This is a genomic window from Ensifer sp. PDNC004, from assembly GCF_016919405.1.
In the GTDB taxonomy this organism is placed as follows: Bacteria; Pseudomonadota; Alphaproteobacteria; order Rhizobiales; family Rhizobiaceae; genus Ensifer.
In genome coordinates this window covers 1,444,403-1,501,064 of record NZ_CP070353.1, presented here as the reverse complement: position 1 = coordinate 1,501,064, position 56,662 = coordinate 1,444,403, and the positions used below count along the sequence as shown (strand labels likewise).

Annotated in this window: 53 protein-coding genes (2 of these 53 cut by a window edge); 33 read left to right on the top strand and 20 right to left on the bottom strand. The window is 62.6% G+C overall.

The features are described 5' to 3' along the window. From JVX98_RS15560 to JVX98_RS15460, 21 genes are all read left to right on the top strand, one after another. Positions 1–857: the 3' portion of an NADH-quinone oxidoreductase subunit D gene (locus JVX98_RS15560; protein WP_043626155.1), read on the top strand. It extends 334 nt beyond the left edge of the window; only the last 857 of its 1,191 coding nucleotides appear in the window; the start codon falls outside the window, past its left edge; its stop codon occupies positions 855–857. After that, on the top strand, positions 857–1,114 hold the full coding sequence (locus JVX98_RS15555; RefSeq protein WP_043626153.1) for a hypothetical protein: 258 nt from the start codon (positions 857–859) through the stop codon (positions 1,112–1,114). The genes JVX98_RS15560 and JVX98_RS15555 overlap by 1 nt, the downstream gene beginning before the upstream one ends. 16 nt (positions 1,115–1,130) lie before the next feature. Continuing rightward, positions 1,131–2,261 (top strand): NADH-quinone oxidoreductase subunit E, encoded by a 1,131-nt coding sequence (locus JVX98_RS15550; protein WP_192447275.1) that lies wholly within the window; start codon positions 1,131–1,133, stop codon positions 2,259–2,261. 11 nt (positions 2,262–2,272) lie between these two features. Continuing rightward, positions 2,273–3,577 (top strand): NADH-quinone oxidoreductase subunit NuoF, encoded by a 1,305-nt coding sequence (gene nuoF / locus JVX98_RS15545; protein ID WP_043626148.1) that lies wholly within the window; start codon positions 2,273–2,275, stop codon positions 3,575–3,577. A gap of 6 nt (positions 3,578–3,583) precedes the next feature. Next, positions 3,584–4,234: an NADH:ubiquinone oxidoreductase gene (locus JVX98_RS15540; RefSeq protein ID WP_205239122.1), complete on the top strand. Its 651-nt coding sequence runs from the start codon at positions 3,584–3,586 to the stop codon at positions 4,232–4,234. A gap of 111 nt (positions 4,235–4,345) precedes the next feature. After that, positions 4,346–6,427 carry an NADH-quinone oxidoreductase subunit NuoG gene (gene nuoG, locus JVX98_RS15535; protein ID WP_205239121.1) on the top strand — a complete coding sequence of 694 codons (2,082 nt, stop codon included), beginning with the start codon at positions 4,346–4,348 and terminating at the stop codon, positions 6,425–6,427. Between the two features lie 20 nt (positions 6,428–6,447). Further along, positions 6,448–7,491: an NADH-quinone oxidoreductase subunit NuoH gene (gene nuoH, locus JVX98_RS15530; RefSeq protein WP_034803570.1), complete on the top strand. Its 1,044-nt coding sequence runs from the start codon at positions 6,448–6,450 to the stop codon at positions 7,489–7,491. Positions 7,492–7,555: 64 nt separating this feature from the next. Further along, on the top strand, positions 7,556–8,047 hold the full coding sequence (nuoI, locus tag JVX98_RS15525; RefSeq protein ID WP_025426590.1) for an NADH-quinone oxidoreductase subunit NuoI: 492 nt from the start codon (positions 7,556–7,558) through the stop codon (positions 8,045–8,047). A gap of 138 nt (positions 8,048–8,185) precedes the next feature. Further along, positions 8,186–8,800 (top strand): NADH-quinone oxidoreductase subunit J, encoded by a 615-nt coding sequence (locus JVX98_RS15520; RefSeq protein ID WP_043626138.1) that lies wholly within the window; start codon positions 8,186–8,188, stop codon positions 8,798–8,800. Positions 8,801–8,828: 28 nt separating this feature from the next. Then, complete coding sequence (gene nuoK, locus JVX98_RS15515) at positions 8,829–9,137, top strand: NADH-quinone oxidoreductase subunit NuoK (RefSeq protein ID WP_034803568.1); 309 nt, start codon at positions 8,829–8,831, stop codon at positions 9,135–9,137. A gap of 7 nt (positions 9,138–9,144) precedes the next feature. After that, positions 9,145–11,139 carry an NADH-quinone oxidoreductase subunit L gene (nuoL, locus tag JVX98_RS15510; protein ID WP_205239120.1) on the top strand — a complete coding sequence of 665 codons (1,995 nt, stop codon included), beginning with the start codon at positions 9,145–9,147 and terminating at the stop codon, positions 11,137–11,139. Further along, positions 11,139–12,650 carry an NADH-quinone oxidoreductase subunit M gene (locus tag JVX98_RS15505; protein WP_192447270.1) on the top strand — a complete coding sequence of 504 codons (1,512 nt, stop codon included), beginning with the start codon at positions 11,139–11,141 and terminating at the stop codon, positions 12,648–12,650. Before nuoL ends, JVX98_RS15505 begins: the two co-directional genes overlap by 1 nt. 19 nt (positions 12,651–12,669) lie before the next feature. Further along, positions 12,670–14,112, top strand: a complete 1,443-nt coding sequence (nuoN, locus tag JVX98_RS15500) for an NADH-quinone oxidoreductase subunit NuoN (RefSeq protein ID WP_192447269.1) — start codon at positions 12,670–12,672, stop codon at positions 14,110–14,112. Beyond that, positions 14,112–14,876, top strand: a complete 765-nt coding sequence (locus JVX98_RS15495; protein ID WP_205239458.1) for a biotin--[acetyl-CoA-carboxylase] ligase — start codon at positions 14,112–14,114, stop codon at positions 14,874–14,876. The genes nuoN and JVX98_RS15495 overlap by 1 nt, the downstream gene beginning before the upstream one ends. A 25-nt stretch (positions 14,877–14,901) precedes the next feature. Then, positions 14,902–16,569 carry a ribonuclease J gene (locus tag JVX98_RS15490; protein WP_043626129.1) on the top strand — a complete coding sequence of 556 codons (1,668 nt, stop codon included), beginning with the start codon at positions 14,902–14,904 and terminating at the stop codon, positions 16,567–16,569. A 57-nt stretch (positions 16,570–16,626) separates the two neighbouring features. Beyond that, positions 16,627–17,031: a methylmalonyl-CoA epimerase gene (gene mce / locus JVX98_RS15485; protein ID WP_192447268.1), complete on the top strand. Its 405-nt coding sequence runs from the start codon at positions 16,627–16,629 to the stop codon at positions 17,029–17,031. A gap of 130 nt (positions 17,032–17,161) precedes the next feature. Further along, positions 17,162–17,431, top strand: coding sequence for a DUF1467 family protein (locus JVX98_RS15480; RefSeq protein WP_043626126.1), 270 nt, complete (start codon positions 17,162–17,164; stop codon positions 17,429–17,431). Between the two features lie 749 nt (positions 17,432–18,180). Beyond that, the gene (proS, locus tag JVX98_RS15475) at positions 18,181–19,509 is read left to right on the top strand and encodes a proline--tRNA ligase (RefSeq protein WP_043626125.1); all 1,329 of its coding nucleotides are present in this window, start codon (positions 18,181–18,183) and stop codon (positions 19,507–19,509) included. Positions 19,510–19,528: 19 nt separating this feature from the next. Further along, positions 19,529–20,839 (top strand): lipoprotein-releasing ABC transporter permease subunit, encoded by a 1,311-nt coding sequence (locus JVX98_RS15470; RefSeq protein ID WP_205239119.1) that lies wholly within the window; start codon positions 19,529–19,531, stop codon positions 20,837–20,839. Positions 20,840–20,855: 16 nt separating this feature from the next. Next, positions 20,856–21,542 (top strand): ABC transporter ATP-binding protein, encoded by a 687-nt coding sequence (locus JVX98_RS15465; protein ID WP_043627193.1) that lies wholly within the window; start codon positions 20,856–20,858, stop codon positions 21,540–21,542. Positions 21,543–21,933: 391 nt separating this feature from the next. Then, positions 21,934–23,244, top strand: a complete 1,311-nt coding sequence (locus JVX98_RS15460) for a lipoprotein-releasing ABC transporter permease subunit (protein WP_205239118.1) — start codon at positions 21,934–21,936, stop codon at positions 23,242–23,244. Positions 23,245–23,411: 167 nt separating this feature from the next. Here the strand turns inward: JVX98_RS15460 and JVX98_RS15455 are convergent, their stop codons facing one another. Together JVX98_RS15455 and JVX98_RS15450 are read right to left on the bottom strand one after the other, a co-directional pair. Beyond that, complete coding sequence (locus JVX98_RS15455; RefSeq protein WP_205239117.1) at positions 23,412–23,879, bottom strand: DUF5680 domain-containing protein; 468 nt, start codon at positions 23,877–23,879, stop codon at positions 23,412–23,414. Positions 23,880–23,959: 80 nt separating this feature from the next. Further along, positions 23,960–24,535: a hypothetical protein gene (locus JVX98_RS15450; protein WP_205239116.1), complete on the bottom strand. Its 576-nt coding sequence runs from the start codon at positions 24,533–24,535 to the stop codon at positions 23,960–23,962. Positions 24,536–24,953: 418 nt separating this feature from the next. Here JVX98_RS15450 and dnaE point away from each other — a divergent pair, with 418 nt between their 5' ends. Further along, on the top strand, positions 24,954–28,451 hold the full coding sequence (dnaE, locus tag JVX98_RS15445; RefSeq protein WP_205239115.1) for a DNA polymerase III subunit alpha: 3,498 nt from the start codon (positions 24,954–24,956) through the stop codon (positions 28,449–28,451). Positions 28,452–28,560: 109 nt separating this feature from the next. Here dnaE and JVX98_RS15440 read toward each other — a convergent pair whose 3' ends face one another. The 4 genes from JVX98_RS15440 to JVX98_RS15425 all read right to left on the bottom strand — a co-directional run bounded on the left by JVX98_RS15440 (position 28,561) and on the right by JVX98_RS15425 (position 32,303). Next, positions 28,561–29,790: a L,D-transpeptidase family protein gene (locus tag JVX98_RS15440; protein ID WP_205239114.1), complete on the bottom strand. Its 1,230-nt coding sequence runs from the start codon at positions 29,788–29,790 to the stop codon at positions 28,561–28,563. 139 nt (positions 29,791–29,929) lie between these two features. Beyond that, positions 29,930–31,222: a DNA polymerase IV gene (locus tag JVX98_RS15435; protein WP_205239113.1), complete on the bottom strand. Its 1,293-nt coding sequence runs from the start codon at positions 31,220–31,222 to the stop codon at positions 29,930–29,932. 167 nt (positions 31,223–31,389) lie between these two features. Beyond that, positions 31,390–32,031: a hypothetical protein gene (locus JVX98_RS15430; RefSeq protein WP_205239112.1), complete on the bottom strand. Its 642-nt coding sequence runs from the start codon at positions 32,029–32,031 to the stop codon at positions 31,390–31,392. Between the two features lie 2 nt (positions 32,032–32,033). Further along, positions 32,034–32,303, bottom strand: a complete 270-nt coding sequence (locus JVX98_RS15425) for a DUF3572 domain-containing protein (protein WP_192447257.1) — start codon at positions 32,301–32,303, stop codon at positions 32,034–32,036. Between the two features lie 156 nt (positions 32,304–32,459). Here JVX98_RS15425 and JVX98_RS15420 point away from each other — a divergent pair, with 156 nt between their 5' ends. Continuing rightward, positions 32,460–32,831, top strand: coding sequence for a response regulator (locus JVX98_RS15420; protein ID WP_003537642.1), 372 nt, complete (start codon positions 32,460–32,462; stop codon positions 32,829–32,831). A gap of 17 nt (positions 32,832–32,848) precedes the next feature. Next, positions 32,849–34,216, top strand: coding sequence for a PleD family two-component system response regulator (locus JVX98_RS15415; protein WP_205239111.1), 1,368 nt, complete (start codon positions 32,849–32,851; stop codon positions 34,214–34,216). 578 nt (positions 34,217–34,794) lie between these two features. Here JVX98_RS15415 and rpmG read toward each other — a convergent pair. From rpmG to JVX98_RS15365, 10 genes are all read right to left on the bottom strand, one after another. Next, positions 34,795–34,962 carry a 50S ribosomal protein L33 gene (gene rpmG, locus JVX98_RS15410; protein ID WP_034795357.1) on the bottom strand — a complete coding sequence of 56 codons (168 nt, stop codon included), beginning with the start codon at positions 34,960–34,962 and terminating at the stop codon, positions 34,795–34,797. 93 nt (positions 34,963–35,055) lie between these two features. Next, complete coding sequence (locus JVX98_RS15405; RefSeq protein ID WP_043614093.1) at positions 35,056–36,240, bottom strand: MFS transporter; 1,185 nt, start codon at positions 36,238–36,240, stop codon at positions 35,056–35,058. 13 nt (positions 36,241–36,253) lie between these two features. Then, positions 36,254–36,958: an NUDIX domain-containing protein gene (locus tag JVX98_RS15400; protein WP_205239110.1), complete on the bottom strand. Its 705-nt coding sequence runs from the start codon at positions 36,956–36,958 to the stop codon at positions 36,254–36,256. Further along, entirely contained in the window at positions 36,955–37,410 is a 456-nt protein-coding gene (locus JVX98_RS15395) for a DUF983 domain-containing protein (protein WP_043614190.1), read from the bottom strand. The genes JVX98_RS15400 and JVX98_RS15395 overlap by 4 nt, the downstream gene beginning before the upstream one ends. A gap of 26 nt (positions 37,411–37,436) precedes the next feature. After that, positions 37,437–39,809: a ribonuclease R gene (rnr, locus tag JVX98_RS15390; RefSeq protein WP_205239109.1), complete on the bottom strand. Its 2,373-nt coding sequence runs from the start codon at positions 39,807–39,809 to the stop codon at positions 37,437–37,439. Between the two features lie 2 nt (positions 39,810–39,811). Beyond that, positions 39,812–42,478 carry a type I DNA topoisomerase gene (gene topA, locus JVX98_RS15385; protein ID WP_192447252.1) on the bottom strand — a complete coding sequence of 889 codons (2,667 nt, stop codon included), beginning with the start codon at positions 42,476–42,478 and terminating at the stop codon, positions 39,812–39,814. Between the two features lie 207 nt (positions 42,479–42,685). Then, complete coding sequence (dprA, locus tag JVX98_RS15380) at positions 42,686–43,834, bottom strand: DNA-processing protein DprA (RefSeq protein ID WP_205239108.1); 1,149 nt, start codon at positions 43,832–43,834, stop codon at positions 42,686–42,688. Beyond that, on the bottom strand, positions 43,834–44,445 hold the full coding sequence (gene plsY, locus JVX98_RS15375; RefSeq protein ID WP_192447250.1) for a glycerol-3-phosphate 1-O-acyltransferase PlsY: 612 nt from the start codon (positions 44,443–44,445) through the stop codon (positions 43,834–43,836). Before plsY ends, dprA begins: the two co-directional genes overlap by 1 nt. Before the next feature lie 30 nt (positions 44,446–44,475). Further along, positions 44,476–45,768: a dihydroorotase gene (locus JVX98_RS15370; protein ID WP_205239107.1), complete on the bottom strand. Its 1,293-nt coding sequence runs from the start codon at positions 45,766–45,768 to the stop codon at positions 44,476–44,478. Beyond that, positions 45,765–46,706: an aspartate carbamoyltransferase catalytic subunit gene (locus tag JVX98_RS15365; RefSeq protein WP_043614107.1), complete on the bottom strand. Its 942-nt coding sequence runs from the start codon at positions 46,704–46,706 to the stop codon at positions 45,765–45,767. The genes JVX98_RS15370 and JVX98_RS15365 overlap by 4 nt, the downstream gene beginning before the upstream one ends. Before the next feature lie 157 nt (positions 46,707–46,863). Here JVX98_RS15365 and JVX98_RS15360 point away from each other — a divergent pair, with 157 nt between their 5' ends. Beyond that, positions 46,864–48,516 carry an acyl-CoA dehydrogenase family protein gene (locus tag JVX98_RS15360; RefSeq protein WP_192447249.1) on the top strand — a complete coding sequence of 551 codons (1,653 nt, stop codon included), beginning with the start codon at positions 46,864–46,866 and terminating at the stop codon, positions 48,514–48,516. 24 nt (positions 48,517–48,540) lie between these two features. Here the strand turns inward: JVX98_RS15360 and JVX98_RS15355 are convergent, their stop codons facing one another. Continuing rightward, complete coding sequence (locus JVX98_RS15355; protein WP_205239106.1) at positions 48,541–49,476, bottom strand: AEC family transporter; 936 nt, start codon at positions 49,474–49,476, stop codon at positions 48,541–48,543. A gap of 231 nt (positions 49,477–49,707) precedes the next feature. Here JVX98_RS15355 and JVX98_RS15350 point away from each other — a divergent pair, with 231 nt between their 5' ends. Together JVX98_RS15350 and JVX98_RS15345 are read left to right on the top strand one after the other, a co-directional pair. Further along, the gene (locus JVX98_RS15350; protein WP_089045732.1) at positions 49,708–49,848 is read left to right on the top strand and encodes a hypothetical protein; all 141 of its coding nucleotides are present in this window, start codon (positions 49,708–49,710) and stop codon (positions 49,846–49,848) included. Next, the gene (locus JVX98_RS15345; RefSeq protein ID WP_205239105.1) at positions 49,845–50,186 is read left to right on the top strand and encodes a DUF6105 family protein; all 342 of its coding nucleotides are present in this window, start codon (positions 49,845–49,847) and stop codon (positions 50,184–50,186) included. Before JVX98_RS15350 ends, JVX98_RS15345 begins: the two co-directional genes overlap by 4 nt. Here JVX98_RS15345 and ruvX read toward each other — a convergent pair. Then, the gene (gene ruvX, locus JVX98_RS15340) at positions 50,132–50,617 is read right to left on the bottom strand and encodes a Holliday junction resolvase RuvX (RefSeq protein WP_043614114.1); all 486 of its coding nucleotides are present in this window, start codon (positions 50,615–50,617) and stop codon (positions 50,132–50,134) included. The two genes, JVX98_RS15345 and ruvX, sit on opposite strands and share 55 nt — an antisense overlap. A gap of 81 nt (positions 50,618–50,698) precedes the next feature. Between ruvX and JVX98_RS15335 the strand changes: the two genes are divergently transcribed. From JVX98_RS15335 to JVX98_RS15315, 5 genes are all read left to right on the top strand, one after another. Further along, positions 50,699–51,403, top strand: coding sequence for a metal-dependent hydrolase (locus JVX98_RS15335; RefSeq protein ID WP_043614116.1), 705 nt, complete (start codon positions 50,699–50,701; stop codon positions 51,401–51,403). A 109-nt stretch (positions 51,404–51,512) separates the two neighbouring features. Then, entirely contained in the window at positions 51,513–51,800 is a 288-nt protein-coding gene (gene gatC, locus JVX98_RS15330; RefSeq protein WP_043614118.1) for an Asp-tRNA(Asn)/Glu-tRNA(Gln) amidotransferase subunit GatC, read from the top strand. 50 nt (positions 51,801–51,850) lie between these two features. Next, positions 51,851–53,332 (top strand): Asp-tRNA(Asn)/Glu-tRNA(Gln) amidotransferase subunit GatA, encoded by a 1,482-nt coding sequence (gene gatA, locus JVX98_RS15325; protein WP_205239104.1) that lies wholly within the window; start codon positions 51,851–51,853, stop codon positions 53,330–53,332. A 99-nt stretch (positions 53,333–53,431) separates the two neighbouring features. Continuing rightward, positions 53,432–53,923 carry a GNAT family N-acetyltransferase gene (locus JVX98_RS15320; RefSeq protein WP_205239103.1) on the top strand — a complete coding sequence of 164 codons (492 nt, stop codon included), beginning with the start codon at positions 53,432–53,434 and terminating at the stop codon, positions 53,921–53,923. Between the two features lie 132 nt (positions 53,924–54,055). Next, positions 54,056–55,507, top strand: a complete 1,452-nt coding sequence (locus JVX98_RS15315) for a diguanylate cyclase (RefSeq protein ID WP_205239102.1) — start codon at positions 54,056–54,058, stop codon at positions 55,505–55,507. A gap of 77 nt (positions 55,508–55,584) precedes the next feature. On the opposite strand, the gene JVX98_RS15310 is transcribed toward JVX98_RS15315, so the two are convergent. Beyond that, entirely contained in the window at positions 55,585–55,839 is a 255-nt protein-coding gene (locus tag JVX98_RS15310) for a YjhX family toxin (RefSeq protein ID WP_034795416.1), read from the bottom strand. Positions 55,840–56,046: 207 nt separating this feature from the next. Further along, a complete protein-coding gene (locus tag JVX98_RS15305) occupies positions 56,047–56,325 on the bottom strand; it encodes a DUF1294 domain-containing protein (RefSeq protein WP_192447243.1) in 279 nt (92 codons plus the stop codon). A gap of 160 nt (positions 56,326–56,485) precedes the next feature. Here JVX98_RS15305 and gatB point away from each other — a divergent pair, with 160 nt between their 5' ends. Next, on the top strand, positions 56,486–56,662 hold the beginning of the coding sequence (gene gatB / locus JVX98_RS15300; protein ID WP_192447242.1) for an Asp-tRNA(Asn)/Glu-tRNA(Gln) amidotransferase subunit GatB. 1,326 nt of this gene lie beyond the right edge of the window; 177 of the gene's 1,503 nt are visible here — the first part of the coding sequence; the start codon lies at positions 56,486–56,488; the stop codon falls past the right edge of the window.

Genomic DNA, 56,662 nt, shown 5'->3' with positions numbered 1-56,662 from the left:
ATCTTCTGAACGTCACCACGCAGGCCATGGACGTCGGTGCGCTGACGCCGCCGCTCTGGGGCTTCGAAGAGCGCGAAAAGCTGATGGTGTTTTATGAGCGTGCGTGCGGCGCGCGCATGCACTCGGCCTATTTCCGTCCGGGCGGCGTCCACCAGGACCTGCCGCACGAACTCGTCGAAGACATCGGCAAGTGGATCGATCCGTTCCTGAAGACCGTCGACGATATCGACGAACTCTTGACCGGAAACCGCATCTTCAAGCAGCGCAATGTCGACATCGGCGTCGTCAAGCTCGACGATGCCTGGGCCTGGGGCTTCTCGGGTGTGATGGTGCGTGGCTCGGGCGCTGCCTGGGACCTGCGCCGTTCGCAGCCCTACGAATGCTATTCGGACATGGAGTTCGATATCCCGATCGGCAAGAACGGCGACTGCTTCGACCGCTACCTGATCCGCATGATCGAAATGCGCCAGTCGGCGCGCATCATGCGCCAGTGTGTCGATCGTCTGCTCGGCGACGCCAAGGTCGGCCCGGTTTCGTCGCTCGACGGCAAGATCGTTCCGCCGAAGCGCGGCGAAATGAAGCGTTCGATGGAAGCGCTCATCCACCACTTCAAGCTCTACACCGAAGGCTACCACGTGCCGGCCGGCGACGTTTACGCCGCCGTCGAAGCGCCGAAGGGCGAATTCGGCGTCTATCTCGTCTCCGACGGCACCAACAAGCCCTATCGCTGCAAGATCCGCGCTCCGGGTTATGCGCATCTCCAGGCGATGGATTTCCTCTGTCGGGGACACCAGCTTGCCGACGTTTCGGCCGTGCTGGGCTCCCTCGATATCGTGTTCGGTGAGGTGGACCGCTGATGCGTCTCGCGCCCCTGGCCACGCTCGCTCTTCTCGCACTCGCATCGACCGCTTCCGCACAGGAGCAGGTCGATAGCGGCGCGACGTCGGGCGGCATGCGCGGGGGCTCGATGGCCGATCTCGTTGCCAAGGGCTACGAGATCAAGGCCGCGGTCGCCAATGGCACGCGCTACATCGTATTTTTGCAGAAAGACCAGTCAGCCTATGCCTGCGAATTCGTCTCGGTGACGAAATCGCGGTGCGGTTCGATTAACTGATAAGGTGTCCACTAGAATGTCCGTTCGTCGACTAGCCGAAGACACCGTCCAGCCAGCGAGCTTTGCCTTCAGCAAGGAGAACGCCGCCTGGGCGAAGGAAACGATCAACAAATACCCCAAGGGTCGTGAGCAGTCTGCCGTCATCCCGTTGTTGATGCGCGCCCAGGACCAGGACGGTTGGGTCACGAAGGCCGCCATCGAGTCGATCGCGGACATGCTCGGCATGCCGTATATCCGCGCGCTCGAAGTTGCGACCTTCTACACCCAGTTCCAGTTGAAGCCGGTCGGCACGCGCGCCCACGTTCAGGTTTGCGGCACGACGCCCTGCATGCTGCGTGGCGCCGAAGACCTGATCAAGGTCTGCAAGAGCAAGATTGCCCATGATCCCTTCACCCTGAACGAGAGCGGCACGCTCTCCTGGGAAGAAGTCGAATGTCAGGGCGCCTGCGTCAACGCACCGATGGTCATGATCTTCAAGGACACCTTCGAAGACCTGACGCCCGAGCAACTCGAGCAGATCATCGACCGGTTTGAGGCAGGCAAGGGTGCTGAAGTTACCCCCGGTCCGCAGATCGATCGCATCTATTCCGCCCCCGAGGGTGGCCCGACCACGCTGATGGCGGCAGGCTCTGCTTCGGCCAAGGCTGCGCCCGGCGCTGCCAAGAAGGCAAGCGATGCGCCGGCCGTCTCGGTTCCGCCGTCGAACGCCGGCCGTGTCAAGACCGCAGCGAGCGAGACCAATGCTTCGCTGAAGACGCCGGCAACGGCAAAGGCGGAAGCCGCTGCCAACGCCAAGGTTGAAGGCGACACCGTTGACAAGTCGACCCCGGTGAAGGCCGCCGCCGTTTCCGGCAAGCCGTCGCTGGAGGACAAGAACCGTCCGGCCGGTATCGATAAGCCGGCAGCTGTCGACGACCTCAAGCTGATCTCGGGCGTCGGTCCGAAGATAGAAGGTACGCTCAACGAACTGGGCATCTACACCTACGCGCAAGTTGCTTCGTGGAAGAAGGCGGAGCGCGAGTGGGTTGACGGATACCTGAATTTCAAGGGCCGCATCGAACGCGACGACTGGGTCAAGCAGGCCAAGGCGCTCGCCAAGGGCGGCGAAGCCGAATACATCAAGGTCTTCGGCAAGAAGCCGCGGTAAAGAGGTGAATTATGCTCAGAGATGAAGACCGCATCTTTACCAACATCTACGGCCTCAAGGACAAGTCCCTGAAGGGCGCCATGGCGCGCGGCCACTGGGACGGCACCAAGCAGCTGCTCGAAAAGGGCCGTGACTGGATCGTCAACGAAGTGAAGGCTTCCGGCCTTCGCGGCCGTGGCGGCGCCGGCTTCCCGACGGGCCTCAAGTGGTCCTTCATGCCGAAGGAAAGCGACGGCCGTCCGCATTACCTCGTCGTCAATGCGGACGAGTCCGAGCCCGGCACCTGCAAGGACCGTGACATCATGCGTCACGATCCGCATACGCTGATCGAAGGCTGTGTCATTGCCAGCTTCGCCATGGGCGCCCATGTCGCCTACATCTACGTGCGCGGCGAGTTCGTCCGCGAGCGCGAGGCGCTGCAGGCCGCGATCGACGAGTGCTACGCCTACGGCCTGCTCGGCAAGAACAACAAGCTCGGCTACGACATCGACATCTACGTGCACCATGGTGCCGGCGCCTATATCTGTGGCGAAGAAACCGCGCTGCTCGAAAGCCTCGAAGGCAAGAAGGGCCAGCCGCGCCTGAAGCCACCATTCCCGGCCAACATGGGCCTCTACGGCTGCCCGACGACCGTCAACAACGTCGAGTCGATCGCGGTCACCCCGACGATCCTGCGTCGCGGGGCCGGCTGGTACACGAGCTTCGGTCGTCCGAACAACCACGGCACCAAGCTCTATTCGGTCTCCGGCCACGTCAACCGTCCGTGCACGGTCGAAGACGCGATGTCGATCCCGTTCCATGAGCTGATTGAAAAGCACTGTGGCGGCATTCGCGGCGGCTGGGACAACCTGCTCGCCGTCATCCCCGGTGGTTCGTCCGTTCCTTGCGTGCCTGGCGCGCAGATGAAGGACGCGATCATGGATTTCGACGGCCTGCGCGAGGTTGGTTCCAGCCTCGGAACCGCCGCCGTCATCGTGATGGACCGGTCGACCGACATCATCAAGGCGATCTGGCGCCTCTCGGCCTTCTACAAGCACGAGAGCTGCGGCCAGTGCACGCCGTGCCGCGAAGGTACCGGCTGGATGATGCGTGTGATGGAACGCATGGTCCAGGGCCGCGCCCAGAAGCGCGAGATCGACATGCTGTTCGACGTCACCAAGCAGGTGGAAGGCCACACGATCTGCGCGCTCGGCGACGCAGCCGCCTGGCCGATCCAGGGCCTGATCAAGCATTTCCGTCCGGAGATGGAAGCGCGCATCGACGAATACACCCGCAATGCCTCGTCGCACGGCGCGGTTCTGGAAGCGGCGGAGTAAGGCACGATGGCCGGCGCACGCGGGGAGGGACAGATGAAGGGACAGGCCGAAGCAGGCATTCCGTTCGCGCGTCCGCTTGGCGGCGATCCGGCCGATCCGTTCGGCATGGGCGAATGGATGAAGGGCCTTTCAAAGGTGCCGCTGCATCCGCTGATGGTCCATCCGGCAGCCGCAGTTGCGGCAGCGACCGCGATCGGCTTAGGTCTCACGACCCAGATTGCAGGCGCCATGATCGGCGCGATGCAAGGGGCCGTCGAGGCGGCGCAGAAGCGGGCAGAGCCCGCAGCGTCTGACGCGGCGCCTGCCGCCGTCGCAAAGACGACGCAGGCCGAAGCGAGGCCGGAACCGGGCGCCAAGCCGTCCGCGACTGCCAGGCGCGCAGCGGCAAAGCCGGCGGTCGAGAAGGTTGCCGCTGAAAAGGTGGTCAAGGCGCGCGCGACGCGTGCCAAGGCGAAAGCCGCCGACGACCTCAAGCGGATCTCCGGCATCGGTCCGAAGCTCGAGCAGGTGCTGAACGCCAAGGGCATCAGCGGCTTTGCCGACATCGCCCGCTGGAGCGAGGCAGATGTCGCCCGCTTCGACGACGAACTCGGTTTCGGCGGGCGGATCAAGCGGGACGATTGGGTTGGACAGGCCAAGGCGCTGAAAGGCGCGTGAGACAATAGGGGCGGGGGACCGGAGACGGCCATCGCCCGCAAGCAGCAAGGCTGTGTTGGAATTGTCCGTCGCCGATGGGCCGACGGACGGAAGACAGGATTGAGTACGAAGATGGCAAAGCTGAAAGTCGACGGAAAAGAGATCGAGGTACCGGATCATTTCACGCTGCTTCAGGCGTGCGAAGAGGCCGGGGCTGAAGTTCCGCGCTTCTGTTTCCACGAGCGGCTTTCGGTCGCCGGCAACTGCCGCATGTGTCTGATCGAGGTGAAGGGAGGGCCGCCCAAGCCCGCCGCCTCCTGCGCCATGGGCGTGCGCGACCTACGTCCGGGCCCGAACGGCGAAGCGCCGGAAGTCTTCACGACCACGCCGATGGTCAAGAAGGCGCGCGAAGGCGTGATGGAATTCCTGCTGATCAACCATCCGCTCGACTGCCCGATCTGTGACCAGGGCGGCGAATGCGACCTGCAGGACCAGGCCATGGCCTTTGGTATCGACAGCTCGCGCTACCAGGAAAACAAGCGCGCCGTCGAAGACAAGTACATCGGCCCGCTCGTCAAGACTGTGATGAACCGCTGCATTCACTGCACGCGCTGCGTTCGCTTCACGACAGAAGTTGCCGGCATTGCCGAGCTTGGCCTGATCGGCCGCGGCGAAGACGCCGAAATCACCACCTATCTCGAGCAGGCGATGACCTCCGAGCTGCAGGGCAACGTCGTTGACCTCTGCCCGGTCGGCGCGCTGACCTCGAAGCCGTTTGCCTTCACCGCCCGTCCGTGGGAGCTGAACAAGACCGAATCCATCGACGTGATGGACGCGCTCGGCTCGGCGATCCGCGTCGACACCCGCGGCCGCGAAGTCATGCGCATCATGCCGCGCGTCAACGAGGACATCAACGAAGAGTGGATCTCCGACAAGAGCCGCTTCATCTGGGATGGCCTGAAGACGCAGCGTCTCGATCGTCCTTACGTCAAGAAGGACGGCCGTCTGCAGCCGGCAAGCTGGGGCGAAGCCTTCCAGGCGGTCAAGGCTGCCGTTGCCCAGACCTCCGGCGACAAGATCGGCGCCATTGCCGGCGACCTCGCTTCGGTCGAAGAAATGTACGCGCTGAAGAGCCTGATTGCAGCGCTCGGCTCCGAGAGCGTTGACTGCCGCCAGGATGGTGCCGCACTCGACCCGTCGCTCGGCCGCGCCAGCTACCTCTTCAACCCGACGATCGCTGGCATCGAAAGCGCTGACGCGCTGCTGATCATCGGCTCCAATCCTCGCTTCGAGGCGTCAGTTCTCAACGCCCGCATCCGCAAGCGCTACCGCATGGGCAACTTCCCGATTGCCGTAATTGGCGAGCCGGGTGAGCTGCGCTATGAATACGAATATCTCGGCGCCGGCACCGAAACGCTGGCCGAGCTCGTCTCGGGCAAGGGCAAGTTTGCAGCGACCTTGAAGAAGGCGCAGCGCCCGATGATCCTCATCGGCCAGGGTGCTGTTGCAGGGGAGGGCGGCGCTGCCGTTCTTTCCGCTGCCGCCAAGCTCGCTGGCGCCGTCGGTGCAGTCACCGCCGAGTGGAACGGCTTTGCCGTTCTTCACACGGCCGCCTCCCGTGTCGGTGGTCTCGACCTCGGCTTCGTTCCGGGCGCGAACGGCAAGACGGCGGCCGAGATGGTCACCGCCTCCGACGTTCTCTTCCTGCTCGGCGCCGACGAGATCGATCTTGCGGAACGCAAGTCCGGCTTCACGGTCTATATCGGCTCGCACGGCGACAACGGCGCACATGCAGCCGACGTCATCCTGCCGGGCGCGACCTACACCGAAAAGTCCGGTACCTGGGTCAACACCGAAGGCCGCGTTCAGGTCGGCAACCGCGCCGGCTTCGCACCGGGCGATGCCCGCGAGGATTGGGCGATCATCCGCGCGCTTTCCGACGTGCTCGGCAAGAAGCTGCCCTTTGATTCGCTTGGCGAATTGCGCTCGAAGCTCTATGCGGCCCACCCGCATTTCGCTGACGTCGACGCGATCGCGACCGGCAACGGCGACGAAATTGCCGCACTTGGTCAAAAAGCCGGTGAGATGGGCAAATCCGTGTTTGCGTCTCCGGTCAAAGACTTCTATTTGACGAACCCGATAGCGCGCGCATCCGCCGTCATGGCCGAATGCTCGGCTTTGGCACGCAACAATTTCAAAGCTGCGGCGGAATGAGCGCGAGGGAATAGAGTATCATGGACGCTTTCGTTTCGACCTATGTCTGGCCCGCGATCATCATGGTCGCCCAGTCGCTGCTGCTCCTGGTCGCGCTGCTGCTTTTCATCGCCTACATCCTGCTCGCTGACCGTAAGATCTGGGCTGCAGTTCAGCTCCGCCGTGGTCCGAATGTGGTAGGCCCGTGGGGACTTTTCCAGTCCTTCGCCGACCTTTTGAAGTTCGTCTTCAAGGAGCCGGTGATTCCCGCCGGCGCCAACAAGGCGATCTTCCTGCTCGCCCCGCTCGTCTCCGTGACGCTGGCGCTTGCCGCCTGGGCGGTGATCCCGCTCAACGCCGGCTGGGTGATCGCGAACATCAACGTCGGTATCCTCTTCGTGTTCGCCATATCTTCGCTTGAAGTTTATGGCATCATCATGGGCGGTTGGGCGTCGAACTCCAAATATCCCTTCCTCGGCGCGCTTCGCTCCGCGGCACAGATGGTTTCCTACGAAGTCTCGATCGGCTTCGTCATCGTCACCGTTCTGCTCTGCGTCGGCTCGCTGAACCTGACGGACATCGTCAACGCGCAGTCGAGCGGAATTGGTACGAACCTCGGCCTGCCGGCGTCGTTCCTCGACTGGCATTGGCTGGCGCTGTTCCCGATGTTCATCGTGTTCTTCATTTCGGCGCTGGCCGAAACGAACCGCCCGCCCTTCGATCTTCCGGAAGCGGAATCCGAACTCGTCGCCGGCTTCATGGTCGAGTACGGCTCCACGCCTTACATGATGTTCATGCTCGGCGAATACGCCGCCATCTGCCTGATGTGCGCGCTGACGACGATCCTGTTCCTCGGCGGCTGGCTTCCTCCGGTCGACGTCTGGTTCCTCAACTGGGTTCCCGGCATCATCTGGTTCGTGCTGAAGGCATCCTTCGTGTTCTTCATGTTCGCGATGGTGAAGGCTTTCGTGCCGCGGTACCGCTACGACCAGCTGATGCGTCTTGGCTGGAAGGTCTTCCTGCCGATCTCTCTCGCAATGGTCGTGATCACTGCGTTCGTTCTCAAGCTGACGGGAGCCGCATGACGATGGCTCACGTTTGGCAGCATACCGCCGGCCGCTCCCAGGCCGGCAACTCTGGAGGTAAATGATGGCCGGTCTTTCGCAAGCCGTCAGCTCGCTGTTCCTGAAGGAATTCGTCGGCGCGTTCTTTCTGTCGATGCGTTATTTCTTCAAGCCGAAGGCGACGTTGAACTACCCCTTCGAAAAGGGGCCGGTCAGCCCGCGCTTCCGCGGCGAGCATGCGCTGCGCCGTTATCCGAACGGTGAAGAACGCTGCATCGCCTGCAAGCTGTGCGAGGCGATCTGTCCTGCACAGGCCATCACCATCGAAGCCGGCCCGCGCCGCAACGACGGCACCCGCCGTACGGTTCGCTACGACATCGACATGGTGAAGTGCATCTATTGCGGTTTCTGCCAGGAAGCCTGTCCGGTCGATGCCATCGTCGAGGGCCCCAACTTCGAGTTCGCCACCGAGACGCGCGAAGAGCTGTACTACGACAAGGACAAGCTCCTCGCCAACGGCGACCGTTGGGAACGGGAAATCGCACGCAACATCGCAATGGACTCGCCTTATCGCTGAGGCCAGAGCGTAGTGCCGCCCCAGGGAGGGCGGTGCATGTGACATAGGTTTGGGCAACGGCCGGACGCGTGTCCGGCTTTGCCTGTGGAGTGGGGCCAGAAGCGCCTCACACCGTGCAAGACGAAGAAGGCACCGATCATGGGTCTGCAGGTTCTTTTTTTCTATCTCTTTGCCTTCATCGCGGTGGCGTCGGCATTCATGGTCATTGCGGCCAGGAACCCGGTTTATTCGGTTCTGTTCCTGATCCTGACCTTCTTTAACTCGGCAGGTCTGTTCCTGTTGACCGGCGCCGAATTCCTCGCGATGATCCTGCTGGTCGTTTATGTCGGCGCGGTCGCGGTGCTGTTCCTGTTCGTGGTCATGATGCTCGACATCGACTTCGCGGAACTGCGGGCCGGTGTGCTCGAATACGCGCCGGTCGGCGCTCTGATCGGTCTGATCCTTGCAGCCGAGCTCATCATCGTGGTTGGCGGTGCGACGTTCTCGCCGGAGATCGCCAAGTCGATTTCGATGCCGATCCCGGCCGTCGCCGACCGCACGAACACGGCAGCGCTCGGCGACGTGCTCTATACCCACTACGTCTACTTCTTCCAGATCGCTGGCCTGGTCCTGCTCGTCGCCATGATCGGCGCGATCGTGCTGACCCTGCGCCACCGCGACAACGTCAAGCGCCAGAACATCCCGCAGCAGGTTGCCCGCACGCCCGAGACCGCCGTCGAAGTGGTCTCGGTCAAGCCCGGCCAGGGCATCTAAGTCGGACGCGAGATCGAGGAACAAAAAAATGGAAATCGGAATTTCCCACTATCTCACCGTCAGCGCCATCCTGTTCACGCTGGGCGTCTTCGGCATCTTCCTGAACCGGAAGAACGTCATCGTCATCCTGATGTCGGTCGAACTCATTCTTCTCGCGGTCAATATCAACATGGTCGCCTTCTCGGCGTTCCTGAACGATATCACTGGCCAGGTCTTTGCCCTGTTCATTCTGACCGTCGCGGCTGCGGAAGCGGCCATCGGACTTGCAATTCTCGTCGTCTTCTACCGCAACCGCGGCTCGATCGCTGTTGAAGACGTCAACATGATGAAGGGCTGATTGGGCTATGGATACCATCATCAAGGCTATCGTCTTCCTGCCTTTGATCGGCTTTCTGATCGCCGGCCTCTTCGGTAATTCGATCGGCGCCAAGGCATCGGAGTTTGTCACCAGCGGTCTGATGATCATCGCTGCTGCGCTCTCCTGGTACGTCTTCTTCGACGTGGCCATGGGGCACCAGGAAATGATCAAGGTTTCGGTGCTGCGCTGGATCCAGTCCGGCAGTTTCGATGTCGAATGGGCGTTCCGCGTCGATACGCTGACGTCCGTCATGTTCGTAGTAGTCAACACGGTGTCGACGCTCGTGCATGTCTATTCGATCGGCTACATGCACCACGATCCGCATCGCCCGCGCTTCTTTGCCTATCTGTCGCTCTTCACCTTCGCGATGCTCATGCTCATCACGTCGGACAACCTGCTGCAGATGTTCTTCGGCTGGGAAGGCGTGGGTCTGGCGTCCTACCTGCTCATCGGTTTCTGGTACAAGAAGCCGTCGGCCAATGCTGCGGCGATGAAGGCCTTCATCGTCAACCGCGTCGGCGACTTCGGCTTCTCGCTCGGCATCTTCCTCGTCTTCGTGCTGTTCGGTTCGATCAGCTTCGAGACGATCTTCGCTGCCGCCAAGACCTATCTGCCGGCTGAAGGTGCAGCAGCAGGGGGGGCGGTCGTCACCCTGTTCGGCATGCATCTCGACAAGGCTGACGCCGTTACTGCCGCGTGCCTGTTGCTCTTCATGGGTGCCATGGGCAAGTCGGCGCAGTTCCTGCTGCACACTTGGCTTCCGGACGCCATGGAAGGCCCGACCCCGGTTTCGGCTCTTATCCATGCCGCAACCATGGTTACCGCCGGTGTGTTCCTCGTCGCCCGCATGTCGCCGCTGTTCGAACTGTCGCCGGATGCGCTGACCGTCGTCACCATCATCGGTGCGATCACCGCCTTCTTCGCGGCGACCGTCGGCCTCGTCCAGAACGACATCAAGCGCGTCATCGCCTATTCGACCTGCTCGCAGCTCGGATATATGTTCGTGGCGCTCGGCGTCGGCGCCTATGGCGCGGCGATCTTCCACCTCTTCACGCACGCCTTCTTCAAGGCTCTCCTGTTCTTGGGTGCCGGTTCGGTCATCCACGCCGTCGATGGCGAGCAGGACATGCGTTACATGGGCGGTCTGCGGAAGCACATTCCAGTTACCTACTGGATGATGTTCATCGGCACGATCGCACTGACCGGCGTCGGCATCCCCGGCACGATCATCGGTACCGCGGGCTTCTTCTCGAAGGACGCGATCATCGAATCCGCCTATGCCGCGCATAGCTCGGTTTCCGGCTTTGCCTTCGCGCTGCTGGTCGTCGCTGCGCTCTTCACCAGCTTCTACTCCTGGCGTCTGGCCTTCATGACGTTCCACGGCAAGCCGCGCGCTTCCTCGGATGTCATGCATCACGTCCACGAATCGCCGCAGGTCATGCTGGTGCCGCTCTACATTCTTGGCGTTGGTGCGCTCGTCGCCGGCTTCCTCTTCCACGACTACTTCTTCGGCCATCACTATGCCGAGTTCTGGAAGGGCGCGCTGTTCACATCGGCTGAGAACGAAATCCTCGAGACCTACCACGATGTCCCGAAGTGGGTTAAGTGGAGCCCGTTCTGCGCCATGGCGCTCGGCCTCTTCACCGCCTGGTACATGTATATCCGCCGGCCGGAACTGCCGAAGTATCTGGCCGAGCAGCATCGCGGTCTCTACCAGTTCCTCTTGAACAAGTGGTACTTCGACGAGCTCTACGACTTCCTGTTCGTGCGCTCGGCCAAGTGGCTCGGCACCTTCCTGTGGAAAGAAGGCGACGGCCGCGTGATCGATGGTTACGGCCCGAACGGCATTGCCGCTCGCGTGCTCAACGTCACTGACCGCGTTGTCCGCCTGCAGACTGGTTACCTCTATCACTACGCGTTCGCGATGCTCATCGGCATTGCCGCGCTTGTTACTTGGATGATGTTCAGGAGTTCCTTCTGATGACCGATTGGCCCGTACTTTCCGCGGTCACCTTCATGCCGCTCGTCGGCGTTCTGCTTCTCTTGCTTGTCAGGGAAGACAGCGCCTACGGCCGCCGGAATATCCTGAACGTATCGCTGCTGACGACGATCTTCACCTTCGCGGTGTCGGTCTATATCTGGTACCAGTTCGATGCCTCGAACCCCGGCTTCCAGATGATCGAAAAGCATGAGTGGCTCGGCACCGGCATTTCCTACCATCTGGGTATAGATGGCATCTCGATGCTGTTCGTCGTGCTCTCGGCGTTCCTCATGCCGTTCTGCGTGCTCGCAAGCTGGCTGTCGATCGAGAAACGGCTCAAGGAATACATGATCGCGTTCCTGGTCCTGGAAACGTTCATGATCGGCGTCTTCGTGTCGCTCGATATCGTGCTGTTCTACGTGTTCTTCGAAGCCGGCCTCATTCCGATGTTCCTCATCATCGGTGTCTGGGGCGGCAAGGACCGCGTTTACGCCAGCTACAAGTTCTTCCTCTATACGCTGCTCGGCTCGGTGCTGATGCTGCTTGCGATCATGGCGATGTACTGGCAGGCCGGTACGACCGACATCACGCAGTTGCTCGCCTATAACTTCCCGCGCCAGATGCAGACCTGGCTTTGGCTCGCCTTCTTCGCATCCTTTGCGGTGAAGATGCCGATGTGGCCGGTCCACACCTGGCTTCCCGACGCGCACGTTCAGGCGCCGACCGCAGGCTCGGTCATCCTGGCCGGCGTGCTCCTTAAGCTCGGTGGTTACGGCTTCTTGCGCTTCTCGCTGCCGATGTTCCCGTTGGCATCCGACTACTTCCAGCCGTTCGTCTTCACGCTCTCGGTCGTCGCCATCATCTACACCTCGCTGGTGGCGCTGATGCAGACCGACATCAAGAAGCTGATCGCCTATTCGTCGGTGGCACACATGGGCTACGTGACAATGGGTATCTTTGCTGCCAACGTTCAGGGCGTTCAGGGTGCGATCTTCCAGATGCTGTCGCACGGCATCGTCTCGGGCGCGCTCTTCCTTTGCGTCGGCGTTGTCTACGATCGTCTGCACACACGCGAAATCTCCGCCTATGGCGGTCTCGTCAACAACATGCCGAAATATGCCGTCGCCTTCATGGTGTTCACCATGGCGAACGTCGGCCTGCCGGGCACGTCCAGCTTCGTGGGTGAAGTGCTGACCCTGGTTGGCGCCTTCCGTGCCAACACCTGGGTTGCGCTCTTTGCCACCTCCGGCGTGATCCTGTCGGCGGCTTACGCGCTCTGGCTCTATCGCCGGGTCGTGTTCGGTGCCTTGGAAAAGGAAAGCCTGAAGGCGTTGCTCGACCTGTCGCCGCGCGAAAAGGCCATCCTTTATCCGCTGGTGATCCTGACGATCTTCTTCGGCGTCTACCCGGCACCGATCTTCGATGCGACTGCGGCCTCCGTGGATCTGCTCGTCAACAACTACTCCGCAGCCCTGCAGGCAGCGCAAAACGTTGCGCTTTCGGTGCAATGACCACAGGACGTGATTGGACATGACTGCTGAAACCCTCCTTGCAAGCCTGCAACTCTCGATCCCCGAGCTGATCCTCGCGGTCGGCGCGATGGCATTGCTGATGATTGGCGTGTTTTCCGGCGAGAAGTCGGCGTCGACGGTCACCGGTCTTGCGGTTGCCGTTCTGATCATCGCCGGCCTCTGGCTCGTTCTGAAGACTGGTGAAGGCGAAGCCTATGGCGGCGCCTTCCTGTCGGATCCCTTCGCCAAGTTCATGAAGGTTCTTGCCCTGATCGGCTCCATCACCGCCCTGGTGATGACGGTCGGCCATGCGCGCTCTGCCCAGATCGACCGTTTCGAGTTTCCGGTGCTCCTGGTGCTGGCAACGCTCGGCATGCTCCTGATGATCTCGGCCAACGACCTGATGTCGCTCTACCTGTCGCTGGAACTGCAGTCGCTGGCCCTTTATGTCGTCGCCGCCATCAACCGCGATAGCGTGCGCTCGACGGAAGCAGGCCTGAAGTACTTCGTCCTTGGTGCGCTTTCTTCGGGCATGCTGCTCTACGGCATGTCGCTGATCTACGGCTTCACCGGCCACACCGGCTTCACCCAGATCGCCGCTGCGCTGACGGCTGAAGGCCGCTCGCTCGGCCTGATCTTCGGTCTGGTCTTCGTGCTTGCCGGCCTTGCCTTCAAGATCTCGGCCGTGCCGTTCCACATGTGGACGCCGGACGTTTACGAAGGCGCGCCGACGCCGGTCACCGCCTTCTTCGCGGCGGCACCGAAGGTCGCCGCCATGGCGATCCTCGTTCGCATTGTCATCAACGCCTTCGAGCCCGTCGTTGCCGACTGGCAGCAGATCATCGTCTTCATCTCGATCGCATCGATGCTGCTCGGCGCGTTCGCGGCGATCGGCCAGAAGAACATCAAGCGCCTGATGGCCTATTCCTCGATCGGCCACATGGGCTACGCGCTGGTCGGCCTTGCCGCCGGCTCCATGGCCGGTGTTCGCGGCGTGCTGCTCTACATGCTCATCTACATGGTCATGACGCTCGGCACCTTCGCCTGCATCCTGGCGATGCGCCGCAAGGAAGGCGAAAACGTCGAGAACGTCGACGACCTCGCCGGTCTGTCGCAGACCAACCCCTTCATGGCGACCGTGCTGACCGTCCTGATGTTCTCGCTCGCCGGCATCCCGCCGATGGCAGGCTTCTTCGGGAAGTACTTCGTCTTCATGGCGGCCATCGAAGCTCAGCTCTATGCACTCGCCATCATCGGCGTTCTCGCATCGGTTGTCGGCGCCTACTACTACCTGCGCGTCATCAAGGTGATGTGGTTCGACGATGCCAAGGGCGAGTTTGCCCGCACCGCCGGCGAACTGCGGCTGGTCTTCGGTCTCTCGGGGCTGTTCGTTCTCGGATACGTCCTGATCGGCGGCCCGCTCGGAAACGCCGCTGAAGTCGCGGCGCGGACCTTCTTTTGATCGCCTTTGAAAGCGGCGGCCGGATCTCGCTCGACGATTTCCGGCACGTCGCTCTCGATGCGGTCGGGTCGACCAACAGCGAATGCCTGGCGCGTGCGCGCCAGGGTGACCCGGGCAATCTCTGGGTCACGGCCATCAGGCAGACCGGCGGGCGCGGGCGTCGCGGCCGGGCATGGTTCTCCGAACCGGGCAATCTCTACGCTTCGCTTCTCCTCATCGAGCCGGCTCCGGTCGAGCAGCTGCATTCGCTACCGCTTGCCGTTGCCGTCGCCGTTCACAGGGCAATCCGCCAGGTAATGCCGCCGGGTTCGGCGCCTGTCGAGATCAAGTGGCCGAACGACATCCTGATCGACGGCAAGAAGACCTGCGGTATCCTGCTTGAAGGCGAAAGCCTGCCGGACGGGCGCCGGGCGCTGGTCATCGGTTGCGGCATCAACATCGCGGTCCAGCCGGATGAAGGGCTCTATCCCGTGACGTCGCTGGCCAACGAAGGAGCGTCGGTTTCGCCCGACGAACTGTTTGCGCGCCTGTTCCTGACGATGGCGGAGACCCTGCAGGTTTGGGATCGGGGCGCCGGTATCGCCACGACGATCGAACAATGGCGGGCAGCAGCCCGCGGCATCGGTGAAACGATAACCGTGAACCTGCCGGACCGGTCGCTTTCAGGGCGCTTTGCCGGTATTGATGAGGCCGGACGGCTGGTGCTCGACACCGGCAACGGCATGACGCAGGCGATTGCCGCCGGCGACGTATTTTTCGGATAAATTTGGAACAGGGGCGCAACACGACATGGCGCAAGAAGAAGAATTGGTGTTCTTGCCGCTCGGCGGCGTCGGCGAAATCGGCATGAACCTCGGCCTTTATGGCTACGGGCGGCCGGGAAGCCGCCAGTGGATCATGGTCGATTGCGGTGTGACGTTTCCGGGGCCCGATCTTCCGGGCGTCGACCTCGTTCTCCCCGATATCGGCTTCCTTGCCGAGGAACGTCGCAATCTCAAGGGCATCATCATCACGCATGCCCACGAAGACCACTATGGCGGCCTGAACGACCTGTGGCCGGGGCTGAACGTTCCGGTCTACGCCTCGCCGTTCACGGCGGGGATGCTGGAAGCCAAGCGCGATTTCGAGAAGAGCCGGGGCGAAATCCCCGTCACCATCTTCAAGCAGGGCGACCGTATCAATGTCGGCCCCTTCGAGATCGAGGCCGTCGGCGTCAACCATTCGATCCCTGAGCCGATGTCGCTGATCATCCGCACGCCGGCGGGCACCGTGGTTCATACCGGTGACTGGAAGATCGATCTGCATCCGTCGCTTGGGCCGCTGACCGACGAGGCGCGGTTCCGCCAGATAGGCGATGAAGGTGTGCTTGCGCTCGTCTGCGATTCCACCAACGCGATGCGCGACGGTGTTTCGCCATCGGAGCAGGAGGTTTCCGAAAGCCTGACGAAGATCATTGCCAGTGCCGAGGGTCGGGTGGCGATTACGACGTTCTCCTCGAATGTCGGGCGCATCCGCTCGATCGCTGAAGCGGCCGAAGAGGCGGGCAGGGATGTGCTCCTGCTCGGCAGTTCGATGAAGCGGGTCGTCGCCGTCGCTACGGACCTTGGGCTGATGGAAGGCATCAAGCCCTTCCTCGCCGAAGACGAGTTCGGCTACGTGCCGCGTGATAAGGTCGTTGTGATCCTCACCGGCAGCCAGGGCGAGCCGCGGGCAGCCCTTGCCAAGATCGCCCGCGACGAGATGCGCAATGTCGCTTTCTCGGCTGGCGACACGGTCGTGTTTTCCTCACGCACGATCCCGGGCAACGAAAAGGCGATTAACGACATCAAGAACGGCCTCGTCGAACAGGGCATCCACATCATCACCGACAGCGAAGCGTTGGTGCACGTGTCCGGCCACCCGCGTCGCACCGAGCTGCAGCAGATGTACCAGTGGCTGCGGCCGCAGATCCTTGTGCCTGTTCATGGCGAGGCGGCGCATCTGACGGCGCACGGCGAGCTGGGTCGCCAGTCCGGCATCGCCAGCGTTCCGCGTCTTCGGAACGGCGAAATGCTGCGTCTTGCGCCAGGTCCCGCCGAAGTGATTGACGAAGCGCCCCACGGCCGCATCTACAAGGATGGCAGCCTCATCGGCGACTTCGAGGAGATGGGCATCGGCGAACGCCGGAAGCTCTCCTTCGCCGGCCATGTCGCCGTCAACGTCGTTCTCGACAGCCGCTACGATTTCCTGGGCGACCCGGATATCGTCGCGATCGGCTTGCCGGAGTTCGACGACGAGGGTGAGGACATGGAGGACACGCTCTATGACGCCATTCTCGGCGCCGTCGAGAGCATCCCGCGGGCCAAGCGCAAGGATCTGGCGATGCTGCAGGAGGCGGTCCGCCGCGCCGTGCGCAGCACCGCCAACCAGATCTGGGGCAAGAAGCCGATCGTCACGGTGTTTGTCACCAAAGTCTGATTGGCTCGTCGCGCGCAACCTTGTAAGCGAAACCGGACGTCAAAGCGGGAGATCGCCATGCTTGGAAGAGTGAACCACATCGCCATCGCCGTGCCGGATCTTCACGCGGCCGCCGAAAGCTATCGCTCGACGCTCGGCGCCTCCGTCACCGAGCCGCAGGCTTTGCCAGAACACGGCGTCACTGTCGTGTTCGTTACGCTTGCCAACACCAAGGTCGAACTGCTCGAGCCGCTCGGCGAGGGCTCGCCGATAGCGACCTTCCTGGCGAAGAGCCCTTCGGGTGGGATGCATCACATCTGCTACGAGGTGGAGAACATCCTGTCGGCGCGCGACGCGTTGCGCGCCGCCGGTGCGCGGGTGCTGGGGGATGGCGAGCCGAAGATCGGCGCGCACGGCAAGCCGGTGCTCTTCCTGCATCCCAAGGATTTTCAGGGTACGCTGATCGAGCTCGAAGAGGTGTGACAGTTGATCGCGCGATGACGGTTTGTGCGATCGGGCCGGCGGCGCTATAAGGCGGACGGAATGTCGCGGAAGTCGCGGCGAATACGGGGCTGCCCACCGTCTTGCCGATCGCCTTCACCGGGAGCTTGAAATGCCGCTTTTTTCGACCTTTGCCATCTACTTCATCATCTGGTGGATTACGCTCTTTGCCGTGCTGCCCTTGGGCGTGCGCACCCAAGCGGAAGAAAACAGCGTCGTTCCGGGGAGTGTCGAGAGCGCACCGGCGAAGTTCAACGCCAAGCGGGTCGTGCTTCTGACGACCATAATTGCGGCCGTCATTCAACTCGCCTGGTATATCCTGTCCGTCAGGCTGGGCTACGGCATCGATTCCATTCCGCGTTTCTACCCAAAATTCTATTGATAAGTTCATCGCCGCCGCCACCCGAGGGCGATCGTTCTCGTTGCGACAAATTCTCTGCGGTCTGTTGAGCGCATCCATGCCTTGACGGCACCGTCGCGCATGCCTGCGGAGAAGACCCGGGCAATTATAGGATTGACCGCCGTGAAATTGACATAGTTCAATTTTGCAAGGTGCTTCGCGGGGATGTCGCTTGCTGAAAAGCAAAAAAAAACAAGGCTAAAAGCCTTGTTTTTCAAGTTTCGCGTGATCTTTAATCCGTTTCCGGCGGCAGCGACGAAGCGCGCCTAAGATCTTATCCTCCCAAGACTTGACCGCGAAAGTCGGCAAGAATTTAGTCTTCATGCCTGTTTTGTGAGCCGAAACTAGCCCAAACATTGGGCTCTGTCATCCTGTTTTTTTGCATTTTTGCTACAGTCGGGTAAAATATTCCCGTTGACAATTACTGTCGTAATCTTGTTACTAGCGTGCTCTTGTGACGCAGGATCGGCGTCGCATTCCCCCTGAAAATCCGTGGATGCTTTCTCTGCCCGTGACAACGGAGAGCAGGGTTTTCTTCCGCCTGCGAAGCAGCTATGAACGGAAGGCTCGTAAAGGTTCCTGCCGGCTGCGCCGGTGATGGAAAATGGAGAGTCCGACCCGAGAAGCAGCGGTCGCCTTTATCAATCAAAAGGTGAAGCCGGCATCTCGCTCAACGTCATTTCGCCCGAATCCGCCGATAGTGCGACGTTCATCAAGTTCTGGAACCCGTCATGCGCCTGTCCCGCTTTTTCATGCCCATCCTCAAGGAAAATCCTAAGGAAGCGGAAATCGTTTCCCACCGTCTCATGCTCCGCACGGGCATGGTCCGGCAGCAATCCTCGGGCATCTATACCTGGCTGCCACTCGGCAAGCGGGTTCTCGACAAGGTCAATGCGGTCATCCGCGAAGAGCAGAACCGCTCCGGCGCGATCGAGCTTCTGATGCCGACCCTCCAGTCTGCCGAGCTGTGGCAGGAGAGCGGGCGCTACGACGCCTATGGCAAGGAGATGCTGCGCATCAAGGACCGCCAGGACCGGCCGATGCTTTATGGTCCGACGAACGAGGAAATGATCACGGACGTCTTCCGTTCCTACGTGAAGTCCTACCGCGATCTGCCGCTCAACCTCTATCATATCCAGCTGAAGTTCCGTGACGAGATCCGTCCGCGGTTCGGCACCATGCGCTCGCGCGAATTCCTGATGAAGGATGCCTATTCCTTCGATCTCGATCGGGAAGGGGCCGAGCACGCCTATAACCGCATGTTCGCCGCTTACCTTCGCACCTTCGCGCGCATGGGCCTTCGCGCCATTCCGATGCGTGCCGATACCGGCCCGATCGGCGGCAACCTGAGCCACGAATTCATCATTCTCGCCGACACCGGCGAATCCGAAGTGTTCTGCCATAAGGACTTCCTCGGCTTCGACATTCCGGGCGAAGATACGAATTTCGATGACGTCGCCGGCCTGAAGACGATCTTCGACAAGTGGACCTCGCGTTATGCGGCCACGTCGGAAATGCACGACGAGGCGGCCTTCAACGCTGTGGCCGAAGGCGACCGTCTCTCGGCCCGCGGCATCGAAGTCGGTCACATCTTCTATTTCGGCACCAAGTACTCCGAAGCCATGGGCGCCAAGGTGCTCGGCCCCGACGGCAAGGAGCACGCTGTGCACATGGGCTCCTACGGCATCGGCCCGACCCGTCTGGTGCCGGCGATCATCGAAGCTTCGCATGACGACAACGGCATCATCTGGCCGAAGTCGATCGCGCCGTTCGATGCCGTGATCATCAACATGAAAGCAGGCGACGCCGCTTGCGACGGTGCCTGCGAGACGCTCTACTCGAAACTCGGAAATGCCGGATTCGACGTGCTTCTCGACGATCGCGACGACCGCGCTGGTGCCAAGTTCGCAACGGCCGATCTGATCGGCGTGCCGGTTCAGGTGATCGTCGGACCGCGCTCGATTGCCAATGGTGAAATCGAGCTCAAGGATCGCAAGACCGGCGAGCGCGAGACGCTGACCGTCGAGGCTGCGATCAACAAGCTGATCGCAACGAAGTGATGAGGCAAGGGAAGGCAGGATGACCGCCGTGGTGCAAGATCAGGTGCAGGCCGCAACGCAGCCTGAAAAGTCCTCCAGCCGACCCTTTTCCGCCTTCGAGCGCATGGTGGCGTGGCGCTACCTGCGCTCCAGGCGCAAGGAAGCCTTCATCTCCGTCATCGCCGGCTTCTCCTTCATCGGCATCATGCTCGGCGTTGCAACGCTGATCATTGTCATGGCCGTCATGAACGGTTTTCGCACCGAGCTCATCTCCCGCATTCTCGGCATCAACGGCCACATGATCGTCCAGCCGATCGACGGTCCGCTCGACAACTACGCTGACCTCGCGACGAGGTTCTCGGGCGTCAAGGGCGTCACCATGGCGATCCCGATGGTCGAGGGGCAGGTTCTGGCGCAAGGTGTGGGCGACAGCTCGACGGGTGCCCTGGTGCGTGGCATCCGCGCCGACGACCTGAGCAAGATGAAGTCGGTTTCCGACCATATCCAGTCCGGCGATCTCGTCGGCTTTGCCTCCGGCACAGGTGTCGCGATCGGATCGCGCATGGCCGAGCAGCTCGGCATTCAGGTCGGCGGCACGATCACGCTGACCTCGCCCAATGGCGACGTGACGCCGCTCGGCATGAACCCGCGCGTCAAGGCCTACACCGTCTCGGCGATCTACGAGATCGGCATGTCGGAATATGACGCGACGATCCTCTTCATGCCGCTTGAGGAAGCGCAGCTGTTCTTCAACGCCGAGGGACTGGTCCAGTCGATCGAGATCTTCGTCGAGCATCCTGACGTCGTCGACGAACTGCGCCAGCCGATCGAGGATGCGGCCGGCCGGCAGATCTTCATCACCGACTGGCGCGACCGCAACAAGACCTTCTTCTCCGCGCTCCAGGTGGAACGCAACGTGATGTTCATGATCCTGACGCTGATCGTGCTGGTCGCGGCGCTCAACATCATCTCGGGCCTTATCATGTTAGTGAAGGACAAGGGCAGCGATATCGCGATCCTGAGAACAATGGGAGCTACGTCGGGCTCGGTAATGCGCATCTTCTTCATGACGGGTGCTGCAATCGGTGTTGCCGGAACGGTCGCGGGCGTGGCGCTCGGCGTCATCGTCTGCCTCAACATCGAATCCATTCGGCAGTTCTTTTCCTGGATTTCGGGAACGACGCTCTTCAGCCCTGAGCTTTATTTCCTCAGCCAGTTGCCGGCCGACATGAACGCCGACGAGACCGCACTCGTCATCGTCATGGCACTGACCCTTTCCTTCCTCGCCACGATCTTTCCGGCCTGGCGCGCCTCGCGCCTCGATCCGGTGCAGGCCCTGCGTTACGAATGACAAGGACGACACTTGAATGAATGCGCGTGTGGCACTGCAACTCTCCGGCGTCGAACGGCACTACGGGGAAGGTGAGACCTTTCTGTCCATCCTCAAGGGCGCGGATTTCACCCTGAGAAGCGGCGAGACCGTCGCGCTGGTCGCACCTTCGGGAACCGGCAAGTCGACGCTGCTGCATGTCGCGGGCCTGTTGGAACGCCCTGATGCCGGCGAGGTGTTGGTCAACGGGGTGTCCTGCGGCGGGCTTAACGACGACCGGCGCACGGCGATCCGTCGCAACGAGATCGGTTTCGTGTACCAGTTCCACCATCTGCTCCCTGAGTTCACGGCACTTGAAAACATCATGATGCCGCAGCTGATCGGGGGATTGCCAAAGAAGGAAGCCGCGGAACGGGCGAAGGCTCTGCTCGATTATATGCGCATCGGCCACCGCGCCGAACATCGTCCGGCGGAGCTTTCGGGCGGCGAACAACAGCGCGTCGCAATCGCGCGTGCGGTCGCCAACGCGCCGCTCGTGCTGCTTGCCGATGAGCCGACGGGCAATCTCGACCCTGAGACTGCCGGCTACGTCTTCGAGGCGCTGGAAGCGCTCGCCCGCCAGTCAGGGCTCGCGGCCTTGATCGCCACGCACAATCATGAACTCGCCGGGCTGATGGATCGCCGCGTGACGATCGAGGACGGCAAGGTCGTGGAGATGGCCTGATGGTCTGGCGGCGTGCACGCCGCCTTCCGGGGCCTGCCGCTCGCCAGTCACTTGCGGGAAACCGCTGTTCCGTTGAAATGCCACGTGCGCTTTCCCACGTGGCTGTTCCTCAGCCAGTCCGCTGCCAGCAGTCGCCCGGCACCGCTATGGTGCAGGCGGAAGAGATGAAACCGTCCCTGATCCCGCTGCACATGGTGGGTCTCGACGTCATCGCCGCGCAATCTAGGTCGGCGATACCTCTTGCGAGCGGGCGCTGTGCCGGTTCACGTGATCGTTGATTCGCGTTCGATTGCCAATGGCGAGGTCGAAATAGAGGACCACGAGACGCTGACCGTCGAGGCTGCGATCGACAAGCTGATCGCGGCGAAGTGATGAGGCAAGGGAAGGCAGGATGACCGCCGTGGTGCAAGATCAGGTGCAGGCCGCAACGCAGCCTGAAAAGTCCTTCAGCCGACCCTTCTCCGCCTTCGAGCGCATGGTGGCGTGGCGTTATCTGCGCTCCAGGCGTAAGGAAGCCTTCATCTCCGTCATCGCCGGCTTCTCCTTCATCGGCATCATGCTCGGCGTTGCAACGCTGATCATCGTCATGGCTGTGATGAACGGCTTCCGCACGGAGCTCATCGCCCGCATTCTCGGCATCAACGGCCATATGATCGTTCAGCCGATCGATGGCCCGCTGAACAACTATCCGGAACTGGCGACGAAGTTTTCGGGCGTCAAGGGTGTCACAATGGCGATCCCGATGCTCGAGGGGCAGGTTCTGGCTAAGGGCGTCGGAGACAGTTCGACGGGTGCTCTGGTACGCGGTATCCGCGCCGACGACTTGAGCAAGATGAAGTCGGTTTCCGACCATATCCAGTCCGGCGATCTCGTCGGCTTTGCCTCCGGCACAGGTGTCGCGATCGGTTCGCGCATGGCCGAGCAGCTCGGCATTCAGGTTGGCGGTACGATCACGCTGACCTCGCCCAATGGCGACGTGACGCCGCTCGGCATGAACCCGCGCGTCAAGGCCTACACCGTTTCGGCGATCTACGAGATCGGCATGTCGGAGTATGACGCGACGATCCTCTTCATGCCGCTTGAGGAAGCGCAGCTGTTCTTCAACGCCGAAGGACTGGTCCAGTCGATCGAGATCTTCGTCGAGCGTCCTGAAGCCATCGACGAGCTGCGCCAGCCGATCGAGGGTGCGGCCGGCCGGCAGATCTTCATCACCGACTGGCGCGACCGCAACAGGACCTTCCTCTCGACGCTCGAGGTCCAGAGCAACGTGATGTTCATGATCCTGTCGTTGATCGTTCTGGTCGCGGCGCTCAACATCGTCTCCGGCCTGATCATGCTGGTGAAGGACAAGGGCAGCGATATCGCGATCCTGAGAACAATGGGCGCAACCTCAGGCGCGGTGATGCGAATTTTCTTCATGACGGGTGCTGCAATCGGTGTCGCCGGAACGGTCGCGGGCGTGGCGCTCGGCGTCGTCGTCTGCCTCAACATCGAATCCATACGGCAGTTCTTTTCCTGGATCTCCGGGACGACGATATTCAGCCCGGAACTCTATTTCTTGAACCAGCTTCCGGCCGACATGAACGCCGACGAGACCGCGCTTGTCATCGTCATGGCGCTGACCCTTTCCTTCCTCGCCACGATCTTTCCGGCCTGGCGCGCCTCGCGCCTCGACCCGGTGCAGGCTTTGCGTTACGATTGACCCGACCCCACGACCGACAACGGTATCTCTTGAATAACGCGCGCTTGCGACGAGCGACCGCCACCGTCACAAGCGATTCCACCGCACAGCGCGCCGAAAGCGCGCCGCGATCTTTCCGCGTCGCAGACCGTTACTCGCTCCTGCGCCACATGCTGTAGGGTCTTGCCCTATGGCCTGATCACGCCGCCGCGATAGTCGAGCTCATAGGCTTCCTCGCCATCGACGAAGATGACCTCGTGCCCGGAAAAATGAGCGATGTCGCCGCGGCTGTTGTCGATATAGTAGCCATGGGCATGCCGGAACTCCGTGCCGCCGAGGAAATGCCGCTTGTCGCGGTACATCGCCTGAAGTGCCGCCTTGATGACGACGCCTGCCTTTTCGCCGTTGATGAGGTCAGGACGGATGATCCGACCGAAGTAGTTCATTGCCCACTGCGGCCGATCATCCTGCCAAACGGTCTCCTGGCCTGCGAAATCGGTCCCGCCGAAATAGCTGTCGACGTAGCGCCAGCGATCCCGCTCATAGCCGATATCGCGGGAACCCGGGCGTGACGACGAGCGCCGCCCGCCGCCGCCGACATAGGTGTTTGATTTCGCTTCGACGATGAATTCTTTGAGTGGTTCGAGCGCGGCCATGATTGTTCCTCATACGTTCGCGCAAGAGGATGCAGCGGTCCGTCGAGGTTGTAAAGAACAAATAGGGAACATTCACCCAATTATTGCAGGCCGCAAGCCTTCTGCCCGCGATCGTCGGTCCAGTCCTTGAGGAGGACGAGCTCGCCCTTGGTTTCGACTGGCTTGTCGTTGGATTTGCCCTTGCCAGTCAGCACATTGAGGTCGCATTGCGCGGTGTTGTCGGGATCGAGCGTATCGTAGGACGAGTAGGTGTAGCCCGCCACGACGAAGTCGAAGTTGCGATAGGCGACCGTCAGCTTCTGTTCCCAGCGGTCACGCCCGATGGCATCGTTGTGACTGGTGATGAGCAGTGAGCCGCTGGGCAGCGCTTCGATCGAGGGCGCTTGGCCGACGAGTTCGAACTGACCCCAGACCTTGTTCGGAATGGCCGATTTCAATGCCAGCGCGCCGTTGTCGCCGGTGAGGTAGAGAAGGACGCCGTTGTCCTCGTCGCTGCCTTCGGCCGGTCGCACGATCAGCGCGAGATCGGAAGAACCGTCCTTGTCCCAGTCGCCGGTCGCCGCAGAGACGATACGGGCGGGGTCGATTGCGTCGGCCGCCGAGGCAACGGCAGGAAATAGCAGTAGCAGCGAGGGGAGAATCAGGCGTGCAAGCATGTCGGAGCGCTCCGCGTGGTTGTTCCCCTTGATATGCGGGCGCGGCACTTTCCTCAAGCGGCTTACCCGCCGGTTAACCTGCATTCACGCGCCGTATTAACCATCGTGAACAGAACGCCTGTGTATTGCTTGACGCGTGAACAAAAATGGAACAAAGTAAAAACATAACGGAAAAGGAGCCATGTTATGACTGATTTTGTTCGTGACCTCGCCGCCTTCGCGTCGATGAGCCTGTTCATCGCAAGCATCTCTTTCATCGCGCTCGGCCTCTGAAGGCGGGCGTCGATATTTTCTCTCAAGCACCTCCGCAAAGCGCCTCATCCCCATTGAATAAGGGGGACGACATGCCAGGGGAATCTGGACATGGCGGGTGATAAACGGGATATCCTTCCGAGTGGACAGGAATCAGGGTGCGACAATGGCAGACGACAGCAAGGCAGCATCGAGTGAGGCGCTCGGCACGGATCCGCAATTCGTGCATCTGCGCGTCCACTCTGCCTTCTCCTTGCTCGAAGGCGCCCTGCCGCTGAAGAAGGTCATCGGCAAGGCGGTCGCCGACAACCAGCCGGCGATCGGGATCGCCGACACCAACAATCTTTTCGCAGCGCTGGAATTCTCGCAGAAGGCAGCCGGTGACGGGCTGCAGCCGATCACCGGCTGCCAGCTGTCGATTGACATGGAAGACGAGACCGAGGGGGATCGACGCGGCCATGGGCACCAGCTTGCCAAGCTGCCGTCGATCGTGCTCATCGCGGCGACCGATGACGGCTATACGCGCCTCGTCGATCTCGTCAGCCGCGCCTATCTCAGCGGCGAGGGCAGCCAGGCGACGCGCATCACCCGCTCCTGGCTTGCCGAGTGCGGCACCGAGGGGCTGATTGCGCTGACCGGCGCATCCGGTGGTCCGGTGGATGTCGCCATGAAGACGAGCTCGACGGCGCTCGCCGAAGCGCGCCTCGAAGCCCTGCATGACCTCTTCGGCGATCGGCTCTATATCGAGCTGCAGCGGCATGGTGGCTACGACCGGCGGCACGAAAGCCGGATGATCGAGTTTGCCTACAAGTTCGACATTCCGCTTGTCGCCACCAACGAGGCCTTCTTCCCGTCGCCTTCCGACTACGAGGCGCATGACGCCCTGATGGCGGTCGCGCACAATGCCATGGTTTCGGACGACAGCCGCTTCCGCCTGACGCCGGACCATTATCTCAAGAGCCGCAAGGAAATGGCGGCGCTGTTTGCCGACCTGCCCGAGGCGCTGGAAAACACGCTCGAGATCGCCCGGCGCTGCTCCTTCATGCTGAAGACCCGTGGGCCGATCCTGCCGCGCTTTACCGGCGCGACGGCGGATCCGGAGGAGGCCGAGCGCGCCGAGTCGGACGAACTGCGTCGCCAGGCGGAGGAGGGCCTCGAAGATCGCCTCGCGAGGCTCGGCATGGCGCCCGGCTACACCCAAGAGGAATACCGCGAGCGCCTGGCCTTCGAACTCAGCGTCATCGAGCGCATGAAGTTCCCCGGTTACTTCCTGATCGTTGCCGACTTCATCAAATGGGCCAAGCAGCACGACATCCCCGTCGGGCCGGGCCGCGGCTCGGGCGCCGGCTCGCTCGTCGCCTATGCGCTGACGATCACCGACGTCGATCCGATGCGCTTCTCGCTGCTGTTCGAACGCTTCCTCAATCCCGAGCGCGTCTCGATGCCCGACTTCGACATCGACTTCTGCCAGGACCGGCGCGAAGAGGTGATCCGCTACGTGCAGCGCAAGTACGGTCGCGAACAGGTGGCGCAGATCATCACCTTCGGTTCGCTGCAGGCGCGTGCCGCCTTGCGCGACGTCGGCCGCGTGCTGGAAATGCCCTATGGCCAGGTCGACAAGATCTGCAAGCTGGTGCCCAACAACCCGGCCAACCCGACGCCGCTTTCCAAGGCGATAGAGGAAGAGCCGCGCCTGCAGGAAGAGGCCGAGAAGGAGCCGGTGGTCGCCCGCCTGCTCGATATCGCCCAGAAGATCGAGGGCCTCTACCGCCACGCCTCGACCCACGCCGCCGGCATCGTGATCGGCGACCGGCCGCTGTCGCAGCTCGTGCCGATGTATCGCGATCCGCGTTCCGACATGCCGGTCACCCAGTTCAACATGAAGTGGGTCGAGCAGGCCGGTCTCGTCAAGTTCGACTTCCTCGGCCTGAAGACACTGACCGTCCTGAAGGTCGCCGTCGATTTCGTGAAGCAGCGCGGCATCGAGGTCGATCTGGCGAGCATCCCGCTCGACGATCCGAAGACCTACGAGATGCTGTCGCGCGGCGAAACGGTCGGCGTGTTCCAGGTGGAAAGTGCCGGCATGCGCAAGGCGCTGATCGGCATGCGGCCCGACTGCATCGAGGACATCATCGCGCTGGTGGCGCTCTATCGCCCGGGCCCGATGGAGAACATCCCGGTCTATAACGCCCGCAAGCATGGTGAGGAGGAGGTCGAGTCGATCCATCCGAAGATCGACCACCTGCTCAAGGAAACCCAGGGCGTTATCGTTTACCAGGAGCAGGTGATGCAGATCGCCCAGGTGCTCTCTGGCTATTCGCTCGGCGAGGCCGACCTTCTGCGCCGCGCCATGGGTAAGAAGATCAAGGAGGAGATGGACAAGCAGCGCGCCCGTTTCGTCGACGGCGCCGTCAAGAACGAGGTGTCGAAGCCGCAGGCCGACCTGATCTTCGACCTGCTCGCCAAGTTCGCCAACTACGGCTTCAACAAGTCGCACGCGGCAGCCTACGCGATCGTGTCCTATCAGACCGCCTATATGAAGGCGCACTATCCGGTGGAGTTCCTGGCGGCGTCGATGACGCTCGACATGTCCAACACCGAAAAGGTCAACGACTTCCGCCAGGATGCCAAGCGCCTGGGCATCGAGGTGATCGCGCCGTCGGTGCAGACCTCGTTCCGGCATTTCCAGACGGGCGAGAGCCGCATCTACTACTCGCTTGCAGCGATCAAGGGCGTCGGCGAATCGGCCGTCGAGCACATCGTCGAGGTTCGCGGCGACAAGGCCTTTGCAAGCCTCGAAGACTTCTGCCTGCGGATCGACCCCAAGCTTCTCAACCGCCGGGTCTTCGAAAGCCTGATTGCCGCTGGCGCCTTCGATTGCTTCGGCTATGACCGGGCGGAACTGGTCGGCGGGCTTGATCGCATTCTCGGATTTGCCCAGCGTGCCCAGGAAAACAAGACGAGCGGGCAGAGCGATATGTTCGGCGCAGGTGCCGCCACCGGGCCGGAGCGCATTGCGCTTCCGACCTACACGCCGTGGCTCGCCTCGGAAAAGCTGCACCGCGAGTTCCAGGTGCTTGGCTTCTATCTCTCAGCCCATCCGCTCGACACCTACAATGCGCTGCTCGCCAAGATGCGCGTACAAACCTTCGGCGATTTCGCAGGCTCGGTGAAGAAGGGGGCGACGGCCGGAAGGCTCGCCGGAACCGTGACCTCGAAGCAGGAGCGCAAGACACGCACGGGCAACAAGATGGGCATCATTGCCTTCTCGGATTCCTCCGGCCAGTTCGAAGCGGTTCTGTTCTCCGAGATGCTGCACCAGTATCGAGACCTGCTCGAGCCCGGCAAATCGCTGGTCATGACGGTGGCTGCCGAAGAGCGGCCGGAAGGCATAGGCCTGCGCATCCAGACGCTGCGTTCGCTCGAAGAAGAATCGCTGCAACTGCAGAAGGCGCTGCGCGTCTATGTGCGCGATTCCGGCCCGTTGAAATCGATCGCTTCGCACCTCAACACCAGGGGCGATGGTCTCGTCTCCTTCGTCGTCATCAAGGACAACGGCCAGCGCGAGATCGAGGTGGAGCTGAGCGAGAAGTTCCGGATTTCACCGGAGATCGCTGCAGCACTGCGCTCGGCGCCGGGCGTCATCGACGTCGAACTGGTGTAATCCGAGAGGGGTTCCGCTCGATCGCAGTGGAGCGGCGTCTGAGCAGGTTTGGAACCTCGCGACCGGCGGCCGGACGCTGGTCGGGTGTCGTTTGCCGGTCTGGAGCGGATCAGTCGCCCGGACGTGTCCGGGTGATGGTGATGAAATCGGTGCCCTGACCGGTCTCCAGTCCGCTTTCCATATCGGCGATCGACAGCGATGAGCCTTCGGCGAGCAACGCTTCCACGCGCTTGCGCACATCGTCGGAAATCGTCATGCGCGCGAGCGTGCGCTGGATTCCATTATAGGCGAAGGGATCGGCCTCCATGGAGATGCCGAGGCGCTTCCTCGTCGAGGCGGGCAGGTGGTTCTCAAGCGAGACGCCGAACCATTTGCCTTCGGCACCTTGCTCCTCATTGTGGCGGAACTGGAGGAAATGGGTTCCGAGTGCCTCTTCCGGCTTGTCGATCGTAAGCCCGGCCTCAAAGAGCGGCTTGAAGCCTTGCCGCACGAGGATCTTGCCGTTCTGCGGCGGCGTACGGCCGGCCTTGCGCAGAAGCCTGTCGGTCAGTTCAGGCGTCAGCTTGCCGTCGCCGTCGAGGCCCTCGCTTGCCTGGAAGGCGCGCAGGGCCGCAATCGTCGCTGGCCCGGCATGACCGTCGATCGCACCGGGTGCGTAGCCGAGGAAATCGAGGGACGACTGAACCTCGCGCATGGTGTCGCGTGCGTCGCTGCGGGTGATCAGGATCCGGATTGGCTCCTCGGTGGATCGCGCCGAATGGGCGCCGCCGGGTGGCTCCCGCATTGCCACTTCCACCGGCGTGTCGCCGGCCTGGCTGATCGCGGGTCTCAGTGGCACGTCGGAAAGTGGTGGCTGGAGGTCGATCGGAGCCGGTCGGAAGAGCAGGGCGCTCTTAACCTCCAGGGGCGTTATCTGCCGGTCGGAGATCAGCACGTGCACGCCGCGCTCGGTCATCTTGAAGAGCGAGGCGGCAAATTGGCTCGGCAACCGCACGCAGCCATGAGAGGCCGGATAGTCCGGCACGTGATTGGAGCCGTGCAGCGCAATGCCCGACCAGGTGAGCCGCTGCATGAAGGGCATCGGCGCGTTCGAATAGATGTTCGACTTGTGATGGCGCCGCTTTTCGAGGATCGAAAAGATGCCCGATGGCGTGGTGTGACCCGCCTTGCCGGTCGAGACCGGCGACGTCGCAATGACAGCGTCCCCGTCATAGACGACGAGCGATTGCTGGTCCTTCGAGACGATGATCTGCAGCGGCCCGCGACTGCCTGCAAAACCGGTGGCCGGCGACAAGAGCAGTGCGACGACGCTGGCGGTGAGAGCGAAACGCGATACCATACACTCAACCCAACACGTGACTTGGCGGACAAGCCTAGTCGCCAATCTTTAAGGAATTCATCCTGATGTGTGTGGGGTCGATCAAGGTTGCGTGATCGCTCTGCGAGGTGTGTCTGCTGCGGCAAGCGCGCCTGCGGTCTTATGGATCGCGTTTTCTGGTGCCGAACGTGTAGCCGGTTTCGACGCTCGCCTTGCCGAACTTGTCGCGCAGCCTGTTCATCGCGTCCTCGGCCGCAGCGCGTCTGGTGGCCGCGGGATCGACAAGATCCGGCGGATCGGCGAGGTCCGGGGCGGAGAGATCGCTGACGCCGATGCCGATCAGCCGATACTTCGTTCCGTCCGCCTCTTTTTCGAGAAGCTGCAGGCCGATGCGGAAGATGCGGTCGGCAAGGCGGGTAGGGCTGTCCAGGCGCCGGTTGCGGGTGCGGATCTTGAAGTCGGCGGTTTTGAGCTTGAGAACGACCGTCTGGCCGGCGAGCTCGGACTTTCGCAGCCGGTGAGCCACCTGCTCGCTGAGGCGCCGCAGATGCGTGACAAGGTCGTCATAGCGCGCGATATCGTCGTTGAACGTCGTCTCTGCGGATACGCTCTTGGCTTCGCCGTCGATTTCGACCGCTCTCTCGTCGAGCCCGCGCGACAGGCGGAAGAGCCGCTGCCCCATAGTGCCGTAGCGGCGCATGAGGTCGCCTTCCTCCATGGTCTGCAATTGCCCGATCGTGCGCACGCCGTCACGCTCCAGCGTCGCGGCAAAGGCCTTGCCGACGCCCCAGATCAGGGTCACCGGCTTTTCCCGCAGGAAGTCCAGCGCTTCGGCCTGGCCGATGACGGAAAAGCCGCGCGGCTTTTGCAGGTCGGACGCCACCTTGGCGAGGAACTTGCAATAGGAGAGGCCGACCGAGACGGTGATGCCGATCTCCAACTCGATCCGGCGGGCAAGACGCGCAAGCGTGCGCGCCGGCGGATCGTGATGCAGCCGCTCCGTGCCGCTGAGTTCGAGGAAGGCCTCGTCGATCGACAGCGGCTGCACCAGCGGTGTCAGTTCCTGCATCAGCGTGCGCACCTCGCGGCCGACACGCGCGTATTTCTCCATATTGGGCTTGATGACGATCGCCTGCGGGCAGGCTTCCAGCGCCTTGAACATCGGCATCGCCGAGCGCACGCCGTGAATGCGGGCGACGTAGCAGGCGGTGGATACCACGCCGCGCTTGCCGCCACCGATGATCACCGGCTTGTCGGCGAGCTCCGGGTTGTCGCGCTTCTCGATCGAGGCATAGAAGGCGTCACAATCGATGTGCGCCAGCGTCAGGTCATAGAGCTCAGCATGCCGCAGAATGCGCGGGCTGCCGCAGGCTAGGCAGCGCCGCACCGACGCCGCCTGTTCCTTGAGGCAGTCGCGGCAGAAGCCTGGAAAGTGAGCAGCGCTGTCGGGCATATCGGGAACAAATATTGAACATTGCGACCTTAGGCTCTACTCTAGCGAGTCTCAAGGAGGCGCGATTGGAAATCACAATGCAATTGTCGCCGTTGAAAAGGATCGCCAGGCGCGTCTCGCGCAGCGCCGGCGGGGCTGAGTTTGCGCCGACGGGCAGCCGGTCCGGGCTAGCCGCGGAAATGCGCGCGAATGGCCGCGGCTGCCTCCGGCCAATCGGCGACGGCACGAATGTCTGCGTCGATCTTCGGCGCGAGCGCCTTGAAATCCGAGTCGGCCATGAGGTTGATCGGCAGGCAGGACGGCGCGTGATCCTTCACCGATCGCAAATTGCGAAGCATGTCGTCGATGAAGACCAGCGGGACGGTTCGGCCGCCGTGAAGTTTTTGGACGATCGGGCCCTTGGGCTCTTCGGACGCAAGCAGCGGATAGGGAAGGCCAAGCTGATCGAGAAGCGCGCGGCGGACCGTGGCGTGCTGCGGCGGCATCGCGGTCAGAAAGACGATGTCGGCTTCCTCCGACAATGCGGACAGGGTCTCCACGGCTCTGGCGGCGGGCGTCTGCCAACGATCCTGCGAGCCGTAGAAGGCGTCGAGCAGGATTTTGACCTCCGGCTCCGCCACCGGCTGCTCGTCGGCATGCGTGATGATGTTGCCGGTCAGGCGGAACGACCGGGGCAGCAGCACATGGCCGCAGCTCTTGAGGAACGCTTTGAACGGATTGATGAATTCGAGCACGACATCGTCGATGTCACTGACGATCAGTGGGCGGTTGCCAAGCGTGATGCTGTGAACTCTCGGCGCGTTTGCCACCCTCAATCCTCGAAGCCTGCGTGGCCGGAAAGTACCATATGGGCGCGCACAACGTCTTCGGGCGCCGTACCGGTCGCTGTACAGAATGCCATCAGGGTCGGCTCATGGTCCATCAGAAAGGCGACGAGCCCGCCCATGAAGCCGGGTTCGGCGATGGCGTTGCGCAGCGCCGTCGGGTCCGTGCCGGTCAGCGCCAGGAAGCGGGACAGGAGTTCTGGCTCGCCGGCAAGCCAGGCGAGAATGTCTACTGCAATTTCGTCGGCGCTCTTCAATGGTTTGTCCCCGTATGGTTTTTACGTGCGGAGTTACCTATTTTTCAACCAAATAGGCCTATCTCTGACGTTGAGGAAATGGGTCGAGTCGTCGGCTCCGCACGTTAATTGTCCTGAGGAGACTTGCAAGGTGACGATGGACAGCAAGGGATCGACATGCCCAAACAGGTGATGATTGTTGAGGACAACGAGCTGAACATGAAGCTCTTCCGCGACCTGATCGAGGCCTCTGGCTATGCGACGATCCAGACTCGCAACGGCATGGAAGCGCTCGAGCTTGCGCGCAAGCATCGGCCCGATCTCATTCTCATGGACATTCAGCTGCCGGAGGTTTCCGGCCTGGAAGTGACGAAGTGGCTGAAGGAAGACGACGAACTACACGTCATCCCGGTCATCGCCGTGACCGCCTTTGCCATGAAGGGCGACGAGGAGCGGATCCGCCAGGGCGGGTGCGAAGCCTATGTCTCCAAGCCGATCTCGGTACCAAAGTTCATTGAGACGATCAAAACCTACCTGGGCGATGCCTGAGCGGCGGGAAAATTGATATGACTGCGCGTATTCTTGTTGTCGATGACGTTCCGGCCAATGTGAAGCTGCTCGAAGCCCGGTTACTTGCCGAGTACTTCGACGTGCTGACGGCCAGTGACGGTTATGCCGCCCTGGCGCTCTGCGAAAAGACGCCCATCGACCTGGTGCTGCTCGATATCATGATGCCCGGTCTCGATGGTTTCGAAGTCTGCGAGCGGCTGAAGGCGAACCCGAAGACGGCACATATCCCGGTTGTCATGGTCACCGCGCTCGACCAGCCTTCGGACCGCGTGCGTGGCCTGAAGGCCGGCGCCGACGATTTCCTGACGAAGCCCGTCAACGATCTGCAGCTGATGTCGCGGGTGAAGAGCCTGGTGCGGCTGAAGAACGTCAGCGATGAGCTGCGCCTGCGGGCCCAGACGGCGCAGACGATCGGGCTTGAAGATGTTGGCCGGGCGGACCGGCCTGACGAGCCCGGCAACGTCCTGCTCGTCGATGGCCGCGGCTCGTCGCAGGAGCGGCTGCAGCGCGCCCTCAAGCCGATTGCCGAGGTCTCGGTCATCTCCGATCCGCAGGCGGCATTGTTCGAGGCGGCGGAGAACAATTTCGACCTCGTCATCGTCAATGCGAATTTCGACGACTACGATCCGTTGCGGCTCTGCTCGCAGTTGCGTTCGCTGGAGCGCACCCGTTTCATCCCTATCCTGCTGATCGCCGAGCAGGGCAGCGACGAGTTGGTCGTCCGCGCGCTCGATCTCGGCGTGACGGATTACCTGATGCGGCCGGTCGACCCCAATGAACTGATCGCCCGCTCGATGACCCAGATCCGGCGCAAGCACTGCAATGACAGGCTGCGGTCTAGCGTGCAGCAGACCATCGAGCTTGCCGTCACCGACGGCCTCACCGGGCTGCACAACCGGCGCTATTTCGACACGCACCTGAAGCTGCTGATGGATCGTGCCGCCGCGCGCGGCCGGCCGCTTTCCATCTGCATGACCGACATCGACCGCTTCAAGCAGGTCAACGATACCTATGGTCACGATGTCGGCGACGAAGTGCTGCGGGAATTCGCCAATCGCATCCGCACGACGGTGCGTGGAGCCGACCTTGCCTGCCGGTTCGGCGGCGAAGAGTTCATCGTGGTCATGCCGGATACCTCCGCCGAAATGGCAGCCGGTGTCGCCGAGCGTCTGCGCACGATCATCGAAAGCCTGCCATTTGCGATCCCGCAGGCGGATGGCCCCTTGAAGGTCACCGCATCCATGGGGATTGCGACGCTCAGGCCCGGCAACGACACGGCCGAAGCGCTGCTGAAGCGCGCCGACACGGCGCTTTATCAGGCCAAGCATGAAGGCCGTAACCGGGTGGTGGCAGCCGCCGCCTGAGCCGCGGCTAACGCGTCTCAGGCCTCGGCGCCCTTCAAGGAATTTCTTGGGCTTCCTCTTGCGGCCTGCATTCAAAGTTGTATTCTCGCGCCACCTCTTGCTACCGGGGAGTTTGGGTAGCAGCAGGGATCATGCAGTGTGCCTGTCCAGGTCTGATACAGAATTAACCATGCGCCGAGCGGCACCGCTCCGCGCATTAAGAATTCGTTGATTTTTTTTTATTTTCAGGTGATGCTCATGAAAGAGGGGGCGTCAGCCTTCTGCGATATTCGTTACCCCATGATGCTCAGGTCCGCCGCATCTCCTGGGTCGTGGGGTCGGTCGGTTGGCTTTTGGCGTCCGCGGAATCCTCGTGCCGCAGTCAGAGGCCAGCCGACCCCCTTTCCGACACGCCGTCCCGCCTTCGGGGCGGCGTTTTGATTCTGGGGCAAGAGCCGGGGAGGGCGAGCCGTTTGCTGGCGCCGGCGTGAACGCGTTGCGCTCGGCAAATTTTGCGAGATGCCCCAGGCGCTGGCCCAAAAAGGAAAAGGCGCCAGACCTTGCGGTCGGCGCCCTTCAATTCCCGAAAACCTGCGATCTTACTTGATCTTGGTTTCCTTGAATTCGACGTGCTTCTTGACGACCGGGTCGTACTTGGTCTTCGTCATCTTTTCCGTCATCGTACGGCTGTTCTTGGTCGTGACGTAGAAGAAACCCGTGTCGGCTGTCGAAAGCAGCTTGATCTTGATGGTAGTGGCTTTTGCCATGGTCGTCCTGCCTTTGTAACAATGAAAGCCGTGGACAACCGGTTGCGGGCCACGGGCAAGGTTGGCGCGAAACTACAAATCGCGGCCGAAAAGTCAAGACCGTTTTGGTTTCAAAACGATCCTGACCACCGAAAGCGCGACATAGAGACCGAAAAAGCCGGCGATCGCCCAGGCAAAGCCGTTGTTGCCGGTGGCGTCCATCGCCGCGCCGATCGCCTGCGGCCCAGCGACGGTACCGACGGCATAGGAAAACACGAAGGCCGCGTTGGCGGCCGCGAGATCCGCGCCCTGAAGCCGTGAGCCCAGGTGGCTAAGGCCGACCGTGTAGAGGCCGGAGACGCAGCCGCCCCAGAACAACAGCACGATTGCCATCAGGAACCAGCTCTCCACCAAGAGCGGCAGGAACAGCGCGCCGATGAGGCCGATCAGCGTCATCGCCGAGAGCAGTGTGCGGCGGTCTTTCACCCTGTCGGAAAGCATGCCGACCGGTATCTGGAAGATGAAGTTGCCGACGCCCATGACCGTCAGCAGCAGCGCTGCCTGCGATTCGCTGAAACCGGACCGTGTTCCAAAGATGAGGAACAGCGAAAGGCCGCCTGATTCGACCGCGCCGAAGATGAAGACGGCGGCCGTTGCCGTGGGTACGAGGAAGACATAGCGCAGGAAATGCCGCTCCGGCTTCTCGTCGATGACAGGGCTTTCGTCGCGCGCAAGAAAGATCGGCACGGACGCCAACAGGATGACGCCGGCGCCGACGAGGAAGGGCAGGAGGCCTTCGCTGCCGAGGATCGAAAAGAGAAGCGGTCCGGTCAGGAACCCAAGCGACAGGAATGTGCCGTAGATCCCGAGCACGAAGCCGCGCTTGCGCGGTGGTGCCGTCGCGTTGATCCAGAACTCGGAGAGAATGAAGAGGACGGTGATCGCTCCGTGGAAGACGATCCGGAGCGGGAACCAGAGCCAGAAATTGGTGATGTAATAAAAGCCGAGCGCGCTGGTGGCCGCGATCAGTACGGCCCAGAGCATCGTTGGCGCTACGCCATGTCGGTGCGCGAACTTCGTCGTGAACGGGGCAGCCACCATCGATGCCAGGCCCGCCATGGCGGAGTTCAGGCCGATGAGGGTCGAGGAAATCCCGCGCTTCTCCATGATGATGGAAAGCAGCGGCAGGCCGAGGCCGATGGCGATGCCGACCGCGCTGATGGCGGCGACGGCCGCGATCAGCGACCGCCAGTGAATTTCCTCTACCGGTGCAGCCGTACCGGGCGATGGCTGTGACATCTGACGCGGATCCTTAGAGCAATGTGCGCACGAAGCGCCCATGGCGCGAGGTGTAGAGCGGAACCGGTCGTTCGCAGGGCAGCGAAGGATCGGCGTCCAGTCCGTTCCGGAGGTCCGCGAGGATGACCGCGGTGATGTCAGGTATCCGTAGCGACGGCGTAGCGTTCACATCGATCCACTGCAAATCCTGAAGCTCCCGACTGTCCAGGAACCGCGTGGGATCGATTTCGGCCTCGTCGGCGAACACGGCGAAGAAGCGCGTATCGAACCGCCTCGTGTTGCCTGGAGGGGTGATGGCCCGAGCCATATAGCGCAACTTTGCAAGATCGGGAAGAAAGGGAACGGGAGCTTCCGCGGACGGAAGCGGCGCGCCTATGGCGATGCCGGCTTCCTCGTAGAGTTCACGCAGGGCCGCAAGCGCGAGCGCGCGCGCCCGGGCATCCGACAGCCCGCGCGCGCCGGCAACCTTCAGCGTTCGCAGGACGGAGGGATGAAGATCGGAACCGAAGCCAATTCGGTGATCGCCAGTATCGCGACGTCCGCCGGGGAACACGTAGAGATCCGGCATGAAGGCGTGGGCACTATGGCGCCGCCCCATCAGCACGTGCACGCGGCCGCCAACGCGATCGAGCAGCATGATCGAAGCGGCATCCCGGGGCCGCAGGGTCGCGGGACGCGGAGGCTTGGGCTCACTGCCCGTCGCCCGTGCCGGCGTCATGCCCGTTCGTCCCTCGGCGGCAGTACGTCCTCAGGGGCATCCTCGTGTCCGCCGAAGCCATGCATCTTCAGCGCCCATTGCAGGCCGATGACGGCGCCCTTTACAGGCTGCAACAGCGCCAGCGAACTGATGACGGTGATCGGCGCCCATATGGCGAGATGCTGCCAGCTGTTGAGCGGCAAAATGAGGTCGGTCGCCATGTAGCCGGCAAGCACGAGGTGGCCGACGATGGTCACGACGATATAGGGCGGGAAGTCGTCGGCGCGGTGGTGGTCCATGCGCTCGCCGCAGGCCGCGCACGTCTCAACCGACTTGAGATAGCTGCGAAACAGCTTGCCGCTGCCACACGCCGGACAGCGGCCGAGAAAGCCGCGCTTCATCGAAAGACTAACGGAGCGCTCGTCGCTTTTGGACCCGCCCAGATGAAGTGTTTCGCCTGATGCTGCTTTCATGTGCATTCCTCTGTCCTATCGGGACCCTATCGCCGGCCGCGCGGCGGCCGTGTTCCCGGCTTCTTCCGGGCGCCGGTGCGATCCCTGCGACCGGACTTGTGGAAGGAGCGCGTTGCCGTCGGCATCTTGCGTCCTTCGCTCTGCATCTCGAAGCGAAGCGCACCGGCAAGCGGCACGGCCTCGACGAGCTTGACGCGTACGGGATCGCCAAGGCGATAGCCGAGCCCGGTCTTCTCGCCGGAAAGCGCCTGATGCGCCTCGTCATAGATGAAGTAGTCGCGTCCGAGTGTTGATATCGGAACGAAGCCGTCGGCGCCATAGGCGGGCAGGGTGACAAAGAGTCCCGCCTTGGTCACACCGGAGACGCGGCCATCGAATTCTTCGCCGACGCGACCGTTGAGATGGTGCGCGATCAGCCGGTCGACCGTGTCGCGTTCGGCCGCCATGGCACGGCGCTCGAAGGTCGAGATCTCGGCGGCGATATCGTCGAGCACCGCCTCTTCCTGCGACGTCAGCCCGCCTTCGCCCAGACCGAGCGAGGCAACCAGCGCCCGGTGCACGATGAGGTCGGCATAACGGCGGATCGGCGAGGTGAAGTGCGCGTACTTCAAAAGGTTGAGGCCGAAGTGCCCGATGTTCTCCGGGCTGTAGATCGCCTGGCTCTGCGAGCGCAGCACCATCTCGTTGACCATGGTTTCGAAGGGCTTGCCTTCGGCCTTGGCGAGAATGCCGTTGAAGTGGTTCGAGCGCATGTTTCCGCCCTTGACGAGCGAGATGTCGAGCGTCGCGAGGAATTCGCGCAGGCTTTCCTGCTTGGCAAGCGACGGTTGGTCGTGCACGCGGTAGATGAGCGCCTGGCGCTTCTGCTCCAGCGTCTCGGCGGCGGCGACGTTCGCCTGGATCATCATTTCCTCGATCAGCCTGTGCGCGTCGAGGCGTTCGGGAACGAAGACACGGTCGACCGTGCCGTCGGGTTTCAGGATGATTTTGCGCTCGGGCATGTTGAGCTCGAGCGGCTGGCGCCGGTCGCGGCCGCGCGTGAGGATGCGATAGCCTTCCCAGAGCGGCTTCAGGATCGTCTCGAGGATCGGCCCGGTCTTGTCGTCCGGATTGCCGTCGATCGCTGCCTGCGCCTGCTGGTAGGAGAGTTTTGCCGCACTCTTCATCATGATGCGATGGAAGGTATGGCCGGCCTTGCGGCCCTCCTTGGAGAAGCGCATGCGCACGGCAAGCGCCGGGCGGTCGACGCCTTCCTTGAGCGAGCAGAGATCGTTGGAGATGCGTTCCGGCAGCATCGGCACGACCCGATCGGGGAAGTAGACCGAGTTGCCGCGCTTCAGCGCTTCCAGGTCCAGAGCGGACTTCGGGCGCACGTAGTACGAGACGTCGGCAATTGCCACCGTGACGATGACGCCGCCGGGATTGTCTTCGGACGGATCCGGCTCCGCATAAACGGCGTCGTCATGGTCCTTGGCGTCGGCCGGATCGATGGTGATCAGCGGCAGCGAGCGCCAGTCCTCGCGGTGCGCCATGGTGGCCGGACCGGCGGCGTTGGCCTCCTCGATCACCCGCTCCGGGAAGACGTGGGGGATGCCATGGGCGTGGATGGCGATCATCGAGATCGCCTTTTCCGAGGCGACCGAACCGATGACGGTCTGCACCTGCGCGCGCGGCAGGCCGTAGCGGCCGAGCCGCGACAGCTGCACCTCGACCAGGTCACCGTCCTGAGCATTGCCGGTGAACTCCGGATCAACCAGGATTTCCTCGCCGCGCTTTTCGATCGGCATCAGCCGTCCGCCGCCGCCGGGCGTCGAACGGAAGACACCGAGCACGGCATCCTTGCGCTTGTCCAGAACCTTGATGATGCGCGCCGTATAGGCAGGACCGCCACGCTCCTTGGCCGGGAAGATCTTGGCGAGCACCCGGTCGCCGAGACCGCCGACAGGAGCCTTGCCCTTACCCTTGGCGACGGCCGACTGCTTGATCAGCACCGCCGGCGCGACGCCGTCGTCGTCGAGCCATTCGGCCGGGCGGCCGATTAACTCGCCGTCGACATCGCGGATGGTGATGTCGAGCACGGTCACCGGGGGCAGGGCGCCCGGACGCACCAGCGACTTGCGCTTTTTTTCGACCATGCCGTCGACTTCCAGCGACTTCAGCAGGGCTTTCAGTTCGACGCGGGTCTCGCCCTTCAGCCCGAAGGCCTTGGCGATCTCGCGCTTGGAGGCGCGGTCCGGGTTTTCGGCGATGAAGCGCATCAGCACGTCACGCGGCGGGACCGCGCCGTGGATGATCGGTTCGCTTGGCTGGGCCGATCCGCCCTTTGCCGCGCGAGCTGGCTTCTTGCCCTGGCTTCTCTTGCCGGACTGTTCGGTCGGGTCGCGCGGTATTCTGGTCAAGATCAGTCCTTCTTGGCCTTGGCGGCCGTCTTTGTTTTGCTCTTGGCGGGCGCCTTGGCCTTAGCCTTGGTCGCCTTGGCGCCGTCCTCGGACTTCGCCGCTGCCTTGGTCGTCTTGGCCTTGGTTGCCTTGCCCTTGGTCGTTCCGCCCTTGGCGGCACGCTCCGAGATCAGCACAAGTGCCTCCTCGACCGTCACCGACTGCGGATCCTTGCCCTTCGGCAGGGTGGCGTTGACCTTGCCCCAGTTGACATAGGGGCCGTAGCGGCCGTCGCGCACGGTGATCGGGCCACCATCGGGATGGTCGCCGAGTTCCTTGAGCGATGCGGCGGCGGTGCGGCCACGGCCGGCACCGGCCTTCGACTGCTTGTCGGCGAGAACCGAGACCGCGCGGTTGAGGCCGATCGAGAAGACGTCTTCGATCGATTCGAGATTGGCATAGGTGCCGTCGTGCAGCACGAACGGCCCGTAGCGGCCAAGCCCGGTCGAGATCATCTTGCCGCTTTCCGGATGGGCACCGATATCGCGCGGCAGCGACAGCAGGGCGACCGCCTTCTCGTGGTCGATCGTCGACGGCGTCCAACCTTTCGGCAGGCTTGAGCGCTTGGCTTCCTTGCCGTCGCCACGCTGGACGTAGGGGCCGAAGCGGCCGCTCCGGAGCGTGATTTCCTCGCCGGTATGCGGATCCTTGCCGAGCGCCTGCGGTTCGTTCGAAACGGCGGCCTCCTCGCCGTTGCTCTCGGAGGAGAGTTGGCGGGTGAAGTTGCACTCCGGATAGTTCGAGCAGCCAACGAAGGCGCCGTACTTGCCGAGCTTCAGAGACAGCTTGCCGGTGCCGCAGACCTGGCAGATGCGCGGGTCGCCACCGTCTTCGCGCTTCGGGAAAACCAGAGGCGCGAGCTCTTCGTTCAGCGCGTCGAGCACGTTGGTGACGCGCAGTTCCTTGGTTTCCTCGATCTGGGCGAAGAAGTCCTTCCAGAAGTCGCGCAGAACGTCCTTCCAGTTGACCTCGCCGGCCGAGACCTGGTCGAGCTTTTCTTCGAGCGATGCCGTGAAGTCGTAGCCGACGTAACGGGTGAAGAAGCTTTCGAGGAACGCCGTCACCAGCCGCCCCTTAGCCTGGGGGATGAGCTTGCGCTTGTCGTTGGTGATGTAGTCGCGGTCGAGCAGGGTGGTGACCGTCGCGGCATAGGTGGACGGCCGGCCGATGCCGAGCTCTTCCATCTTCTTGATCAGGCTTGCTTCGGAATAGCGCGGCGGCGGCTCGGTGAAGTGCTGCGAGGCGTTGATCTTCTGCTTGGCGAGGTTCTCGCGAGCATTGATCTCCGGCAGGCGGCCGTCGTCTTCGCTGTCGTCCGTCTGCTCGCCGTCTTCCTTGGCATCCGTATAGGCGGCGATGAAGCCGTCGAAGCGGATGACGGAACCCGTAGCGCGCAGGCCGGCCTTCTGGCCGCCGTTGTCGGCGGTGATTTCAGCCGTTGTGCGCTCGATCTCGGCGGATGCCATCTGGCTGGCGATGCCGCGCTTCCAGACGAGGTCGTAGAGCCTGAGCATGTCGCCATCGAGGAAGCGGCGGACCTCATCCGGCGTGCGGTTGAAATCGGTCGGGCGGATGGCTTCGTGCGCTTCCTGGGCGTTCTTCGCCTTGGTCGAATAGAAGCGCGGCTTTTCCGGTAGATAGCGGTCGCCGAACTGGCTGGCGATCGCAAGGCGCGAGGCTTCGATCGCTTCCGGCGCCATCTGCACGCCGTCGGTACGCATATAGGTGATCAAACCGACCGTCTCGCCGCCGATGTCGACGCCTTCATAGAGCTTCTGCGCGACCTGCATGGTGCGCGAAGCGGAGAAGCCGAGCTTGGAGGAGGCGGCCTGCTGCAGTGTTGAGGTGGTGAAAGGCGGCGACGGGTTGCGCTTGACCGGCTTTGCTTCGATGCTATCGACCACATAGGCGGCGCCATCGAGCAGGGTCTTGAGACGATTTGCTTCTTCGCCGTTGCCGACAGCCTTCGGCGCAAGACGCTTGCCATCGGCCGAAACGAGACGCGCCTCGAACTCGTCCCCGCGCGGCGTCTTCAAGAGCGCCGAGATATTCCAGTACTCCTCGGAGATGAAGCGCTCGATCTCGTTTTCACGATCGCAGACGAGGCGCAGCGTCACCGACTGCACGCGGCCAGCCGAGCGGGCACCCGGCAGCTTGCGCCAGAGCACCGGCGAGAGGTTGAAACCGACGAGATAGTCGAGTGCGCGGCGCGCCAGGTAAGCGTCGACCAGCGAGGTGTCGATGTCGCGCGGATGAGCGATCGCTTCGAGAACGGCCTTTTTCGTGATGGCGTTGAAGGCTACGCGCTTGACCGGCTTGTCGCCGAGCACCTTCTTCTTCTTCAGAAGGTCAAGTACGTGCCAGGAAATCGCTTCACCTTCGCGATCCGGGTCGGTTGCGAGAATGAGGCCGTCAGCGGATTTGACCGCGTCGGCGATGTCCTTCATGCGTTTCGCCGAGGCACTGTCGACTTCCCAGGACATCTCGAAGTCTTCGTCGGGACGGACCGAACCGTCCTTCGCCGGCAGGTCGCGCACGTGACCAAACGAAGCCAGTACCTTGTAGCCGGGGCCCAGGTACTTGTTGATCGTCTTTGCCTTGGAAGGCGATTCCACCACTACAACATTCATCGTCATTTTCTGAGACAACCGGTCCTGGTTCGGCGTCAGCGCCGTTTGCGCCGTACTTCGCCTGATATCGACGCCCCGAAATGGACAGGGATTCGAACGGGGTCAAGGGGGTTCGCCCAAAATAACGATGAGAGCAGACTATGCAACTCATGCAGGATTGGGTCGTTTCCGCCCTCAGAAAAGGTTGGTGCGCCGTCAGGCCAGTCCTCATTCCGTTGCTGCCACGGACACCAAACCGCCGGGATGGCGATGGAGGCGGCCGGCAAGATCAAGCTCCAGCAACAGCAGATAGACCTGCGCCGGCGAAAGCCCGGTGTGGCGGACGATATCGTCGATCTCGACCGGCGTCGGGCCGAGCGCGGTGCTGACCGCGGCGCGGTCGCCGTCGCTCGCGCTCGCCGGAACACCAGCCCGCGCCTGACCATCCGGTTCCCGCACGCCCGGCAGCGGCAGCTCCAGCTGGCTGAGTGGCGCCAGCGCCTCGATCACGTCATCCGGGCCGGTCGTGACGATCGCGCCCTGTTTCAGGAGATCGTTGGTGCCATGGCAGCGCGGATCGAGCGGCGAGCCGGGAACCGCAAAAACGAGCCGGCCGAAATCGGCGGCGTAGCGCGCGGTGATGAGCGAGCCGGAGCGGTGCGCGGCCTCGACGATCGCAACGCCGAGGCTGATCCCGGCGATCAGCCGGTTGCGGCGCGGAAAGTCGCGCGCCCGTGGCTCCCAGCCGAAAGGCATTTCGCTGATCGCGAGGCCCCGACCAGCCGTGATTTCTTCGAGCAGGCCGACGTTCTCGGGCGGATAGGGACGGTCGAGCCCGCCGGCAAGGGCTGCGATGGTACCGGTATCGAGGCTGGCGCGATGGGCGGCCGTGTCGATGCCGCGCGCAAGGCCCGAGGTCACGACATAACCGGCGCGACCGGCGTCGCGCGCGATCATCGCCGCGAACTTCGCGCCGCTGACCGAAGCGTTGCGTGAACCGACGATGCCAAGCGACGGGCGGGCAGCCGCGCTGAGATCGCCTTTCATCGCAAGGAGAGGAGGAGCGCCGTCGATCTGCCGCAGCGCCGAGGGATAGGCCGCTTCGCCGATGCCGACGAAGATGGCGCCGTGGCGTCGTGCCGCCTCCAGTTCCCGTTCGGCTTCGGCGATGGATGCCACGCGATAGCTATGTTTGGTGCCGCCGCGCCGCGACAGTTCCGGCAGGGCATCGAGTGCGTTTTCGGCGGTGCCGAAATGGTTGATCAGGTCGCGGAAGGCGATGGGGCCGACATTGTCGCTACGGATCAGCCGGAGCCAGGATATTTTCTGTCGTTCGGTCAGCGCCACTCCGGTTCGTCCTGCGCTGGCCTCAGACATTATCCCTTGTCTCCGATCTTGCTTTCCGTGCCGGCAAGCAGCCGCTGTATGTTGGCGCGGTGCTTTACCCAGGTGATGACCGTCATGGCGGCAAAGAGGAGGGCGACCTTCTCGTTGCCTACCGCGTAAAGTAGAACCGGGATGATAGCCGTTGCAACCAGGGCGGACAATGAGGAGTAGCGGCTGATTTTCGCCATGCCGAGCCAGATGACCGCAAAGGCGAGCACCATCAGAGGAGCAAGGCCGAGCAGCACGCCGATATAGGTCGCGACGCCCTTGCCGCCCTTGAAGCCAAGCCAGACCGGGTAGAGATGGCCGATGAAGGCGGCAAAGCCGGCGGCAATTCCGGCCTCGATGCCCCAGTAGGATGCGATGAAGGCTGCGGCCGAGCCTTTCAGGGCGTCGAGCAACAGCGTCGCGGCAGCAAGCTTCTTGTTGCCGGTTCGCAGCACATTGGTCGCGCCGATATTGCCGGAGCCGATCTTGCGCACGTCGCCGAGCCCGGCCATGCGCGTCAGGATCAACCCGAACGGGATCGCGCCGAGCAGATAGCCGAAGGCAAGGCTTAGAAGCGTAGAGGGCAGCCCAAGCTGCCAGGACAATAGTTCCACCGGTTCCCCTCCCGCGCGATCGCTTTCGGCTTAGGCCGAATGCACCAGCTTGCCGGCAACATAGGTTTGCACGACCCGCCCGGTAAAGCGCGCATTTTCAAACGGCGTGTTCTTGGAGCGAGAAACGATCGCCTCTTCGTAAAGCACCCAGGGCTCGTCGAGATCGAGGACGGTGATGTCCGCCTTGGCGCCGGGTTTCAGCGTACCGGCATCGAGACCGAAGATCGCCGCCGGACGCGTCGACATCGCGTCGATCAGGCGCATCAGCGGCACCTGGCCGCTATGATGCAGGCGAAGCGCGGCCGCGGCCAGCGTTTCCAGGCCGATCGCGCCATCGGCGGCATCGGCAAAGGGCAACCGCTTGGTATCGACGTCCTGCGGGTCGTGCGAGGAAACGATGATATCGATCGTGCCGTCGGCGAGCGCCTCGGCCATGCCGACCCGATCGTCTTCGCTGCGCAACGGCGGCGAAAGCTTGAAGAAGGTCCGGTACTCGCCGATGTCGTTCTCGTTCAGCGCCAGATTGTTGATTGATACGCCGCAGGTGACATTGGCGCCACGCTCGCGTGCGGTGCGGATTGCGGCTGCCGATTCGGGAACCGAGATCTGGGCGGCGTGATAGGCGGCACGCGTCAGCCCGGCGATGCGCAGGTCGCGCTCGAGCGGAATGATCTCCGCTTCGCGCGGGATGCCGGAAAGGCCGAGCCAGCTGGCAAGCAGGCCTTCGTGCATGACGCCGTTGGCACCGAGATATTTGTCGCGCGTTTCAAGGGCGATGACGGCGCCGAATTCGCGCGCATAGGTCATGGCGCGGCGCAGGACCAGCGTGTCGTGGATCGAGCGGCGGCCATTGGTGAAGCAGACGGCACCCGCTTCGCGAAGCAGACCGAACTCGGTCATTTCTTCGCCGGCGAGGCCCTTGGTCAGCGCTGCGGCCGGGTGCACGTTGACGAGCGCCTTGTCGCGCGCCGTCTTCTTCACATATTCGACGAGTGCGATGTCGTCGATGACGGGATCGGTCTCCGGCATGGCGATGAAGGTGGTGACCCCGCCGGCAGCGGCCGCCCGCGACGCGGACTCGAAGGTCTCGCGGTGCTCGCTGCCCGGTTCGCCGACGAAGACGCGGGCATCGACGAGGCCCGGGACAGCGGTGAGCCCGGCGCAGTCCTTGACGAAGGCGCCATCCGGCGCGCCCTGGTTCTGGGCATCGGCACCGGCGGCAAGGATATGCCCGTCGTCGCCGACGACGATGGTGCCGACTTCATCGAGATTGCGCGAGGGATCGACGATGCGAAGGTTCTTCAGAACGAGTGGTCTGGTCATGTGCGCGGCCCCTGGTTCTGCGAGAGAAGCAGTGTTTCCATCACTGCCATGCGCACGGCAACGCCCATCTCGACCTGCTGTTCGATCACGCTCTGCGGCCCGTCGGCGATTTCCGAGGCGATCTCGACGCCGCGGTTCATCGGCCCGGGATGCATGACAAGCGCATCCTCCTTGGCCGCCTTCAGCTTTTCCGCATCGAGCCCGTAGTAGTGGAAGTATTCGCGCACGGACGGCACGAAGGACCCGGCCATGCGCTCGCGCTGCAGGCGCAGCATCATGACGACATCCGCATCCTTCAGGCCCTCGGCCATCGAATGGTAGACCTCGACGCCCATGTCGGCGATGCCGGAAGGAAGCAGCGTTGCCGGTGCGACGACGCGGACGCGTGCGCCCATCTGGTTGAGGAGCAGAATGTTGGAGCGCGCCACACGCGAGTGCAGCACGTCGCCGCAGATGGCGACGATGATGCGCGAGAGCTTGCCCTTGGCGCGGCGGATCGTCAGCGCGTCGAGCAGCGCCTGCGTCGGGTGCTCGTGCTGGCCGTCGCCGGCGTTGACGACGGAGCAGGAGACTTTCTGCGCGAGAAGGGCGGCAGCACCCGCCGACGAATGGCGCACGACCAGCACATCGGGGTGCATGGCGTTCAGCGTCATCGCCGTGTCGATCAGCGTTTCTCCCTTCTTTACCGAGGAGTTGCCGACCGACATGTTCATCACGTCGGCGCCAAGGCGTTTGCCGGCAAGCTCGAAGGAAGACTGCGTGCGGGTCGAGGCCTCGAAGAAGAGGTTGATCTGCGTCAGACCCCGAAGCGTCGACGTCTTCTTTTCTCTTTGACGGGAGATTTGGACGGCTTCATCGGCGCGATCGAGCAGATAGGTTATATCCTGCTCCGTAAGCCCCTTGATGCCGAGCAGGTGGCGATGCGGGAAAGTGATCATGGGCCGCCCTTGCGCTCTGGAAATGTGGTCGCTCTATAAGACCTGGTCCCCGGCACGGCAAGGCTTGGGCGTGCCCGTCCGCAGAAAACTTGCAACGGCGATCCTATCTTTTCTGCGCCCCGTTCCGTGGTCGAGAAACTTGCGCTAGAACCGGCCCATGAATCAGATGAACCGGACTGAACAGAAACTCGCCGAGCTGAACCAGCCCAAGCCCTGGTCCGGCGTCAACGCCTATCGTTCCGATCCGCTCGTGGTCGACATCACCTCGGGCATGAGCAAGACGTTGCGCGACGAGTTCGATGTGCTCGGCCGCTACGTCACCTCGCCGGAGGCGCAGGAACTGGCGCGCATGGCGAACGAAGGTCCGCCGAAGCTGAAGACCCACGGGCCGCGCGGCGAGCGTCTCGATGTCGTCGAGTTCCACCCGGCCTGGCATGCGCTGATGCGCCGCTCGATGTCCTCGGGCCTGCACGCGTCCGCCTGGGAAAATCTGCCGGACGAGCGCAACCAGTCGCATAAAGTCCGTGCGATCCGCTTCTATCTGACGGCGCAGCTCGAATGCGGCCATCTTTGCCCGCTGACGATGACCAGCGCGTCGCTGGCCGCGATCACCGCCTCGCCGGCGGTGCAGAAGGAGTGGGCGCCGAAGATCCTGTCGCGCAAATACGATTCCACCAACCGTCCGTGGATGCAGAAGTCTGCCGTCACCGTCGGCATGGGCATGACCGAGAAGCAGGGCGGCACCGACGTGCGCGCCAACACCTCGACCGCCGAACGGGTGGGCGAGGGGATCTATCGGCTGAATGGCCACAAGTGGTTCATGTCGGCGCCGATGAGCGACGCTTTCGTCATGCTGGCGCAGACCCGCGAAGGCCTTGCCTGCTTCCTGGTGCCGCGTCTGCTTGAGGACGGCAGCGCCAACGGCCTGCGGTTCCAGCGGCTGAAGGACAAGCTCGGCAACCGCTCCAATGCATCTTCCGAGGTCGAGTTCTCCGACACGTTCGGCTTCATCCTCGGCGCGCCGGATGCCGGCCTTCGCACGATCCTCGACATGGTAACGCTGACGCGGCTCGACTGTGCGCTCGCCTCCGCCGGCATGATGCGCGCTTCGCTTGCCGAAGCCGTGCATCATACGCGCGGCCGCAAGGTTTTCGGCAAGCCGCTCGTCAGCCAGCCGATGATGACGCGCGTGCTTGCCGACATGGCGCTCGACGTCGCCGCGGCGAGCGCGCTTTCGTTCCGCCTGGCCGAAGCCTTCGACAGGGCCCGCAGCAGCGCGGAAGACGCGGCCTATGCGCGGATCATGACGCCGGTTGCGAAATACTGGGCCTGCAAGATCGCGCCGGCACTGATCTATGAGGCGATGGAGTGCCTGGGCGGCAACGGCTATGTGGAAGAGCGTGCACTGGCGCGCCACTACCGCGAAGCGCCAGTGAACGCCATCTGGGAAGGCTCCGGCAACGTCATGGCGCTGGATGTGCTGCGGGTTCTCGCCAAGGGCAAGGACCTGTTCGAGCAGCTCTTCGTCGTGCTGGCGCGCGATCTCGGCCCGTCCGGCCGCAAGACCATCGACGTGCTGCGCGCGGCCATGTTGCTGTGCGAACGCGATGAAGGTGCCGCCCGCATGCTGGTCGAACAGCTGGCGCTCGCTGCCGCTGCCGCCGAGCTCTACCGTCTCGGTGCCGGTCGCATTGCCGATGCGTTCCTGGAATCACGCCTGGCCGCTGGCTGGCGCTCGACCTACGGCATGCTCGATTCGCGCTTCGATTCCGCCTACATCCTCGACCTTCTCTATCCCCCTGCGGCGTAAGCCTTCAGCCCCCCCGTGACGTCGTCAGTTGCTCGCGACGTAGGCGGTGAGAAGAAGGACGAGCGGGATCGTGAAGAACGAAACCACGGTCTGAACGGTGGCAACGGCCGCATAGAGCTCGGCGTCGCCACCCATCTGTTTGGCGAGCAAATAGCCGTTCATCGCCGTCGGTACCGCCGCGCCAAGGGCAACAACGAGAAGCGCGTCGCCACGAATGCCGAGTAGGTAGCTGGCGCTCACCATGAAGACCGGCATGACGATCAGCTTGAGGAAGACGGCAAGCAGCGCGACGGCGCTTGGTTTGAGCGCGTCCGATGCCCGTAACCCGGCGCCGACCATCACCAGCCCGAGACTGAGCGACGCGCTCGCCAGCATCTCGATGGTGGCCATCAGCGGGCTGTAGATCTTCAGTCCGATCAGGTTGACGAAAATTCCGAGCACCGAAGACACGATGATCGGATTGGTGGCGATTCGCATGAAGAAGCGGCGAAAGTCACGTCTGCCGCCCGTGAACCACACGAGCACGGCAATATTGTAGAGATTGGTCGGGATGATCAGGAGCGTCATCAAGAGCGCGGTCAGTGTCAGGCCGAGTTGCCCGTAGAGTTTGTGGGCGATCGCAAGCGCCATGAAGCCGTTCCACCGTGTCGCCGTCTGGAACGTCGAGGTGAAGGACGCCGCGGAAACCTTGCGGTTTCTAAGCATAGGCCAAAGCAGTAGCACGAAAAGCGACATCAGGCTGACGCTGCCGATCGTGGCGATGGCCGTTGCGTCCGCCTGCAATCCGGTGAAATTGGCCTCAGCCAGGGTCGAGAACAGGAGGGCAGGGAACAGGATGAAGTAGCCGAACTGTTCCAGCCCCAGCCAAAGGTTCTGGTCGACAAGCGTCGAGCGCTTGAGCCAGGCGCCGAGCAGAACCAGCAGGAAGACGGGGAGGATGCTTTCGAAGACGATAGTCATGGGGAGGGCCTGCGTGCGAGAGCCCTATCGCTACCGCAAATTTCCGCAAACCGGAATGTCTTGCCGCACGGGAAATGCGGGGAAGGGCTTATCCAGGCCCGATTGCGGGCGCGTCCCTGTGAAAATTAACCTTAACAAATGGTTTACGTTGCGCAGGCCCCCGTAAGGGCGGAGATTGATCCGGCATTTTAATGGATTCCGGAATGGAGCGGTTCGGTGAGAACTGGTCTTATGATCATCATGATGATGTTTTTTGCCGGACTGGCGCTAGATATCGCAGTTCCCGCGATGGTTCTCGTGGCCGTCGTCCTGGCAGACCGCGCAATTTATCCCGTCGTCTTTCGGCAGATCTCGGAAAGGGGAGCCGCATGAAGTGGTTTCTGATCCTTTGGGGCGGACCGATCCTTCTGCTGACGGGCTGGTACAGTCTCTCGTACTACGACATGAGCTTCGGCTTTTTCATGCTGACGCGCCAAACCCATGATCTGGTGTTCCAGATCTACGGCAACGTCCTCGGCATTCCACCGGAATCGATCCCGCCGCTCGTCGCGCGCGCGATCGTCGTCGACAGCCTCATCGTTTTTGCCATCATCGGCTTTCGCAAGCGCCGCCAGATCGCGGCCTGGTATCGCCGCCGCTTCGGCGCCACGGCCCCTCAGTCCGAGAGGCCGTCTCTTGCCAGCGACGCCAGCCTGTCGAGCGCACCCTGAAGAATGAAGGATGCTGCGGCCGAATCGATGCGTTCGGCCCGCTTGCGTCGCGACACATCCATCTCGATCAGCACCCGCTCGGCCGCGACCGTCGACAGCCTTTCATCCCAGAAGATGAAGGGCAGGGGCGTCTTCTGTTCCATGTTGCGCACGAAGGCGCGGGTCGCCTGACAGCGCGGTCCTTCGGTGCCGTCCATGTTGACCGGCAGGCCGATGACGAAGGCCGCGATCTTTTCTTTGTTCCCTGCCGAGAGCAGCGCCTCCGCGTCCACGCCGAACTTGACCCGGCGGATCACCTCGCGCGGGGTCGCAAAGCGACGGCCCAGATCGGAGACCGAGAGGCCGATCGTTTTCGTGCCGAGGTCGAGACCCGCGATCGCCTGGTTCGGCTGTAGCTGGGCTGCGAGTTCTTCGATGGTGAGAATTGCCATGGGATTGTCGATTCGATCTTTGCGCGGAGAGTTGTCTGATCCATATGCTGTTGCGACAGACAAATCATCAGGGAGATCGTCATGAAGATCAAATGGCTCGGCCATGCCGCCTTTCACATCGAAACGGCAAAGTCCAAAATCCTGATCGACCCCTTCTTTACCGGCAATCCTGCCTTCCGCGATGAGGAGCGCCGGGACGCGACCGCCGGGCTCACCCACATTCTCCTGACCCATGGTCACGGCGACCATGTCGGCGACACCATTGCGATCGCCAAGGAGACGGGCGCAACGGTTGTTGCCAATGCCGACCTGGCCGCCTGGCTCGGCCGGCATGGCGTCAAGGCGCTGGAAATGGGCAACACCGGCGGCACGATCCAACTCGGCAGTTTCTCGACGACTTTTGTCAACGCGCTGCATTCGTCGGCGCAGCTGACCGAGGACGGCGTCTCGCACTCGCTCGGCAATGCCAACGGCCTGGTGCTGCATTTCGAGGACGAGCCGACGCTCTATCACATGGGCGACACGGACATCTTTTCCGACATGGCGCTGATCAACGAGCTGCATCAGCCGGAGATCGGCATCGTGCCGATCGGTGATCGTTTCACCATGGGCGGGGCGGTTGCGGCACTCGCCTGCCAGCGCTTCTTCTCGTTCTCGACGGCGATCCCCTGCCATTACGGCTCGTTCCCGATCATCGACCAGACGCCGGAAACCTTCGTTGCCGGCATGGAAAGTGCATCAACGAAGGTGGCGACGCCACAGGTCGGCGGCGTCGTCGCCGTGTGATGTTGCGCCGGGCCTTTTGACGAGAGGCCCGGTCCTCCGGCAATTCCCCCGTTGCGTGGCTCGCCCTGCGCCATTATAGCGGGGGAAGTTCCAGTTACCGGAGACGATCATGTCCGTAGACCTTGCCACCGTGAAGCGCGTCGCGCGCCTTGCCCGTATCGCCGTCAGCGAAGAAGAAGCCGAACGGATGATGGGCGAGCTCAATGGCATCCTCGGTTTCGTCGAGCAGCTCTCCGAAGTGAATGTCGAAGGCGTCGAGCCGATGACCTCGGTCACGCCGATGGATATGAAGAAGCGGACGGACACCGTGACGGACGGCAACAAGGCCGACGACATCGTTGCCAATGCGCCGAATTCCGATCGCAATTTCTTCCTCGTTCCGAAGGTGGTCGAGTAATCTCCCGCCAGCCGCCCCGACGTTTCTGATTGCGAAAGCCAGATTTTACCATGACCGACCTTACCAGCCTGACGATTGCCGAAGCCCGCGCCAAGCTCGCCGCCAAGGACATCACCGCCGTCGAACTGACCGACGCCTATCTCGGCGCGATCGATGCCGCCAATGAGGCGATCAACGCCTACATCGCCGTCACGCCCGAAAAGGCGCGCGAGATGGCCAAGGCCTCGGATGCGCGTATCGCCGCCGGCAAGGCCGGTGCGCTTGAAGGCATCCCGCTCGGCATCAAGGACCTCTTCGCCACCGAAGGCGTGCACACCCAGGCATGCAGCCACATCCTCGACGGATTTGCGCCGCGCTACGAATCGACCGTGACCCAGAACCTGTGGAACGACGGCGCCGTCATGCTCGGCAAGCTGAACATGGACGAGTTCGCCATGGGCTCGTCGAACGAGACCTCCTACTACGGCGCGGTCAAGAACCCGTGGCGCGCCAAGGGCTCGAACCTCGATCTCGTACCGGGCGGCTCCTCGGGCGGCTCTGCAGCGGCCGTCGCCGCGCATCTCTGCGCTGGTGCGACCGCTACCGATACGGGCGGCTCGATCCGCCAGCCTGCCGCCTTCACCGGCACCGTCGGCATCAAGCCGACCTATGGCCGCTGCTCGCGCTGGGGCACCGTCGCCTTCGCCTCGTCGCTCGACCAGGCAGGCCCGATCGCCCGTGACGTGCGCGATGCCGCAATCCTCCTGAAGTCGATGGCAAGCGTCGACGCCAAGGACACGACCTCGGTCGATCTGCCGGTGCCGGATTACGAAGCCGCGATCGGCAAGTCGATCAAGGGCATGAAGATCGGCATTCCGCGCGAGTACCGCGTCGATGGCATGCCGGAAGAGATCGAAGCGCTCTGGCAGCAGGGCATTGCCTGGCTGAAGGAAGCCGGTGCCGAGATCGTCGACATCACCCTGCCGCACACGAGATACGCGCTGCCGGCCTACTACATCGTCGCTCCGGCCGAGGCCTCCTCGAACCTTGCCCGCTATGACGGCGTTCGCTACGGCCTGCGCGTCGACGGCAAGGACATCGTCGACATGTACGAAAAGACGCGCGCCGCCGGCTTCGGCCACGAAGTCAAGCGCCGTATCATGATCGGCACCTACGTGCTTTCGGCCGGCTACTACGACGCCTACTATCTGCAGGCGCAGAAGGTGCGCACGCTGATCAAGCGCGACTTCGAACTGGCGTTCCACGCCGGCGTCGACGCTATTCTGACGCCGGCAACGCCGTCGTCCGCCTTCGGTATTGCCGACGAGGATCTCGCATCCGATCCGGTGAAGATGTACCTCAACGACATCTTCACGGTGACGGTCAACATGGCCGGCCTCCCGGGCATCGCCGTTCCCGGTGGCCTCGACCACAAGGGCCTGCCGCTTGGCCTGCAGCTGATCGGCAAGCCGTTCGAGGAAGAGACGCTGTTCAAGACGGCGCATGTGATCGAACAGGCGGCCGGCCGCTTCACCCCCACCAAGTGGTGGTAATCTCTTGAAGGGCGGCACCCACGGTGCCGCCCTTTCCACTTCTGCCGCCTACTTTTGCTGCATTGATCGCCACTCTTGTCGCGGAAGGAGACCCGCGTCATGCCCGTCATCCGACATGCCCGCGCCGGCGACGTTGAAAGGCTGGCCGAAATCGGCTTTAGGGCCTGGCAATCGGCAATCGCGGGCCTTGCCGATGGCGAAAAGATGCGGCGCGTGGCCGAGGCCGCATTTCTCCGTTTTCTGTCCGATCACTGGCTTTCCGTTTTGCTCGTCGAAGGCGAAGGCGCCATCGGCGGATGGTGCGCGCGAGAGAACTTCGACAATGCGATCTCCGATTTGTGGATCGAGCCGCAGCTCCAGGGCAGGGGCTTCGGCGCGCTGTTGCTCGGCGAGATCGAACATCGCATTGCTGCGGATGGATTCGACGCCGTCACCACCAAGACACACGCGCGAAATGACCGCGCCGTGCGCTTCTTCCGCAATCACGGCTATGGCGTGAGCTGGCTGTCGACCGCCTATGCGCCACAACTCGACAGCGACGTTGCCTTCATCGGCCTGAGCAAATCCCTGGAGCAGACCCCGGGTCCCTGACACCCCGCCGCCCTATGCATGGCAGCCACGCGCAAAGCGGGCTGGCCTATTCACACCGCATTCATTAGGCCCATGAAATATTATGGGGCATGACGTGGTGGTGGGGCACCGCAAGGGGGACGCTTGTTGCAGATGCTGGATAAAACGGTTCCGCGACCGTTGGTTCTGAGACCTTTCCACCATTCGTTTTGGCTTGCCGGCCTAGGCGTGATCGTCTTCACCGCCTGCGTGCTCGGCATCTTGAGCCGCCCTGTCGGCATGCTGGCCTCGATCTGGCCGGCAAATGCGATCCTGCTCGGCCTGCTGATCAGAAGACCGTCGCTTGCCAGCCCGGCTGGATGGTTGACGGCGGCACTGGCCTACGTACTTGCGGACCTGGTGACCGGTGCGGATCTCTATGAAGCCGCGGCGCTGAATACGGCGAACATGGTCGGCGTCGTCATCGGTTTCCTGCTCTATCGCCGCTTTTCGCCTGAGCACCGGCATCTGCGCCGGGCGCGCTCGGTGCTTTATATGTTCGCGGCATCCTCCCTGGCGGCGATGGGCGCCTCGCTCGTTGGAGCGGTTGCGGTTCAGCTGTCGTTCGGCACGCCGGCCACGGAAGCATTCGTCGCCTGGCTGACCACCGAGCTGGTCAATTATGTCGTGCTGCTTCCGGTGTTCCTGGCTGCACCGCTTCCGGAAGACAGTTTGCGGTCCCGTGGCGCGCGAGTGGCGTCGTCGGTGGCCCCGGCTTCAGCGACTGCCTGGCCGTTCGTCTCCCTGGTTCTGTCCTGCGCTGCGGCGCTCTTCGTCGGCGGGCCGGGCGCTTTCGCCTTCCCGGTGCCGGCGCTCTTATGGTGCGCGCTCAGTTATGGTCTGTTTCCGGTGACGATCCTGACGGCGATCGTTTGCGTGTTGACGCAGATTGCCGTTGCCTCCGGCGCGCTGCACCTCGGCGTCAGCGGCGTTGCCGAGGAAACGCTCACCTCGACCCGGCTGGGAACGACCCTGCTTGCGCTCTGCCCGCTGGCGGTCGCCAGCGTCGATGCCGCACGACGGGCGCTGATTGGGCGCCTGTCCCATGCGGTCGATTATGATTTTCTGACCCAGTGCCTGGCGCGCGCGACCTTCATGGCGCGCGCGGCCGCGCTGATCGCAGCGCCGGTCGCCCGAAAAGGCGGAACGGTGGTGATGATGCTCGATATCGACCGCTTCAAGGCGATCAATGACACCTATGGTCATGCCGTCGGCGATCAGGTGCTGATTTCGGTTGCCGGCGTCGTTCGCGCGGCACTGCGCGGTGACGATCTCGTCGGCCGGCTTGGCGGCGAAGAGTTCGCCGTTGTACTGGTTCGGCAATCCCCGACCGATGCGCTCAAAGTTGCCGAGCGGCTGCTTGAGGCCGTGCGGGCGCTTCATATCGATCTGGAGCAGGGCGGAAGCATCGCCGTCACCATCAGCATCGGCGCTGCCGAAGTCATGACCCGCGACACTGGCCTCGACGGCTTGCTGCTTGCGGCCGACCGCGCGCTCTACCAGGCGAAGGCTGCGGGCCGCGACCGCGTGCAATGCGCGGCCCCGTCGAGCGCTCACGCTAAGTAAGTCGCTTTCCGTTAAGTAAAGTGCGCATCTGACGATACCGGGCATGCTGGCATGCCCGGTATCGTTCGTATTCGCCGCTAGCGGTTGTTAAGTTCGGAGCGCACGAGCTGCAGCCCGCGTTCCGTGATGCGGTAGGGTTTTCCGCCGGACGATGAGATCGCCTTCTTCCGCTTCAATTTGCGGAAAAGTTCGAGGTCGAAGCCGGGATAGACCCAGCCGTCACGGGTGAAGCACCGGATTTCGGTGATCGCCTTGTCGTCGCGGGTGATTTCGATGCGGCCGCCCTGGGCCAAATGATGAAGAATGCGCTGTTCTGCGCGCGAGATGTCCATTGTCTGAATGTTCCGGAATCGCGTTCGTATGAACGCAGGAAAACGTTCCGCAAAATACTGAAGATGCGGGGTGACGTTTCCGGCCCGTGCGCGCAATCAAAGGGGATTACGCGGACGGGCTTTACCGGGACTCAGGCGAAGAACGGAACATAAAAACTCCAATAGAACGGTGCCTTCCTAAAAGGCCGTCGTTCGCGCGTCAAGGTGTCATTGCAACGCCAGGGTGCCAATGGCCGCCAGCGCCACTTGCAAGACGATGATCAAAGCGAGGCGCGTGCGAAAGGGTTCCTTACGCGTCTTGTGTCGGAAGATATGGCGCGCCGTCATTGCACCCGGGCTGCCGCCGAACAGGGCGACCGTCAGCAGCGTCCGCTCGCTGATCCGCCGTTTGCCGGACCGCGCCGCTTGCTTGTCGTACCAGAACAGCCCGAAGGCAGCCAAGTTGACGAGAATTGCGAACGCGAGCAGGGCAAAGGCGATGGACATGGCCGAAGTCTTGCCGATAGGCGCTAAACGGTGGTTAAGAGACGCCAGCTGTTTGCATGAGATTGCAGATGGCGTGTCTGATCCAGCCGAACAACTTGCACCGGCGGACCAATTGTTCTACCGAGAAACCAAGAATTCAGGCTTCAAAGAAGAGCATGATATGAGCATTGTCGACGTCCGCACCCCCGATCCGAAACGCTTCATCCCTGGCGCCACCGGCGACTGGGAAGTCATCATCGGTATGGAAGTCCATGCCCAGGTGCTTTCCAATTCGAAGCTGTTCTCGGGCGCATCGACGGAGTTCGGCAATGCGCCGAATGCGAACGTCTCGCTGGTC

Bases quoted from the DNA above. Each gene is read 5' to 3' on its own strand.
- dprA (WP_205239108.1), bottom strand. From the start codon at position 43,834: ATGTCTGAGGCCAGCGCAGGACGAACCGGAGTGGCGCTGACCGAACGA.
- JVX98_RS15320 (WP_205239103.1), top strand. From the start codon at position 53,432: ATGCCCGTCATCCGACATGCCCGCGCCGGCGACGTTGAAAGGCTGGCC.
- JVX98_RS15420 (WP_003537642.1), top strand. From the start codon at position 32,460: ATGCCCAAACAGGTGATGATTGTTGAGGACAACGAGCTGAACATGAAG.
- JVX98_RS15405 (WP_043614093.1), bottom strand. From the start codon at position 36,240: ATGTCACAGCCATCGCCCGGTACGGCTGCACCGGTAGAGGAAATTCAC.
- nuoH (WP_034803570.1), top strand. From the start codon at position 6,448: ATGGACGCTTTCGTTTCGACCTATGTCTGGCCCGCGATCATCATGGTC.
- nuoN (WP_192447269.1), top strand. From the start codon at position 12,670: ATGACTGCTGAAACCCTCCTTGCAAGCCTGCAACTCTCGATCCCCGAG.
- nuoL (WP_205239120.1), top strand. From the start codon at position 9,145: ATGGATACCATCATCAAGGCTATCGTCTTCCTGCCTTTGATCGGCTTT.
- JVX98_RS15520 (WP_043626138.1), top strand. From the start codon at position 8,186: ATGGGTCTGCAGGTTCTTTTTTTCTATCTCTTTGCCTTCATCGCGGTG.
- JVX98_RS15555 (WP_043626153.1), top strand. From the start codon at position 857: ATGCGTCTCGCGCCCCTGGCCACGCTCGCTCTTCTCGCACTCGCATCG.
- JVX98_RS15490 (WP_043626129.1), top strand. From the start codon at position 14,902: ATGGCGCAAGAAGAAGAATTGGTGTTCTTGCCGCTCGGCGGCGTCGGC.
- dnaE (WP_205239115.1), top strand. From the start codon at position 24,954: ATGGCAGACGACAGCAAGGCAGCATCGAGTGAGGCGCTCGGCACGGAT.
- JVX98_RS15415 (WP_205239111.1), top strand. From the start codon at position 32,849: ATGACTGCGCGTATTCTTGTTGTCGATGACGTTCCGGCCAATGTGAAG.
- JVX98_RS15460 (WP_205239118.1), top strand. From the start codon at position 21,934: ATGACCGCCGTGGTGCAAGATCAGGTGCAGGCCGCAACGCAGCCTGAA.
- JVX98_RS15355 (WP_205239106.1), bottom strand. From the start codon at position 49,476: ATGACTATCGTCTTCGAAAGCATCCTCCCCGTCTTCCTGCTGGTTCTG.
- JVX98_RS15365 (WP_043614107.1), bottom strand. From the start codon at position 46,706: ATGATCACTTTCCCGCATCGCCACCTGCTCGGCATCAAGGGGCTTACG.
- JVX98_RS15480 (WP_043626126.1), top strand. From the start codon at position 17,162: ATGCCGCTTTTTTCGACCTTTGCCATCTACTTCATCATCTGGTGGATT.
- JVX98_RS15370 (WP_205239107.1), bottom strand. From the start codon at position 45,768: ATGACCAGACCACTCGTTCTGAAGAACCTTCGCATCGTCGATCCCTCG.
- mce (WP_192447268.1), top strand. From the start codon at position 16,627: ATGCTTGGAAGAGTGAACCACATCGCCATCGCCGTGCCGGATCTTCAC.
- nuoI (WP_025426590.1), top strand. From the start codon at position 7,556: ATGGCCGGTCTTTCGCAAGCCGTCAGCTCGCTGTTCCTGAAGGAATTC.
- JVX98_RS15450 (WP_205239116.1), bottom strand. From the start codon at position 24,535: ATGCTTGCACGCCTGATTCTCCCCTCGCTGCTACTGCTATTTCCTGCC.
- JVX98_RS15470 (WP_205239119.1), top strand. From the start codon at position 19,529: ATGACCGCCGTGGTGCAAGATCAGGTGCAGGCCGCAACGCAGCCTGAA.
- topA (WP_192447252.1), bottom strand. From the start codon at position 42,478: ATGAATGTTGTAGTGGTGGAATCGCCTTCCAAGGCAAAGACGATCAAC.
- JVX98_RS15335 (WP_043614116.1), top strand. From the start codon at position 50,699: ATGAAGATCAAATGGCTCGGCCATGCCGCCTTTCACATCGAAACGGCA.
- JVX98_RS15455 (WP_205239117.1), bottom strand. From the start codon at position 23,879: ATGGCCGCGCTCGAACCACTCAAAGAATTCATCGTCGAAGCGAAATCA.
- JVX98_RS15505 (WP_192447270.1), top strand. From the start codon at position 11,139: ATGACCGATTGGCCCGTACTTTCCGCGGTCACCTTCATGCCGCTCGTC.
- JVX98_RS15395 (WP_043614190.1), bottom strand. From the start codon at position 37,410: ATGAAAGCAGCATCAGGCGAAACACTTCATCTGGGCGGGTCCAAAAGC.
- gatA (WP_205239104.1), top strand. From the start codon at position 51,851: ATGACCGACCTTACCAGCCTGACGATTGCCGAAGCCCGCGCCAAGCTC.
- JVX98_RS15400 (WP_205239110.1), bottom strand. From the start codon at position 36,958: ATGACGCCGGCACGGGCGACGGGCAGTGAGCCCAAGCCTCCGCGTCCC.
- JVX98_RS15305 (WP_192447243.1), bottom strand. From the start codon at position 56,325: ATGTCCATCGCCTTTGCCCTGCTCGCGTTCGCAATTCTCGTCAACTTG.
- JVX98_RS15465 (WP_043627193.1), top strand. From the start codon at position 20,856: ATGAATGCGCGTGTGGCACTGCAACTCTCCGGCGTCGAACGGCACTAC.
- nuoG (WP_205239121.1), top strand. From the start codon at position 4,346: ATGGCAAAGCTGAAAGTCGACGGAAAAGAGATCGAGGTACCGGATCAT.
- JVX98_RS15440 (WP_205239114.1), bottom strand. From the start codon at position 29,790: ATGGTATCGCGTTTCGCTCTCACCGCCAGCGTCGTCGCACTGCTCTTG.
- JVX98_RS15550 (WP_192447275.1), top strand. From the start codon at position 1,131: ATGTCCGTTCGTCGACTAGCCGAAGACACCGTCCAGCCAGCGAGCTTT.
- JVX98_RS15435 (WP_205239113.1), bottom strand. From the start codon at position 31,222: ATGCCCGACAGCGCTGCTCACTTTCCAGGCTTCTGCCGCGACTGCCTC.
- proS (WP_043626125.1), top strand. From the start codon at position 18,181: ATGCGCCTGTCCCGCTTTTTCATGCCCATCCTCAAGGAAAATCCTAAG.
- rpmG (WP_034795357.1), bottom strand. From the start codon at position 34,962: ATGGCAAAAGCCACTACCATCAAGATCAAGCTGCTTTCGACAGCCGAC.
- JVX98_RS15310 (WP_034795416.1), bottom strand. From the start codon at position 55,839: ATGGACATCTCGCGCGCAGAACAGCGCATTCTTCATCATTTGGCCCAG.
- JVX98_RS15350 (WP_089045732.1), top strand. From the start codon at position 49,708: ATGATCATCATGATGATGTTTTTTGCCGGACTGGCGCTAGATATCGCA.
- nuoF (WP_043626148.1), top strand. From the start codon at position 2,273: ATGCTCAGAGATGAAGACCGCATCTTTACCAACATCTACGGCCTCAAG.
- JVX98_RS15315 (WP_205239102.1), top strand. From the start codon at position 54,056: ATGCTGGATAAAACGGTTCCGCGACCGTTGGTTCTGAGACCTTTCCAC.
- gatC (WP_043614118.1), top strand. From the start codon at position 51,513: ATGTCCGTAGACCTTGCCACCGTGAAGCGCGTCGCGCGCCTTGCCCGT.
- JVX98_RS15360 (WP_192447249.1), top strand. From the start codon at position 46,864: ATGAATCAGATGAACCGGACTGAACAGAAACTCGCCGAGCTGAACCAG.
- JVX98_RS15345 (WP_205239105.1), top strand. From the start codon at position 49,845: ATGAAGTGGTTTCTGATCCTTTGGGGCGGACCGATCCTTCTGCTGACG.
- JVX98_RS15540 (WP_205239122.1), top strand. From the start codon at position 3,584: ATGGCCGGCGCACGCGGGGAGGGACAGATGAAGGGACAGGCCGAAGCA.
- nuoK (WP_034803568.1), top strand. From the start codon at position 8,829: ATGGAAATCGGAATTTCCCACTATCTCACCGTCAGCGCCATCCTGTTC.
- ruvX (WP_043614114.1), bottom strand. From the start codon at position 50,617: ATGGCAATTCTCACCATCGAAGAACTCGCAGCCCAGCTACAGCCGAAC.